Raw genomic sequence first — 57510 nt, forward strand, 5'->3', positions numbered from 1 at the left:
CCTCTCCCGACCCTCGCTGACGCGAGGGCCACCCTCCCCCGCAGAGGGGGGAGGGAGAAGCCCGCGGATCGCTCTCGGCAGAGCCGAACAATCGTCCGGACGACGAACGTCACGACCCGTAACGGACCAAAGGAACCGGCCCATGCTCAGGTTCATGCTGCAACGCATTTTCGTCGCCATCGCGGTTGCCGTGACGGTGTCGGTGGCGAGCTTCATGCTGCTGCACCTCTCCGGCGACCTCGCCGCCGCCATTGCCGGTCCCGAGGCCACCTCCGCCCAGGTCGAGGCGATCCGCGTCCAGTACGGGCTGAACCAGCCGATGCTGGCGCAATTCACCGCCTGGGCGTGGAAGGCGCTGCATTTCGATTTCGGCAATTCCTTCTACTTCCGGGAAAGCGTGGTCGATCTCCTCGCCTCCCGCATGCCGATCACCCTGTTCCTCGGCGTGGTGGCGCTGGCCGTTGCCTTGTTCGTGGCGATCCCGCTCGGCGTGCTGGCGGCGGTGAAGCGCGACACCTGGATCGACCGGCTCGCTTTGTCGGTCTCGGTGCTGGGTCAGGCGATGCCGAGCTTCTGGTTCGGCCTGACGCTGATCATGGTCTTCTCGGTGAACCTGCGCTGGCTGCCGGTCTCGGGCAACACGACCTGGAAGCACTTCGTGCTGCCGGCCATCGCGCTCGGCTACTACGCCATGCCCGCCGTGATGCGCCTCACCCGCAACGGCATGTTGGAGGTGCTGGCCTCGGACTATGTCCGCACCGCCCGGGCCAAGGGCCTGCCCCCGCGAAAGATTCTGATCCGGCATGCGCTCCGCAACGCCGTGATCCCGGTGATCGCGCTCGCCGCCGTGCAGTTCGGCTTCATGCTCGGCGGCTCCATCGTCATCGAGGCGGTGTTCTCGCTCCAGGGGCTCGGGCAGCTCGCCTGGGAATCCATCGCCCGTAACGACTTCCCCGTGGTGCAGGCGATCGTCCTCGTCCTGGCGATGATCTACATCGCCCTGACGCTGGCGGCCGACCTCCTCAACGCTTTCCTCGATCCCCGGCTGCGCCAATGACCCTTCAGCCGTCTTCCTCCCCGGTGGCTCCCACCCTTCCCTCGACCGATCTGCTGGTTCAGGCCGGTCCTGTGCCCGACGCGAACGCGCCGCTGCCGGCGTCGCGCTCGCCCACGGCGCTGGCCCTCCGGCGCGGCCTCCATCACGGCGGCTTCATGATCGGGGCCGTGATCCTCGGCGGGATCGTCCTCGCGGCCCTGGCCGCGCCCCTGATCGCCCCGCACGACCCCTATGCCCAGGACGTCTCGCGCCGCCTGATCCCGCCGATCTGGAACGCGAAGGGGACCTGGGACCACGTGCTCGGCACCGACAAGCTCGGTCGCGACTATCTCAGCCGCCTGATCTACGGCAGCCAGATCTCCCTTCTCATCGGGATCGCGGCGGCCTGCATCTCCGGCCTGATCGGCACCGTGCTCGGCATCTGCGCCGGCTATTTCGGCGGCAAGGTCGACGCGATGGTGAGCTACGTCGTCACCACGCGCCTCGCCATGCCGGTGGTGCTGGTGGCTTTGGCCATGGCCTCCCTGGTGGGCGGCTCGCTGAAGGTGGTGGTCCTGGTGCTGGGCCTGCTGCTGTGGGACCGCTTCGCCGTGGTGACGCGTGCCGCCACCCGCCAGATCCGCGACCAAGATTTCGTCGCGGCGGCCCGCGCCGCCGGCTTCTCGAACGCCCGGATCCTGTTCCAGGAAATCCTGCCCAACATCTTCAACGCGCTCATCGTCGTGGCGACCCTGGAGATGGCGCACGCGATCCTGCTGGAGGCGGCCCTGTCGTTCCTCGGCCTCGGCGTCCAGCCGCCCCTGCCCTCCTGGGGGCTGATGATCGCCGAGGGCAAGCCGTACATGTTCTTCCAGCCCTGGGTCATCACCATCCCGGGCGTCGCCCTCCTCGTCCTCGTTCTCGCCATCAACCTCCTCGGCGACGGATTGCGCGACGTCACGGCACCCGAGGGGCGGCGCTGAGCGCTTCCCTCGGCTCCCATTCTCACCCGACACAGAGTGGATCCATGTCCCGACACGATGCGATCGCGCATGCCGCGCGCCACTACGACGGAGGCGGGTTCCGCGCCGTCCTGCAGGATGCCGTCGCCCGCCCCACCGAGAGCCAGACGACAGGGCAATTGCCGGCACTCCATGCCTACCTGTCCGACTTCCTCATGCCCGCCATCGCGCCGCTGGGCTTCACCGGCCGCATCCTCGACAATCCCGACGGCGAGCACGGCCCCTTCCTCATCGCCGAGCGGCACGAGGGCGACGACCTGCCCACCGTGCTGATCTACGGCCATGGCGACACCGTGCGCGGCTACCCCGAACAATGGCGCGCCGGCCTCGACCCGTGGGCGATCGTCGTCGAGGGCGACCGCTGGTACGGCCGCGGCACCGCCGACAACAAGGGCCAGCACATCATCAATCTCGGCGCACTCGAGGCGGTGATGGTGGCGAGAGGCGGACGCCTCGGTTTCAACACCAAGCTCCTCATCGAAATGGGCGAGGAATCCGGCTCGCCGGGCCTGCGCGACCTGTGCCGGACCGAGGCGCGCGCCCTCGCCGCCGACGTACTCATCGCCTCCGACGGGCCACGGGTGAGCGCGGAGCGCCCCACGCTCTTCCTCGGCTCGCGCGGCGGATACACGTTCGAGCTCGTTGTGAACCTGCGCGAGGGCAGCCACCATTCGGGCAATTGGGGCGGCCTGCTGCGCAATCCCGGCACGGTGCTGGCCAACGCCATCGCGACCCTGGTCGACGGGCGCGGCAAGATCCTCCTCGATGCCCTGCGGCCACCCGCGATCCCCGAGGGCGTGCGGGCGGCGCTCGCCGACATCGTGGTGGGGACCGACCCCACCGCGCCGAGGATCGACGAGGAATGGGGCGAGCCCGGCCTCAATGCGGCCGAGCGCGTCTTCGGCTGGAACACCCTCGAAGTGCTGGCCTTCAAGACCGGTGACCCCGACGGCCCGCTCAATGCGGTGCCGCCCCACGCCAAGGCGACGCTGCAGCTGCGCTTCGTCGTCGGCACCGACTGGGAGGGCCTGATCCCGGCCGTGCGCGCCCATCTCGACGCCAACGGTTTCCCCATGGTCGAGGTGCGGGCGGCCCGTTCGGAAGTGTTCCGCGCCACCCGCCTTCCCGTGGAAGATCCCTGGGTCGGCTGGGCGCTGGCCTCCATCGAGGCCAGCACGGGCAAGCGCCCGGCATTGCTGCCCAATCTCGGTGGCTCGCTGCCCAACGACGCCTTTTCCGAGATCCTCGGCCTGCCGACCCTGTGGGTGCCGCATTCCTACCCGGCCTGCCTCCAGCACGGTCCGGACGAGCACCTGCTCGGGCCGATGAGCCGGGAGGCGCTGATGCTGATGGCGGGCCTGTTCTGGGATCTCGGGGAGACCGGACCCGTCATCCTGGGCCAGCGCGACGCGAAACCGGAGACCTGACCATGAGCGAGCCTGTCGTCAGCATCCGCAACCTCACCCTGGCCCTGCCGAAGGGGGCGGACCGGCCGCATGCGGTGGAGGATCTCTCCCTCGATCTGATGCCGGGCAAGATCCTCTGCGTCGTCGGCGAATCGGGCTCGGGAAAATCCATGAGCGCCTATGCGCTCACCGGTCTGCTGCCCCGTGCCCTCACGCCCGTCGGCGGCAGCATCATGTTCGAGGGGCGGGACCTGCTCACCCTCGGCGAGCGCGACTGGCGTGCTTTGCGCGGGCGCCGCATCGCCATGGTGTTCCAGGAGCCCATGACGGCGCTCAACCCGGTCATGCGGATCGGCGACCAGATCGCCGAGATGTTCGAGGCGCACAACCTTCTCACCAAGGCCGAGCGGCGGGCCAAGGCCATGGCGCTCGCCACCGAGGTCGGCCTGCCCGACCCGGCGCAGATCGTGCGCGCCTATCCGCATCAGCTGTCGGGCGGTCAGCGCCAGCGCGCGATGATCGCCATGGCCCTGGCGCTCGAACCCTCGATCCTCGTCGCCGACGAGCCGACCACGGCGCTGGACGTCACCACCCAGGCGCAGATCCTGAAGCTCGTCCGCGACCTGCAGCGGCGGCGGGGCATGAGCGTCCTGTTCATCACCCACGATTTCGGCGTCGTCGCCGATATCGCCGACCATGTGGCAGTGCTCCAGCGCGGCAAGCTGGTGGAATCGGGCTCCGCCGACGAGGTTTTGCGGAACCCCCACCATCCCTACACGAAGGCGCTGCTGGCGGCGGTGCCGAGCATCGTGCCGCCGGAGCGCGAATCACGGGAAGGCGCGCCCATCGCCCTGTCGGCCATCGGCTTGACGAAAACCTACACCTCGCGCCGGGGTCTGTTCGGGCCGCCGCGCATCGTCCACGCGGTCAAGGAGGTGGCATTCGACGTCCGGCGCGGCGAGACCCTGGGCCTCGTCGGTGAATCGGGCTCGGGCAAATCCACCACGGCGCGCCTCGCCATCCGGCTCATCGACCCCGACCAGGGCACCGTCCGCCTCGGCGCGCTGGACTACACGGCTTTGGGGCCGCGGGCGCTTCGCGCCGAGCGCAAGCGTATCCAGATGATCTTCCAGGACCCCTTCGCTTCCCTCAACCCGCGCCGGACCGTGGAGCAGATCATCACCGCCGGGCCGATCGCCCATGGTGTTCCGGCCCGCGAGGCCAGGGCGCGGGCGCGCGACCTGCTCGATCTCGTCGGCCTGTCGCCCAGCGCCGCCGAGCGCTATCCGAACGCCTTCTCCGGCGGCCAGCGCCAGCGCATCGGCATCGCCCGGGCGCTCGCCATGGAGCCCGACGTGCTGGTCGCCGACGAGGCCGTCTCGGCCCTCGACGTGTCGGTCCAGGCACAGGTGCTCGACCTTCTCGAGGATCTGAAGCAGCGCCTGAACCTCGCGATGCTGTTCATCACCCACGACCTGCGCGTCGCGGCCAAGATCTGTGACCGGATCGCGGTGATGCATCGGGGGGAGATCGTGGAACAGCGGCCGACCGCCGACCTGTTCCGCCGGCCGGACCATCCCTACACGCGCGACCTGCTCTCGGCCGTGCCGGGATTGCAGATGGAGCGGGCCTGAGGCGCGAGACGGGTTACTTGCGCCAGGCGTCGATCAAGGAGGTTACCGGCTCGACCACGTAGGACAGAAGCGAGGTGGCCCAGCCCCTCGCCCTCGCGCCGATCGATGGCTTGCCCTGCCGACGGGCCTCGGCCTCGGCCGCCTGGGCCACCAGCATCGCCGAGACGTAACTGTTCTCCAGGCTCTTGCATTCGGCCAATGCGGCCTTCTGCGCGGCATGGGTCGGCAGGCCGGCGGGTTGCCCGGAAAAGGCCTGCCGCACGCATTTGTGCCAGCGCCGCTCCAATAGATCGAGATCGGCTACGGCGGTCGGCACGTCCTGCGCCGTCGCTTCCTGAACCATGGCTCCCGACGATGCCGCGATGCCCGCCATGATCGCAGCGGTCATCAGGGCATGAGGCCTCGTTCGGCGTCCTGATCGAGGATACGTCGTCGGCCCGGCTGGGCTAGCGGGCAAGCGCCCGCGTCTCGTCGAGGATGGCTTCCACCGCGGCGATCGCATTTTCCAGCTCCGCGATGCGGCGCAACGTGCTGTCGGCCGGCATCGTTTCGTGCTCCGCCGCTTCCATGATGAGGGCGCGCTGGCGGGCTTTGAGACGATCCAGGAGAGATTCGAGCTTAGGCATGAGCCGCACTTAACCGGGCCTCACCCAATGGACAACATTTGTTTCCGGTAAAAACACCGATGTGTTGAACCTAGCCACCAGCGAGGAACACGATTGTACGGGAGTGTGGCGAAGATGAAATGCCGACTACGTATTTTCACTTGCCTGATTCGAGCCTGTACCTGACGCGAGCATGCACCCGACGCTGCGAATCGCGGCGGCTCCGAGGCGCCGCTGAACCTTTCCCCCGGTGGAGGGTTCACACAGCCTGAAGACCAACCCCGGAACCGTGATCATGTCGAAGACGATGTCCGCCGAGTTCAAGAGCCGCCGCGATGCCGAGACGGCGGTCGAGCATCTCGTCCAGGAACACGGGATCGACCGGAGCGCCGTCACCATCGCGCCCGCGGGGGACGAGAACAGCGCGGGGACCGAGGCGGCGCGGGCCGATATCGAGGATGGTCGCCTGAAGGAAGGCACCGAGGGCGAGCCTGCGCTTGAGGGGGCGATCCGCGTCACCGTCGAACTCGATGACGGGCTGACCGAGAAGGTGATGACCTCCTTCGAGACCTATGGCGGACGCGCCGTCGATGCCGGCTGAGCAGGTTGGCTGATTCGACAGGTCGGCCCGGCATTCAGCGCCGGGCGGCTTCGCCCAAAGCGGGTCGGGGTGGGTTGCTGGCGGTGAGCCATAGCCGCAGCGCGTCGAAGGTCCACCGCGCGCCTTCGATGACGCTCTCGGATCGGCCCTCTTCGCCCGACCGGTCCAGGAAGGTCCGGAACGAGGTCCACATCGTCGCCGTGTCCCGCTTTCCGTAGCCTTCGTAATAGGCGCAGCCGCCCGAGGCGATCGCATCTCCGAGGCTACGGCGGATGTGGTGGGCGATGACCTGTCCGCCGAGCGTAGAGCCTTCGGTGACGTACAGGGCGCCGAGGATCGCGGGGCGGTCGTCGAAACCCGTTCCGGCGGCGAAACGGGGCAAGGCCTCAATGGCGTCGCGATTCATGCCGAAATGGACGAGGTCCCGCTCGATCAGGTGCAGTTTGCGGCGCGGCCATGCGACGTCGCGCCCGAAGGCTTGGCCGACGATGGGCTCGAACACACGATGGAAGCCCCACCAGCGGGCGAGCAGGGTCAGGTATCCGTCCCGCGTCGCCATCCGCTGGCGCCAATCGAGGCAGCGCTCCAGTTCCTCGTGCAGATCCTGCGTGCCTTCGCGCAGCCGTTCGGCCAGAGGCGCTTCCGGGCCGCCAATCGCCAGCGCAGTACGGGTCATGGCAGGGATGCCGGATCGGGCGCACCGATGGAGGCCGTCAGGATCACCCTCAATCCCGGCCGATTGTTGGTGTTCTCGATCGTCCCGCCGAGGCGGTCGACCATGGCGTTGAGCATCCGCGTCCCGAATCCGCTCCGTGTACCCGACATGCCCTGTCCCTGATCGGCGACGATCAGGCGGAAGCGGTTGCGATGCTGTTCGAGGCTGATGGCGATGGGACCGACCGCGCCGGAATAGGCGTATTTGTTGGCGTTGATGACGAGCTCGGTCAGGATCAGTCCGATATTCACCGCAGCGTCGGTGGGGATGATGATCGGGGCGAAATCGGTGCTGAACTGCTCGGCCCATTCAGGGCCCATCGACGATTTCATTTCGGAGACGAGATCGTCGAGGTAGCGGGCCAGATCGATCATTTCGACGTTGTCGTCGCTGTAGAGCCGTCGGTGCACCAGGGCCACGGCAGCGAGCCGGCGCTGCGCCTCGCTCAATGCCTCGCTGAGCCCCGCATTGCCTTCCGCCCTCGCCTGCAGGGCGAGGAAAGCCGAGACCAGCTGCAGGCTGTTCTGGACGCGGTGATTCACTTCCTTGATCAGGTAATCCTTCTGGACCAGCAGGCTTTCCCTATCCGCCACGGTGGCGGCGAGCTCGCGGTTGAGCTCGCGGATGCGCCGGGTCTGACGAGCCTCGTAGAGCTCGCGCACGATGCGCTGCGCCGCCTCGATCTCGGGGAGCGACCAGGGCTTGGCATGGCCATGGACCTCCTCGGTCCAGGCTTCGAAGGAGGCGCGGGGGCTCAAGGTATCGCCGACGACGTTGGCGGCCTTGTGGGGGTTGCCGGCCCAGTTGACGAGTTCGACCCGCTCGGCCCGGAACCACATCAGGATGATCGGCTCCTCCCCCGACAGGACGACGGCGAGGAGCCCGCTCGCCAGCGCACGATAGGCGGCGGCGCGGGGGAAGCGCTTGCTGAGGCTGTGGGTGTGAAGCGCCTGTACCCCGCCCACCGTCCGGACCCAGGCCGCGATCTCGCGCAGGTCGGTTTCCTCGGCGCAGCGTCCGGTATGGTGGAGGTCCCTGCCCTGGAGCAGCGCGAAGCCGTCGGCGCCGAGCATGCGGCGCAGCTCCTCGCTCGTCTCGATCAGAATTTCGGCGAGGGGGGCTTCGCCCAGAACCTTTCCTGAGACCACGTCCTCGGCGCTGCGCAGCCGCAGCCGCTCACGGTAATTCTCGGCTTCCTCCCGCGAGCTGACCTGACGGGCGAGACTTCCCGCCAGGGCCTGACAGGCCATGCGCTGTCCGAAGGCGAGGGTGCGCGGCGTCCGGTTGTGGCAGGCCACGAGCCCCCACAGAATGCCGTCCTTGACGATGGAGATCGAGGCGGAGGCCGCCACATCCATGTTGCGCAGATATTGAAGGTGGATCGGCGAGACGCTGCGCAGTTCGATGTCGCTCAGATCGAGCTGCGACAGGTGCCGGGGCCGAAGCGGCTGCGGCGTATAGGTGACGTCCGGGATCACGCGGACGCGGTTGCGGATGTAGAGGGCGCGCGCCTGTTTCGGGATGTCCGAGGCCGGGAAATGGTGGTGCAGGAAGCTGCCGAGCTCGGGAACGCGGCTTTCCGCGATGACGACGCCGGCATCGTCGTCGAGGAAGCGATAGATCATGACCCGGTCGAAACCGGTGAGCTCGCGGAACGACGTCGCCGCCCGGTCGCACAAGGCCTTGAGGTCGGTGGCCCGCTCCAGGGCGCTTCCGGCGCGGTCGAGCCAGCCGAGAAGGCTGGCCGCATCGGTCCACAGGGAGGCCTGCGGTTCGAGCTGGATCAGCCATTGGCCGTCCTGAAAGCGCGCGGTGGCATCCATTGCCGCGCGGAGCCCCATGACGTGACCGATCACGACGGTCTCGTCGCGGGGCGCGTCGAGCAGCAGGGAGGCCGGCGAGGCGCCGAGGAGCTCGGACAACGTCCGCCCGGTCCATTCCGCGGCGAGCATTCCTTCGATGTCGCCCGCGCCGCCGACCACCCTCTGGTCTTCCGCATTCGCGATCAGCAGGAGGCCGTGCGGCTGGATCGCTCCCGGAATATGGATCGGCTCACGGTCGCAGACGGTCAGGTCCGGACCGAGATCCGAGGGGTCGGCATCCTGGCGAGGATCCAGGGCAGGGTCGGCCGTCCGGGTGGCACTCAGTTGCGTCATGCGTTCATTCGGTAACGTGATGTGAGCCTCGACAACGGCGATGCCGCTGGGCGATTCCCGCGAGTCGGTCGGCATCACGGAAGGACGTCCTTCCGCATCACCCGGCCCGCACCTCCTGAAAGAAATCACTTCCCCCGTCCATGGGAGAAGAAGGCGGCTCGCACTTACCCGCAATCCCTCGGGAGGGTTGCATGGAAAAAACCGATCCCCCCAGGAGGCGGGCTGAAGAGTTACTTAGGCACTATCGACGGCTTTGCCATATCGGCCGGGGCATAGTTTTTCGATGAACTGTGTATGTATTCATACACAGGAGGTCGTCTTATCGCATGGTACATTGATCGAGGATGAACAACTGTCCGGAATGACTTGTCTAGTCTTTGCTGCCGCCCTGCCCGATGCCGATCACGCCCCCATCAGGACCGATACGTGGGCGGCCACCGAGTCACCGAGGCCCTTCAGGTCGTAGCCGCCTTCCAGCAGCGACACGATCCTGCCGTCGCAGGTGCGGTCGGCGATTTCCATGACTTGGCTGGTCGCCCAGGCGAAATCCTCGGCCTCCAGCATGAGGTTGGCCAGCGGGTCGCGCCAATGGGCGTCGAACCCGGCGGAGATGACGATCAGGTCGGGCTTGAACGCCTCGAGACGGGTGAGGATGCGGCTTCGCATCGCCTCCTTGAAGGCGTCGCCGTCGGCGAAGGGCTTGAGCGGCGCGTTGACGATGGTGCCGTGCTCGCCCTCCTCGGACACCGCTCCGCTGCCGGGATAGAGCGGCATCTGGTGGGTCGAGCAGAACAGCACGGATGGATCGGACCAGACGATGTCCTGCGTGCCGTTGCCGTGATGCACGTCCCAATCGACGATGGCGACGCGCTCCGCCCCGTGGACCTTCCTGGCGTGAAGAGCGGCGATCGCCGCGTTGTTGAAGACGCAGAAGCCCATCGCCTTGGTGCGTTCGGCATGATGCCCCGGCGGCCGCATGGCCGAGAAGGCGTTGCGGGCGGCACCCGTCATCACGAGGTCGACGCCTTGCACCGCCGCCCCGACACCGCGCAGGACGCAATCCATCGTTCCCGGCGAGAGCACCGTATCGGAATCGAGATGGGCAAGCCCCTCGCTCGGCACCGAACGGAGGATGGCGCGGACCCATTCCTCGGGATGGGCGAGGAACACCGATTCGAGGGCGGCCGCCTCGGGTGCGCGACGGTCGAGGCCGGAGAAGTCCGCCGTCCCGAGGGCCTCCTGAACCGCCTTCATGCGCTCCGGCCGCTCGGGATGTCCGTGCGGTGTGCGATGCTCGAACGCGGCCGCATGATGGAACAGAGCGGTCATCGATATCTCCCCTCGTGAATCTGGCATCGGGTATACCAGTTTGAACGAGGGATGACAGGAGCGGGGATCAGGCTCGCAAGTGTCGGAGGGCCTCGGCGTGGAGGCCGGCATTGGCCGCGGCCACGACCCGTCCGTCGAAAGCCGGGGTCAGGGGGCGACCGTCCCAATCGGTCATCACCCCGCCCGCCCCTTCCACCACCGGCACGAGGGCCATGACGTCGTAGACCTGGAGCCCGGCTTCCACCACGAGGTCGCAATGACCGCTGGCGAGAAGGCCGTAGGCATAGCAATCGCCGCCGAAGCGGCGCAGGCCCACCGCTCCGCTCAGCCGTGCGAAGGCCTCCGCATCCGTGCCCTCGAAAATGTCCGGGGAGGTCGCGAACAGGCGGGCTTCGTGAAGGTGCCTGCCGCTCGTCCGGGCGGGCCGGCCGTCGAACCACGCCGCGTCGCCGGTTCCGCACCAGCGCTCGCCGAGTGCCGGCATATCGATGACGCCGACGATCGGCCGTCCGCCGGAGACCAGGGCGATGAGCGTGCCGAAGAGCGGCATGCCGGTGATGAAGCTCTTGGTGCCGTCGATCGGGTCGATCACCCAGGTGAGCGGCCGCTCGAAATCACCGCCCTCCTCCTCTCCGAGGATGCCGTGGTCGGGATAGACGCTGCGGATCTCGGCGCGCAGCAGGGATTCGATGGCGCGGTCGGCGGCGGTGACCGGGCTCGCATCGGCCTTGGCTTCCACCGGTAGTTCGGTGCGGAAATAGTGCCGCGCGAGCGGAGCGGCGAAATCCGCGAGGCGATGGGCGAAGGCGAGGAAATCCGCTTTCGTCGCCTCGTCCCCGGACCGGATCGGCGGTGCACCCACACCCATCACAGGCGCCTCAGCCAGAGTGGCCAGTCGGGATGGTGGAACAGGGTTCGGGCCCGCATGTGCTTCCAGGTTCCGTATTTGTAATAGTCGAAATCGAGGGTCGAGACGGCCTCCTGGATCATCGCCCAGGTCGCCCATTTAAGATCGCCAAGCGCCTTCAGGACCGCGATGCGCGCATGGATTTCGGGGGTCCAGCGGCCGAAATAGGCCTCGATCATCTCGCGTTCGATCGTGTCCGGGAACGCCATCTCGTCGAACCAGAGGGCGAGCTCGTAGGCGCGCTCGTTGTTGGAGGCATATTCGAAGTCGACGAGCAGCACCCTGTCGGCCTCGTCGATCATGAAATTGCCGGCGAGCGTATCGTTCATGCATGGCACGAGATCGAGGCCGGAGGCCGTCATCGCGGCTTTCGCCTCGGCCATGCAGCGCATCAGATGGGCCTGGTCGGCGGGAAGCCGGCCGCCTACCTCCGCGACCTGTTCGACATGCTCCTCGATCATCTCGAAGATCGTCTTCGTCAGCCCGAGCGGCGCGGAATCGTTGAAGGCCTTGAGGGCGCGCACGGCGTTGTGGCGGACAGTGGGGCGCAGGAAGTCGAGATTCGAGGAGGCGCGGTAACCCTCGACGAAGGCGAAGATCTCGACTCCGGCATCGGGCAGGTAGTCGACGACCTGGACGCCGTAGCCGCAGGCCTCCGCGCGCCGGCTGGCATCGTTGGCGCAGTCGCGGGCGATGAACATCTCGGTGCCACGGCCGGGCATCTTCACGAAATAATCCTGCGCGTCCCCGATGGCGACGCGCCAGTTGGTGTTGCTGATCCCGCCCGCCACCGGCCGGTAGCGCATCGGCCGGCCCCGCCAGGCAGCGATGCCGGCCAGCACGCCCTCCAGGGCGCGCTCGCCCTCGCTGATGCCGTCGCCCAAGCCTTTCCAGCTCATCGCCGTTCGCTGCCTCCCATTTCGAACGCCCGTGTCACAGCCGGCGCAGCCAGCTTTCGAAATCGCGTGAACCGATGGTCGTGCGCGCATGCAGGAGCCGCCAGGTTCCGTATTTGTAGAACTCGATCCCGCTCCGCGCCGAGGTGACCGCGCGGGTGACGCCCCAGAGGCCGCCCATCACGTCATCGACCGCGCCGTAGAGGCGGCAGCGGTTGTAGAGGCGCTCGTCGAACCGGCCGGCATAATGCTCCACCGCCTCGCGCCGCTCCGGCTCGAAGGCGCAAGCCTCGTTGAGGAGGGCGCCGAGATCGAACCAGGGGTCGTTGTCGCCGGCGAGGTCGAAATCGACGAGACGGATCTCGCCCTCCCCGATCATGATGTTCGAGGCGATGCCGTCATTGTGGCAGAAGGCGAGGTCGATGCCCGAGGCATGGATCGCCTCGCGCACGAGCGCCATCGCCGCCACGAGCCGGTCGGTCCCGTCGGGAAGCGGAGCGTCGGCGGCACGGGCCTCGGCGGCGAGGCTCTCGATCCGCGCGAAGGGGCAGAATCGATGGCCGAGACGACCGTCGCCATGGAGCTGCGCTTTGGCATCCAGTACCTTGCCGAGGATCGTGCCGTCCTGAAGGTCGCCGACCCGGCCATAGCGCCAGGGCTCGGGCAGGTAGGCGAGGCCGAGCGCCCCGTCCGCCTCGTGGACCACCTCCGGGGCGATGCCGAGGCGCGCGGCCTTGCGGGCCGCCTGCGCCGCCACGGGCGTCAGATCGTCTGCCATATCGGCATGGCGCAGCTTGAGGAAGACCGGCTCGCCCTCACGGAACGCGACATGGACGCAGTCCGAGGCCACGGCCCGGTGGGTCGGGGATGCCACCGGTGCTGCGGCCAGCCCATAGCGAGGCTGGCGCGCGATCCAGTCCGGCCGCGTGGCGATGATGGCTTCGACGCGATGGTCGAAAGGGGTGCCGGCCTCACCGTATTGTATCATCGCTCCGCTCCGAACGCCTCGTTCGGCCGTTTGACGAGCAAGGCCCGTTCCGGCGAGCCGCCGCTACGGCACAAGCGCCATGCGGCGCGTAAGGCCACCGCGAGCCCGGCTTCGAGATCCGCCGGCCGAGACAGTTCGGCCTCGTTATGCGCGATGCCGTCGACGCTGGGGACGAAGACGATGCCGGTCGGGCATTGGCCGAGCAGGCTGATCGCGTCGTGGCCGGCCACCGTATCCATGCGCAGCGACCGCAAGGCCGTCTCCTCGGCGCAGGAGGAGACGAGATCGCACACCGCTTCGGGCAGATTGCGGATCGGCCGCAGCGTCCGGCCGGGAATTGCCGCCACGACGCCGGCGCGGCACGCCGCCTCGGTGATCGCCGCCTCCGCCATCAGGGTCGCATCGGTGAGCAGGCGATCATCGGCCGAGCGGAGTTCGACGCTGAGCTCCACCCGGGCAGGCACCACGTTGGGGGAGTTCGGCTCCACCAGGATGCGTCCCACCGAGGTATGGAAGCGGCCGGGCCAGCGCTCGGCGATCTCCCTCACTTCGGCGATCAGATAGGCGGCGGCGAGCAGCGCATCGCGCCGGCGCGGCATCGGGGTCGGGCCGGTATGGGCCTGCTCGCCGGTGAAGACCACGTCGATCTTCGCCGCCCCCCAGTTGCGGGTGACGACGCCGATGGTCGCCTTCGCGTTCTCCAGGACGAGGCCCTGCTCCACGTGGAGTTCGAGGTAGCAGGCCGGGAGCGGCGGCGGCCGGTCCGTGCCGAGGAACCCGATCCCGCCCAGGGCCTCCCGCAGGGTGATCCCGGCATCGTCACGGCTGGACAAAGCCTCCTCGATCCGTCGCGTGCCCGCATAGGCGCCGCTGCCGAGGAGGCTCGGACGGAAGCGCGCGCCCTCCTCGCCGGTCCAGTTCACCGCGCAGAAATCCGCCGTGAAGGTCTCGCCGGCGCGCCGCGCCCGCATCAGGGCGGCGCCGATGCCGGCGGCCGCTGCCACCCCGTAGGTCCCGTCGAAGCGGCCGGCCTTCGGCTGGCTGTCGAGATGAGAGCCCATCATCACCAGCGGGGCACCGGGACCGTCGGTGAGAGGGAAGACGGCGAATTGGTTGCCCACCGCGTCGAGGAGGATCTCGGCGCCGGCCTCGCGGGCGGAATCGGCGAAAACGCGACGGGCCTGTCCGTCCTCGGCCGAAGCACAGAGCCGGGTGATGCCGCCGCCGGGTGTCGCGCCGCAGGCGGAGATCTCTTCGAAGAGCGCGTGGAACGCGCCGGCCGCCGCAGCTGCGTCAGGAACTGATGAGATCGATGTCATGCTGGGTGAAATGATCCAGGAACGGCTGCGGCGGCGGCCGGTCGGTGACGAGGGTGAGCCGTTCCGAGAGCCCGAAGGTGCAGAGGTTCGCCTGACGGCCGAATTTGCGGGAATCGGCGAGAAGCACGCTCTGGCGTGCCTGGCCGCGAAGCACCTTCCGCAGGGCGGATTCGTGCTCCTCGTAATCCATCCAGCCATGGGTGAGGTCGCAGGCCGCGATGCCCATGAAGGCGATGTCGAAATAGAACCGCTGCGCGTAGGCCACCGTCTCGTAGCCCACGAGGGCGTTGTCCCGCGCCCGCAGCATTCCCGGCGTCAGGTTCACCCGGGCGGGACCGTTGCCGAGATGGAGCGCCACGTCGATGGAATTCGTCGTCACCGTGAGGTTGCGGCCGCTGAGGCGGCGGGCGAAAGCGAGCGTCGTGGTGCCCGTGTCGATGAAGACCGACATCCCGTCGCGGATCAGCCCCTCGGCATTGGCCGCCACCTTCGCCTTCTCGCGCGGGTTGGTCTTGCCCCGCTCGTGCAGAGGCCGGTCCTGGTCCAGGCGCGGGGGCACCGCGCCGCCATGGATCCGGCGCAGGACGCCGCGCTCCTCCAGGACCTTCAGGTCGCGCCGGATGGTCTCCTCGGAAACCCTGAGATAGGCAGCGACGTCGGAGACGCCGACCCGACCCGTTCCGTTCAGACGGGACAGGATCTCCTGATAGCGGTGGTCGGTCAGCATCGGCCTCGGCGTCTCCCCATTTCGCCGAAGCGTAGCGATTTTGATAGGGCGAGGCCGCAGGAAAACGCGTGTCCCGCACGGTATTTCCCACAGGGATTGCAGACGCACCGGCCGTGCCGGCCAGGGCCGCCATCGATGCCGGCTCTGGACAACCGCCTCGAATGGCGAGCCGTGGAGAGGCAGGGTCGGGCAGATCCCACATGCCGGCATGTCCTGTCCGATTGATCATGACGCCTGGATCACGCTGCCTGAACCGGGATGACGAGGGATGACGCTGTCGCTTTCAGCGAAACGGGCGCTGGAACGAGGTTGGCGAAAAGTCCCCGGCATGGTGTTTCTGTCAATCTGAAAATGACCGATTTGTGGGATTTATGGGGGATTGCCTGAATTTTCTGCCTTTTGCCGTCTACAGGATCACGACTGCCCGTTTCCGTGCCCTCCTCGTCCATCGAGATGCTGGGGAGTTCACGCTAAAGGGCCTGTCAGGACGGCCTCTCTTGGTTGAATATCAGTCTTGTGACCGCACTGATTCAATCTCACGGTGTATTTCGAAGAATTTGGAGGGGGAATGGAACTTTTATCGGTTTCGCTCTCCGCTGTGGCATTGGCCTTGCTGAACTCTCCCAATCTCACAATTCCCCGCTCTTGGGCTCCTTCGACGAGCACGTGATCGAGCGGTGCGGGGAACAGCAGAATGGGGACGCTCGACGATGCCGACAGACGCGACAGAGACACTCGGACGCGCGCCCTTCGCGCCTCCGGCTCGCCGACCCGGGCTTCCGGTGCTCCTCGGCGGCGCGTTCCTCGCGGCGGGCATGCTTTCCGCCGAGGCGCAGACGGCGTCCCCGGTGGGCGAGTTCAACGTCCAGACGCAGCCGCGCACCACCCGCGAAGTGGCGGAGAAACCCGCCGATCCGGTGCGCGTTGGGCCGCTCGCGCCCTGGGCCACCGATATGGCGGCGCGCGGGCTCACCTTCGACGTCAACATCTACGATTTCTATCAGGCCAATCCGAGCGCCGGCCTGCGAACCGGTGAGCAATCGAACTCGGCCTATTTCGTGCTCAGCATGACGGCCGACATGCAGAAGCTCGCCGGCATCGCCGGAGGCTCGATCAACTTCACCCAGACGTTCTTCGGCCTCGTGCGCAACCTGAACATGGCCGGTGACATCGGCGACACCACGGTGGGCTACCAGCCGCCCTACACGCCCAACAGCACCCGCCTCTCGCTGCTGACCTACCAGCAGAAGCTCCTCGACGACCGCCTCGTGGTCGAGGTCGGCCGCACGCATCCGGACCGTTATTACGGCCTGCCGCCGTGCAACTCGATCAATTCCTGTTTTCAGGACATGTTCTACTTCAATGCCGGCTTCACCTCGCCGCTCTTCGCCGTCTGGGGCGCCAACATCGCCTACAAGATCTCGCCGACCACCTACATCCAGGCCGGCGCCTTCAGCGTGAATCCCGGCACCAATGTCCTGTCGGGCTACGATTTCGGCTACGAGCGCCTGGCCGGCGCCGTCGTGATGACCGAGATCGGCCGCAAGACCGACTATACGATGGAGGCCTATCCCGGCCGCGTCTCGCTCACCGGCTTCTACAACACCGCCGACCACGACGATAACTTCAAGACCATTGCCGGCACCTCGAAGGGCCTCAACCCGGGCACGCCGTCGCTGCAGAAATCCGGCACGTCGGGCGTCGTCCTCACGGGCACGCAGACCCTGTGGCGGGCCGATGGCGGAAGCGATGCGAGCAACCCGCATCCCACCGCGATCTCGGCCTATACCGGCACCGGCTACGCCTTCGACCCGACGATCCCGATCCGCTTCAACTCCTTCGCCGGCCTACTCCTGCAGGCCCCCGACCAGAGCCGGCCCAACGACACCTACGGCATCAAGGCCAATTGGCAGCGGCTGAACGAGAACTACGCCGCCTTCCTGTCGGATGCGAACTTCATCTCCGGCGGCACCGGCGAACCCTATTCGCGCGACAAGTTCGTGTTCGAGGTCAACGCCCATTTCGACCTGGGTAAGGGCGTCATCCTCGAGCCGGTGGTGCAGTACGTCGTCAATCCGAACTCGTACTGGAACCCCTACACCGCCCGCCGCGCCAAGGACGGCTTCTACGGCGGCTTCACCCTCGTCGTTCCCCTCGGCACCCTGCTCGGCCTCGCGCCGGGCTAGGCTCTCGGGGGCCTGCGGCTTCGACATTGTCAGAGAGCCGGCTCCGTTCGCGCGGAGCCGGCTTTTTCGTTTCCGGCGCATCGTCGATGCCGGACCCGAATCCCCTGCGCAAAACAGCGTATGGCGCATCGCGCCCGCCCCCGGCATCGAGGGTGCACATTCTCCAAGGAACCCGCCATGCCCGCCGTCGACGCCCTCTACCGCTATCCGATCAAGGGTCTGTCGGCCGAGGCCCTGACAAGTCTGAGCGTCACCCCGCAAGACGGCCTCGCCCATGACCGGGAATACGCCCTGGCGCTGGGGACTACCCGGTTCGACCCGGAGAAGCCGGAGCCCCTGGACAAGGGCTTCTTCCTGATGCTGCGCAACAACACGGCGCTGGCTTCCCTCTCGACGCGGCTCGACCCCGAAAGCCACCGCCTGACGATCCGGCGCGGCGGTGAGGAGGTGTTCGCCGCCGACCTCTCCACCGAGACCGGACGCGCCGGGACGGAGGATTTCTTCGCCGATTACCTCGGCGAGGAGACGCGCGGGCGACCCCGCCTCGTGCGGAGTGAGAACCACAAGTTCACCGATGCCAGCGTGCTCTCACCGGTGATGATGCGGGCGATCTCGGTGGTGAACCTCGCCTCGGTTCGGGCGCTCTCCGAGGCGACGGGGCGGGAACTCGATCCCCTGCGCTTCCGCGCCAACATCCATCTCGACGGGCTGGAGCCGTGGCAGGAGCTCGACTGGGTGGGGCGCGAACTGAGCATCGGCCCGGTGCGCCTGCGCGGCCTCGCCCGCACGCCGCGCTGCGGCGCCGTCAACGTCAACCCGAAGACCGCCGAGCGCGACGCGAACCTGCCGAAAGCCATCATGAAGCATTTCGGGCATGTGGACCTCGGCATCTATCTCGAGGTCGTCGAGGGCGGGACGATCGCCACGGCGGATGGTGTCACCCTCGGCTGAGGGAGGTCCAATCTCTCTTGTGGGCTTCTGGATCCGCTCATCCCCGTCTGCAGGCAGAGCGCGTCCCTCTCCCCCTTGTGGGGAGAGATTAGGAGTGGGGGTGGCTCCGCCAGCCTCCGTAAGCTGAGGGTCGCTCGACCACCCCCACCTCCAACTCCTCCCCACAAGGGGGAGGAGGGCTCGATCGCGCGCTCCGTCCTCAGCTTGGCCTCACCAGGCTCGGCGCCTTGCGGTAGCCGGTGGCCGCCTCGTAGGCATAGGCGAAGCCGAGGAGGTCGGCCTCGCTCCACATCCGGCCCACGAAGATCAGGTTGAACGGCGAGCCGCTGGCATAGGCCCCGGCCGGCAGCGTCACGCCGGGCAGGCCGGCGATGTTGATCTCGCAGACCGTGGTCTCGTTGATGGCGAGGCCGCCATGCAGGGGCGGCAGTTCATCGCGCATCTGCGGGAAGACGAGCCCGTCGAGCCCATTCTCGTCCATGACCCGGTTGAAGATGTCGAGATAAGCCTCTCTGAGAGCGAGGAAGTCCGACAGGTCGGGCGGGCGCGTCGGATCGGCCAGGATCGCCTCGAAGACCGGATATTGGTGCAGGTAGCGCAGCACGCCCTTGGGGCCGAACGCATCCTCGTCCGCCGTCGCCTCGGCGAAGGCCGCGACACTCGGCAGCGCCGCGCTCGACCCGAGGCGCTGCAGGTAGAGATGCAGGTCGTAGGGCACGGATTCCATGCCGCGGGCATCGAAATAGTTCAGGCCCTCGGTGGGCTCGGCGAGGGCGGCGAAGCCCGTGCCGGCGAACGGATCGGCGACCAGGGTCGCGCCGCAGGCGGTGATCTCGCTCTGCGCCCGCGCGTAGAGGTCCGTCGCCTCGGCCGAGAGCGGCAGGTCGCGCCAGCCGGGACCGAACAGGCCGAGGCGCTTGCCCTGGAGCCCGTTCCTGTCGAGTTTCGAGGTGTAGCCGCCCTTGGGCCGCTTGCCGATGCCCGCCACGGTCTTGGGGTCGGCGGCGGTGTAGCCGGCCAGCACGTCGAGGGTCAGGGCGGCGTCGCGCACGCAGCGGGCGATGGGGCCGACCACGTCGCGGGTGCTGCCGGCCAGCGGCACCACGCCGGCATTGGGGACGAGGGCGAAGGTCGGCTTGATGCCGACCAGCCCCTGCGCCGAGGCCGGGTTCTGGATCGAGCCGCCGGTCTCCTCGGCGAGGCCGAGCACCGCGAGGCTGGCGCCCACCGCCGTGGCCGTGCCGGCGCTGCTGCCGCCCGGCAGGCAATCGGGCGCCGCCGAATTCAGGGTCGGTCCGGCCCAGCTGTCGTTGGCGTGGCTGCCGGTGGCGCTGAGGACGGGGACGTTGGTCTTGCCGAGCATGACGCAGCCGGCCGCCCGCATCCGCGCCACGACGGGCGAGTCGGTCTCGGGGATCAGGTCGACGCCGCCGGCTTGCGCGCTGAGGAAGCGCCAGCCCGCCGTGGTCGGCAGCCCGGCCATGTCCATCGGGTCCTTGATCACCACCGGCACGCCCGCCAGCGGTCCCAGCGCCTCGCCGGCGGCGCGGCGCGCGTCGATGGCGCGGGCGTCGTCCAGCGCCTGCGGGTTCATGACGATGATGGCGTTGTAATGCGGGTTGTAGGCGGCGATCCGGTCGAGGAAGGCCAGCGTCAGCGCCTCCGAGGTGACGCCGCTGGCGAAAGCGTCGGCCACGTCGGCCAGGGTCATCTCGACGATGTCGAGGTCGGGGCTTAGCGTCGGTTCGGCAGCCATCGCTGGATGTCTCCTTGGTTGGAACGGAAAGGGCGTACGGGATGGGTCGGGCGGCCTCATTCCATGCCGACGAATTCCTCGATCATCGCCCGGTCACGGGCGATCTCGGGCGGGATCTCACGGGTGACGACGCCCTTCTGCAGGATCAGCACCCGCTCCGAGAGGCCGGCGATGAAGGTGAGGTTCTGCTCGACGAGGAGGATCGTCAGGCCGCGCGCCCGGCCGATCGCCTGCAGCGTCTCGATGATCTCCTCGATGATCGAGGGCTGGATCCCCTCCGTCGGTTCGTCGAGGAGAAGGATGCGGGGGTTGCCGCAGAGGCAGCGGGCCAGCGCCAGCAATTGCTGCTCGCCCCCCGACAGCGCCCCGCCCGGCCGGTCGAGATAGGCCTTCAGCCGGGGGAAGACGGTGAGGATGTCCGCGATGGTCTCATCCTCGTCCCTGTCGGAGAGGAGGCAGCCCATGCGCAGGTTCTCGCGCACGCTCAAGGTCGCGAAGATTTCTCGGCCCTGAGGCACGAACCCCATGCCGAGCCGCGCCCGCGCCGTCGGCGAGCGCCGGGCGATGTCCTCGCCCCCGAGGCGGATGCGGCCGGCGGTGACGGGCAGGTAGCCCATCAGGGTGCGCAGCAGGGTCGTCTTGCCCATGCCGTTATGGCCGAGGATGCCGACGAACTCACCCTCCCCCACGGTGAGCGAGACGCCGCCGAGGATCGGGATGCGGCCATAGCCGGAATGCAGGCCCTCGACGGACAGGAGCGCCGACTTCACCGCCGGGACGGCGTTCGGGCCGGTGGAGAGCGGGAGCGGTTCGATTGCGTTCATCGTGCGGCTCATGCGGCCTGCTTGCCGAGATAGACGTCGCGGACGCGCTGGTCGGCGAGCACCCGTTCCACGCTGTCCTCCATCAGGATGCGACCCTGGTTGAAGACCGTGACGGTCCTGGCGATCATCCGGATGAAGGGCATGTCGTGCTCCACCACGATGAGGGCATGGGTGCGGTTGATCTCGCGGATGAGCTCGGCGGTGCGGTGGACCTCGTCATGGGTCATGCCGGCGGCGGGCTCGTCGAGGAGGATCAGCTCCGGTTCCTGGGCCAGCACGGTGGCGATCTCGACCCATTGGCGCTGGCCATGGGCGAGCTGGCCGACATTGCGTTCGGCGATGGCCGTGAGCTGGAGCCGGGTCAGCGTCTCGTCGACGATGGAGCGCGTCCGGGCGATGGACTTGCGCCGCCCGGCCGCCACGAACACGTTCTCGCGCACCGACAGGCCGTTGAAGACGTTGGGCACCTGGGTCTTGATGCCGACTCCGAGCCTCGCGATCCGGTGCGGCTCGGCCCCGGTGATGTCCGTGTCGCGGAAGCGGATGCTGCCTTCGCTGGGCGTCAACTGGCCGGTGAGCATCTTGAAGAAGGTGCTCTTGCCCGCGCCGTTGGGGCCGATGAGGCAGCGCAGCTCCACCTCGCCGAGGGTGAAGTCGACATTGCCCACCGCCGTCACGCCGCCGAAGCGCATGGTGACGCCCTTGGCCTCGACGAGGGGGCGAAGCGGCGGGCGGATTGAGGAAGCCGGCGCCGTCGCTGTCGTGGTGATGCTCATGGCCGGACCTCCCCTGCCAGCGCCTCGCGGGCGGGATCGGCGGGTTTGCCCGCCTTCGCCTCGACGATTTTGGTCCTGAAGACCTTGGTGACGAGTTCGGGAAAGCGCATCAGCAGGTTCCTCACCACCGGCAGGAGCCCCTGCGGGATCAGCAGGACGAACGCCACGAGGACGATGCCGAGGCCGAGATTGGAATCGACCACGTTCTGCGAACCGGCCTCGATGATGAGCCACTGGATCAGCACCGCGCCGAGCATCGGGCCGACGAGGGTGCCGAGGCCGCCCACCAGCACGAAGATGATCACCTGCGCCGACATCGACAGGCCGAACACGGTGGGGCTGATGAAGCCGCCCCAATTGGCGTAGAGGCAGCCCGCGAGCCCGGCGACCGCGCCGGAGATCATGAAGGCGAGGAGCTTGTAGAGGCGCGGATCGTAGCCGATGAGCTGCGCCCGGGTCTCGTTCTCGCGGATCGCTACCACGACGCGGCCGAAGCGGCTGGCCAGCACCCAGCGCAACAATGCGTAGACCAGGATCAGCGCGCCCATGGCGGCGTACCAGATGCCGTCGTTGTCGAGCGGGTTGCCCGCGTCGCCGAGCTTGTTGAGAGCGGGGATCGCCGGGATGCCGTTGAACCCGCCGAGTTCCGCCTCGCCGATCCGGTACTGGCTGCCGGAGGTGGTGTTCACAAGCTGGAACAGGATCACCGAGACGGTGAGGGTGATGACGCCGATATAGGCGTCGGAGATCCGGCCGTAGAACATGAAGTAGCCGAGCAGACCCGCGAACAGGGTCGGCACCAGGATGGCGATGAGGATCGGCAGCGTGCTGTCGCCCATGTTGATCATGGAAACCGCGTAGGCGTAGCCGCCGAGCCCGAGGAAGGCGGCCTGCCCGAAGGACATCACCCCGCCATAGCCCCAGATGAAGCCCTGGCTCAGGGCGAACATGGCGAGTGCTGCAAAGCCCGTGGCCTGGACGAGGCCGAACGTGTCGAGGATGTGCGGCGCCCCGAATAGGAGGCCGAGCATGACGCAGAGGGTCGCGAGGAAGCCCCCTGAGGAGCGACGGTCGACGGGATTCATAGGCTGCGCCTCAGGTAGCGGCCGGTGATGCCCTGCGGCAGCACGCGGATCAGCAGGATCGCGGCGACGAGGAGGGCGACGTCGCCGATGACGGGCGTGGTCCTGAACGAGACCAGTTCGTTGATGAACCCGAACACCGACGAGGCGAGACCCGTGCCCGTGACGATGGCGGGGCCGCCGCCCAGCACGGTGATGAAGGCGCGGGAAATGTAGGCCGCCCCCATGGATGGGGAGACGCCGGAGATCGGCGCGAGGATGCCGCCGGCCAGCCCCGCGAGGGCCGCGCCGAGGCCGAACGTCGCCATGTAGATGCGGTCGGGCGAAACGCCCATGGCGGCGGCCATGCGCGGGTTCTGCATGGTGGCGCGCAGGATCAGCCCGAACTTCGTCATCCGCAGCAACAGGAACATGCCCGTCAGCACGGCGAGCGCCGTGGCGATGATGACGAGGCTGTAGAGGCTGGCGCCATAGCGGCCGATCTCGAAGCTCCCGACCGGGGTCGAGACGCCCCGCACGACGTTGCCGTAGAGCGTGGTGATCAGGCCGATCAACCCGAGGCTGATGCCCCAGGTCGCCAGCATCGTGTCCATCATCCGCCCGTAGAGGAAGCGGATGACGGTGCGTTCGAGGATCAGCCCCACCGCCCCCACCACCAGGGGCGGCAGGACCAGCATGGCGATCCAGATGTTCACCCCGGCGCCGTTCGCCATCACGGCGGTATAGGCGCCGAGCATCATGAACTCGCCGTGGGCGAGGTTGATGATGCGCATCATGCCGTAGATCACCCCGAGACCGAGGGTGATCAGGACCAGGGTGGCGATGCCGGTGGCGACGTTGAAGGTCAGGAGCCCCGCGAGATCCATGAAGAAGCGCCTCAGCCCTTCAGGTCGGGCGTGAACTGCTTGTTCATGCGCGGATTTTTGACGAGGTCGCAGGCGCCGCCGGTATCGGCCGGGAACGAATCCGGGAAGGCCGCCAGCTGCTCCCATTTCCGGTCCTTGGGCCGGGCGAGGTAGGTGTTGCGGATGGTGTGGTGGGTGCCGGGATCCATCGTCACCTTGCCCGTGGGCGAGTCGATGGTGATGCCGCTCTCCAGCGCCGCCACGACGGCGTCGCGCTCGATCGAGCCGGCCTTCTTCACCCCTTCCGCCCAGAACATGATGCCTTCGTAGGTGGCGGTGTCGAGTTCGCTGAGATCGGTGACGTCGGCGCCGAACTTCCCCTGCATGCCGGCGACGAAGGCCTTGCTCGCGGGCGTGTCGAGGTCGTTGTACCAGCCGTAGCAGGTGAGGATGCCGTTGGTGGTGGAGGTGTCCATGGTGGTCAGCTCGTCGCCGAGGCCGAACACGCTGGCGCCCATGGGGATCTTGCCCTTCATGCCGGCGGCGTCCCACTGCCGGTAGAAGCCCGAATGGTTGGCGCCGACGAGGGCGGAGAGGACGATCTCCGGCTGGGCCTGCTGGATGCGGCTGATGGCCGAGGAGAAGTTCGTGACGTCGAGGGGGAAGAAGTCGGTGCCGGCCACGGAGCCGCCGCCGTCCTTCATGAACTTCGTCATCCAGCTCGCGGTGATGTGTCCGTAATTGTAGTCCGCGGCGATGATGTAGGCTTTCTTGCCCCAGTTCTTGAGGGCGTAATCGACGATGTGGTTGACGGTCTGGGCCGGGGTCGAGCCGGTGCAGAAGACGTTACGGTCGCAGACACCGCCCTCGTACTGGGTGTTGTAGAAATAGAGGGTCTTGGAACGGCCGAAGATCGGCCGGATCGCCTCGCGCGAGGCCGAGGTGATGCCGCCCTGGATGACGTCGACCTTGTCCTTCAGGGCGAGGGTCTGGGCGTATTGCGTATAGAGCTGCATGTTGGACTGGGTGTCGTAGGCGATCAGCTTGATCGGACGGCCCAGCAGGCCGCCGGCCTTGTTGAGCAGTTCCACCGTGTATTCGGTGGTCTCGATCATCCGCTTGCCTTCGAGCCCGAGCGCCCCGGTCCCGTCGAGGAGGCTGCCGAGCTTGATCGGCTCCGCCGCCAAGCCGTTCCGGGCAAAGAACGGCATCGCCACCGCGCCGCCCGCCCCTGCCAAACCGAGCTTGAGCGCATCGCGACGGTTTATCTGGCGACGGTTCATCGTGCCCTTGGTCATCAACATCACTCCGCTTCGTGCCGTCTGCACGGACGATCGCCGCCGGCCGCGCGGGAGTGACGTAACAAGATCGATGCCAACAAATCTCACATTACGGGCAAGGTCGGGCGAGTGCGACGGATGCCTCCTCCATAGGCAGGCCGGGGGCCGTTTCGCCTCGCCTCAAGGCACGAAAGCCACAGATCACGCACGTCCCGCATCGGCGCGGAGAGCGTCCCGCGTGGTCGGTCAGGCGGCTCGCACGGTGGCGAGGAAGCGGGCGACCTCGAGACTGAGATGCTCGGATTGCTGCGACAGGTCGGAGGCCGAGGCCAGGACCTGGCTCGCGGCGGCGCCGGTCTCCTCGGCCGCGTTCGCCACGCTGGAGATGTTGGTGGTGACCTCACCCGTCCCGACGGCCGCCTGAGCGACGTTGCGGACGATCTCCTGTGTCGCGGCACCCTGTTCCTCGACGGCCGCGGCGATGGAGGTGGCGACGGTACTGATCTCGCCGATCCGCGCGGCGATGGTTCCGATCGCCGCGACCGCCTCTCCCGTGGAGGTCTGGATGCGGCCGATCTGGTCGCCGATCTCCTGGGTGGCCCGCGTCGTCTGGCTGGCGAGCTGCTTCACCTCGGCGGCGACCACGGCGAAGCCCCGGCCTGATTCACCGGCCCGCGCCGCCTCGATGGTGGCGTTCAGCGCCAGCAGGTTGGTCTGTCCGGCGATCTCCGAGATGATCGAGACGACGTCGCCGATCTTGCCCGCCGCCAGGCTGAGCTCCTGGACGAGGGAGGCGGTCCGGGCCGCCTCGTTCACCGCGAGGGTGGCGAGCCGGGCCGACCCGTCGACCTGACGGCCGATTTCCTGCACCGAGGAGCCGAGCTGCTCCGTCGCGGCCGCCACCGTGTTGACGTTGTAGGCCGCTTGCTCGGCTGCCGCCGCGACCGCCAGGGATTGCGAGGCGGTCTGCGTGGCCGTCGTCGTCATCGATTGCGCCGTGCCCTGGAGCTGGTTCGCCGACGCCGCCACGGTGCCGATGATGCCGCCCACGGCCTGTTCGAAATCCCCCGCCATCTGATGCATGGCGGCGTGGCGCTGGGCTTCGGCGCCCGCCCGTGCCAGCACGGTCTCCTCTTCCATCGCCCTCATCTCGATGAGGCGTATCTTGAACACCTGCACCGCATCCGCGATCGTGCCGATCTCGGTCCCCTCACCCTGGCGCGGGATCGCTACAGACAGGTCGCCCGAGGCCAGCGCCTGCATGGGCTGGACCACCGAGGCGATGCCTCCGGTGACGCCACGGACGATCCAGAACGCGAGCAGGGCCGAGAGCACGAGGCCGCCGATGCCGGCGCCGAGGACGATGGTCTCTGTGCGGGCGAAGGCTTCCCGTCCTTCGATCCGGGATGCTTCCGCGGCCTCGTTGTTGACGGTCACGAGCTGGTCGGCCAGCGAGGTGCTCAGGCGCTGAAGCTCGGTCGACTTGCCCTGCATCCGCTCGAGCGCATCCTCGTTCATCCCGCTGCGCGAGAGGTCGAGGATCGGCTTGTTCTCCTTGAGGTAGTCGAGCCAGGTTGCGTTGAGGCGGTCGTAGATCGCTCGCTCGCGCGCGGAGGTCGCGAGGGGAGCGTATTCGGCCAGCACGCGCGTGACCCTGCCCTGCCGCTCGACGATCTCGGAATCGTAGCGCTTCTTCGAATCGGGGTCGATCGCGGCCAGATGGCGGTAGATGCTGATCGCGTAGCGCGCGACCCAGCCGGAGATCTCACCGGCCTTGGCGACGCTCGGCAGGGCATCCGACTGGACCGTCACCAGTTGTCCGTTGATCGTCCGTGTCGCGGTCAGCGCGACCGCCCCCATCCCGAGCAGAAACAGCGTCGTGACCGCGAAGGCGCCGATGAGGCGCGCGCGCAGGGAAAGACGGCTCAGCATGACGGCGTTCCGCGACAGAGAGGGGATGTGTGGAAAATATCCACCCCCAAGATCCACCGAAGGTCTGAATATTTTCTAAAGCTAAATACCGACGCGATGAGACTTTTGTTTCCACATAGATAAGGTTTTTATTCCTACATCTGCAATTTAACCGGTCTTTCTCGTGTAGTCGGCTAGAAGATGCATGCACTTGTTCGGTCGGTTTGTCGGTGAAGTGGCGGAACAACGATGCCGACGAGCGAGACGACTCGACGCCCGGTCACGATTGCATGGGCGGGGAGGTCTCGTCGGTCACGGTTGCTTCCGCTTTCGCCGCGCGTTCCCGCTCGGCCCTCAGCTCTTTCTCGGCCATCAGCCAGAATTCGATTTCGAATCCCATGGGCTGGTGATTACGCTCCCAGAGTTCGTAGGCGCGCCGGCGAATCTGATCGAATGTCGGGCTGGCGCTGCGTTCCGTCGATGTCTGCTTCATGGGAACTTCGCCTCGTCCAGATTCTGCTTCGTCCAAATCCCGCTCCATCCGAACCCCGTCCCGGCATCGGCCGCCGGCCTCGCGTCGCGACGGTCTCGCATCATGCCGCAGAGCCCATGGCATGTTCCCCGCCCGTGAACATTCACACAGGGCAGGGGCCGGGCGGTTCTGCGCCGCGTCATGCGATGCTAACGATCCTCCGCGAACCAGGGCGCTTCAGCGCCGTTGTCGCATATGCCTTTGTCGCACATGCAAAAGGCGGGACAGGCCCCGGCCATGACGCCGAACCCGCTCCGGCATCTGGCCACGGTTTCGTGCTGCAGTGCAAGATGCGGGGACGGGTCGACCCATGACCGGGGCGAGGTGGACCAGGGCGAGGTGGGCCAGGGTAAGGAGTGAGGGGAAGGCGTGACGGGCGGGGAGATCCGATATTGGAGCGTGACTGTCCTCGCGATCCTCGCACTGGCTGGCGCCTGGCTGCTGCTGCCGATGGACGAATGGCTGCGTGGCTTCGCCGAATGGACCGCGGGCCTCGGCCTGCTCGGCCCCCTCGCCTTCGGTGGGCTCTTCTTTCTCGCGACCCTGCTGGTGATTCCCTGCACGCCGCTGACCATCGCCGGGGCCGTCGCCTTCGGATGGTGGGCCATGCCCATCGCCCTGGTCTCGGCCACGGCGGGCTCCGTCCTCGCCTTCATCGCCAGCCGCTACCTGTTCCGCGAGCGGCTGCGCCGCCTCATCGCGCGCCGCCCGACCATGGTCGCCACCATGGAGGCGGTGGGGGATGGCGGGTGGCGCCTTCTCACCCTGATGCGGCTGAGCCCCTTCGTCCCCTTCAATGCCCAGAACTACGCGCTCGGTCTCACCGAGGTCGGCATGGGCGCCTATCTCGTCTCGACCATCCTCGGGATGCTGCCGGGCACCATCGTCTGCGTTTATCTCGGAATCATCGGGCGCGCGGCCGGCAGCGATACGACCGAGCATTGGCTCTTTCTCGGTCTCGGCTTTGCCGCCACGGTGGCCGCCGTCGCCCTCACCCGGCGCCGCGTGCGGCACAAGATGCAGGCCAGGCAGGCGGCGACGGCTGTATGAGGGCACCGGCATGAGGGCAACGGCATGAGAGCAGTGGCGTCGAACCAGTGAAGCGAGACAGTTGATATGAGCGGCCCGTCCCAGCCGGCAGCATTGGATCACGGCCATGCCGTGCCCGCCATGCCGGCCCCCCTGACATCCTGGCTGGTTCCCGGCGCGACCTGCTGGCGCCAGGAGCGGGCGGCCCGCGTGGCGATCCTGCACGACGGCGCCGCCTATTTCGCCGCGTCGCGCGAGGCGATCCTCAAGGCCCGATCCTCCGTGATGCTGATCGGCTGGAGCTTCGATCCGCGCGTGCGGCTGACGCCCCAGGGGGAGGCGGACCGCGAGACCATGGCCGACCTGCTGCGGCGCCTGAAGGCGACGCGGCCCGAGGTCGAGATCCATCTCCTGATCTGGGACATGCCGTGGCCGATCTCCGCCGGCACCGATCTCAAGCCCGACGACATCCGCGCCCTGCTCGGGCCGGGGATCGAGTACGTCGTCGATTCCCGCCTCCCCTTCGGGGCCTGCCAGCACCAGAAGGTGCTGGTGGTGGACGACCGCATCGCCTTCAGCGGCGGCAGCGATTTCGAGGTGAACCGCTGGGACACGCCCGCCCATCGGGACCGTGACCCGCTCCGGCGTCTGCCGACCGGCGAGGATTATCCGCCGCGCCACGACGTCATGATGCTCGTCGACGGTGCGGCCGCGTCGGCGCTGTCCGATCTGGCGCGTCAACGCTGGCAGGAAGCGACGAGCGGGCGCCTGGCCTCAGCCGTGTCCGGACCGGTCGGCACGGACGCACGCGGTCCTTCCCGCCCCGATTCTTCCCTGTCCGATTCTTCCCTCCCCGATCCTTGGCCCGATTCGGTGACGCCGCTCTTCGAGGACGTGACGGTAGGGCTCGCCCGCACGATACCGGCACGGGAAACGGGCGAAGCGATTCGCGAGAACGAGGCGCTCTATCTGCTGGCGATCCGCCGCGCGTCCCGCCACATCTATCTCGAGAACCAGTATTTCACCTCTCCGCTCATCGCCGAGGCCCTGGCCGCGCGCCTCGCCGAGCCGGAAGGTCCCGACATCGTCGTGGTGCTCGCCAAACGCAGCCCGAACGGCTTCGACCGGATCACCATGGACGGGGCGCGGCGCGGCCTCATCGCCCGGCTTCGCGCGGCGGACCGGTATGGCCGCCTGCGCATCCTCGCGCCGCATACGCTCCAGGGCCGTCCGATCCTCGTCCATTCCAAGGTCGCGATCTTCGACGACCGGATGCTCCGGGTCGGGTCGACCAACCTGAACAACCGGTCCATGGGCTACGACACCGAATGCGACCTCGCCCTCGAAACGCTCGATGGCGACGCAGGCGATGCGCGGCGCATCGCCATCGCGCGGGTGAGGAACGGCCTGATCGCCCATCATGCCGGCTGCCCGCGCGACGCTTTCGAGGAGGCGGTGCGGGAGAAGGGACTGCTCGCGGCGATCGACGATCCCGCCCTCGTCCCGGCCCGCCGGCTGTGCTCCCTCGTGGCCTCAAGGCGCGGGCCCGTCGTGCGCCTCGTCGAGGCCTTCCATCTCGGAGATCCCGTCGGTCTCGTCGATGCCTGGCGGCCCTGGCGCCGTCACCGCGCCCTCGCCCGGCGCCGCGAGGGGGCCAACGCGGTCGCGGGTCAGCAGCCGGTACGCGCCGGGGCGGCGCAGCCCGCCGAGGCTTCCTGAACAGGTTCGCAACGGCCAGCCAACGCTTCACCTCGCTCAGGCTTTTGACGTGTCGCGGTTTCGAGACGCAGAACCGGTGACCGCTTTTGCTCAACCCGCTGAGAGGTCGAGATCCGACGGACGGAACGCTTCGCGCATAGCCGGTGTGCTCGGCGGCACCTGATGAAGCTTGCGAGGCGGATCGATGCGTCCCTCGTCGCGCGGTCGGTGATATGGCCTCGTCCCGTTCGGACGCAGCATCGGCTCCGTGCCGATCGTCCACCGTCGCCGATACGAGAGCATGTTTCACCTGATCTTCGGTCTGCCCTGCCTGTACGTCGTCACCAGGGTCCTGTGGCCGCTTCCATGGCCGTTCGCTGTGAAGGCCGGCATTGCCGTCCTCCTGCTCGTCGCCTCGCAATACCATCTGTGGAGCCGCCTCTCGTCCGGCTCGGTCTTCGCGCCCGAGTTTCCGCGGGTGCTGATCCTGCTGTTCAACTGGGCCTTCGGGGCGATCTTCCTCCTGGCGGCGATGCAGCTGGCGCTCGACGTCGTGGCGTTGGCTTCCAGGCTCGTGCCCGGTAGCGGCTGGGCGATCCCGGCCGGCTGGCGCTATGCCGAGGCGGCGCTGGCCATGCTCCTGTCGGCGGTGGCGGTGCAGCAGGCGGTGCGGGTGCCGCCGCTCAAGGACGTCACCGTCGAGATCGAGAACCTTCCGGCCGGCTTCGACGGCTTCACCCTGCTCCAGCTGACGGACCTGCATCTCAGCCGCCTGTTCCCGGCGGCATGGGCGCGGGAGGTGGTGACGCGATCCAACGCGCTCGGCGTCGATCTCGTGGTGGTGACCGGCGACCTGATCGACGGGGCCCTCGCATCGCGCCGCGCCGACGTCGAACCGCTGCGTGGTCTCCAGGCCCCGGACGGGGTCTGGGTGATCCCCGGCAACCACGAATACTTCTTCGACTATGCGGGGTGGATGCACCGCTATGCCGAACTGGGCATGGGCGTGCTCGAGAACCGGCACACGGTCTTGAAGCGCGGTGGCGATGCCTTGGTCCTCGCGGGCGTGACCGACCTGTCGGCCTCGCATTCGGGACGGCCGGTGCACGACCTCGACGCCGCTTTGGCCGGTGCGCCGCCCAATGCCCCCATCGTCCTGCTCGACCATCAGCCGAGGGGCGCGGCGCGGTCGGCCGCGAAGGGTGTGGCCCTGCAACTCTCCGGGCACACGCATGGCGGGATGATCTGGGGACTCGACCGGCTGGTCGCTCGCGCCAATGCCGGCTTCGTCTCCGGCGCATACGCGGTCGGCGCCATGACGCTCTACGTCAACAACGGCACGGGGCTGTGGCCCGGCTTCGCCTTGAGGCTCGGGACATCCTCCGAGCTGACGCGCATCACGCTCCGGGGCAAGCCCCGATCCTAGAGCTGCGCCCGACCACAATGGGTCCGGCTCAGCTGAGGTGATGAAAATCCGACGTTCGGTACCCGCCGTCGGGGGAGTTTCCGACCCAACCCGGCCGCTTGGTTCGCGATGGGTACTCCTTACGAGCAGTCATCTGTTGGCCGGCCGGCAACGTCGGCTCGTGGCGGCAACCGGACTTTGGTCCTTCGTCCCGAAGCGGACGTTCCGCTGTCGATCCAACCTTGCCGTGGAGGGTGGTTTTCAGCTGTCCTCATGAGCGAACGGTCATCGCTCCTTGTCCCGGCTGAATGGCGTCTCGAGTGCAGCCGTGCAGCAGGTGGATGCTTATCGGCAGTTGACGGACGAAAATCCGCTGCCTGCAGAACACCAGTATCCAGCGGCAAAAATCAATTATAGACGATACAAACGTAATATGTTTGTGTATCCTGACCACTCCAGAGAGCGGTTCAGGCGTTTGATGCGCCGTTGAACTATGCGAGGCCGTGATTCGATTGCGTCACCATTTCTATTGGGGGCCAACATGTCCGACGCGATCCACCCGGCTGCACCGCATCATTTGCCAATATTCATGCCGGCGGCAGACGGGACTGACGTGTTCATGTCGGTCATGGCCGTGGTCCTCGTCCTCGTGGTGATGGCAGCGGGGCTTCTGTTCCTGCGCCTGCATACCTTGCCCGAACGGATGGCCCACAAGAGCCACAAGCTGCAGTTCGAGATCGTCGCCGTGCTGGGGCTGCTCGCCCTCTTCACGCATATCCATCTGTTTTGGGTGATGGGCCTCCTGCTTGCCTTGATCGACATCCCAAACTTCGGAGGAACGCTCGGTCGCATGGCGGGGGCGCTCGAACGGATCGCGGGTCTCTCTCCAGGAACGGGAGCTGCCGAAGTGCCGGAGGACAGCGGGCCGGCCAGCGTCCCCCGGGAAGATGTCTCGCCCGTCTTACGGCCCATCCCGAGGATCGTCCCGGTCAGCACGACGAGGACCTGATCCATGCTCGAGATCTTACTGTGCTCGGTGCTGACAATCCTGCCGGACTATCTTTTCCGACGCTTCGGCCAGGGCAAGCGGTTCGGCAAGGAGATCACGCTCTACTCGGTGTGGTTCGAGCTGAGGTGGGGCATCGTCTCGTGCCTGATGCTTTCCGTGGGTCTCATCACGGTGATCTTCTATTATCACCCATCCACGAAGACCGCGACCCTGTACTACCGGACCGTTCCCATCGTCTCGGAGGCCAGCGGACGTGTCGCCGAGATCTACGTCAACAGCATCAGCGGCGAGGTCAAGAAGGGCGAACCCATCTTCCGCCTGGACAGCGCGACCCAGGAGGCGGCGGCCGAGGCGGCTCGGCGTAAGATCGCCGAGGTCGAGGCGGCGATGGTGGCGGCGCGATCAGAGATTGCGGCGTCCGAAGGCAAGGCTCAGGAGGCGAGGAGCGGCCTACAGCAGGCCATCGACGAACTGGAGACGAAGCAGGAGCTGAACCGGCGGGGCGCTGGGATCGTCGCGTTTCGCGAGATCGAGCGGCTTCAGAATGTCGTGAACGGCCGGCGCGGCGCGGTCGCGGCTGCGACGGCGGCCAAGCAGACGGCCGAAGCACAGGTCAGCAGTCTTCTCCCCGCCCAGAAAGCCAGCGCAGAAGCTGCTCTTGCCCAAGCCACTGTAGAGATCGCGAAGACCACCATCCGGGCCGGCGTTGATGGACGAGTGGAGCAGTTCACCCTGCGGGTCGGCGACATCGTCAATCCGATCATGCGACCGGCAGGCGTGCTGATCCCCGAAGGTGCCGGACGGAAAGCCATTACGGCGGGGTTCGGGCAGATCGAAGCTCAGGTCATGAAGGTGGGGATGCTGGCCGAGATCACCTGCGTCTCCAAACCCTGGACCGTGATCCCCATGGTGGTGACGAGCGTGCAGGACTTCATTGCCGCCGGACAATTTCGTGGCGGCGAGCAGCTCATCGATGCGCAGCAGGTCGTTCGCCCCGGAACGATCACGGTGTTTCTCGAGCCGCTCTACGCGGGTGGGCTCGAAGGCGTGAAACCGGGCAGTAGCTGTATCGCCAATGCATATACCAGCAACCACGACCTGATTAACTCGGGCAAGCTCAGCACCACCAGAAGCTTGGTCCTCCATGCGGTCGATGCCACCGCCGTGGTCCACGCCATGATCCTACGTATTCAGGCATTGATGCTGCCGATCCAAACTCTCGTTTTTAGCGGACATTAATTTGGAACGGGCAGAAGACCCAGTCAGTCACGGATCCGAATGTCTGGTCTCCACCCGACCCAGCCGCAGACTTTCCGACCTTGTGCAACAGGTCGTAAGCGGGCGCGACGGCTGTGTCTGCTTCTGCCAACTCCCCGCCAGAAGCAGACGCTGCTCCCTGATCCATCTCCGACGCTCGGGGCGGGTACGATCGGTCGAATTTCTTCAACCACCCGACCCTTGTTGCGCCGCGCTCGTTTGCGCCGAAACGGCATCCATTTCGGCGGAGCGCGGCCTAGCCCACGAGGACGACGGCCTTGCGCGCATAGGAGTGCCCGTCGATCTCACCGGCGATGAAGTGGGCCACGTCGGCGCGGGAAATCAGGCCGTTCCGCCAGGATGCGGGCTCGGTCAGGATCTTATAGCGTTCCGTGGCCGAGCCGGGTGTCAGCACGCCCGGCCGGACGAAGGTCCAGTCCAGGCCAGAGCGGCGGATCCGCATCTCCTGGGCGTCCTTGTCGTCATAGGCCCGCCCGAAGACGAGGCGGAAGGGGATGCGTTGCAGCAGGCCGATGGCGTCACGGCTGTCGCCGGTGCCGAAGCCCGTCACGGCGAGGATGCGCCGCACGCCGGCTTTCTCCATGGCCGGCACCAGCACGTTGGTGGCGGCCGAGAACAGAGTCACCGGCCCGAGCAGGTTCTTCGCCGGCACGCCCAGGGCCTGCACCACGACGTCGATGCCCTCCAGGGCGGATGTGACGTCGGCGGCGTTCAAGGCGTCGCCGGGGAAGCGTTCCAGCCCCTGGCCCGACAGCGACATGGTCGCGGCGGATCGGGCGAAGGCGCGCACGCGATGGCCGGCCGCCAGGGCCGCCTTCACGGTTTCCAGGCCGATGCCCTGGCTGGCGCCGATGACGAGGACGTGGGCCATGTCGAGTTTCCTGACGCGTGTTGTGACTGGCGAGCGACGTGAAGAGGGAGGGACGGTCGTTCAGGCGGCCGGGACATTCATCTCGAAGCCGAGCCCGGTCTCGTCGATCCGACGCGTGAAACGGCCGCCCAGGCTGCGCTCGATGGTCTGTCTCAGCAGTCGGGAACCGAACCCGCCCCCATCGGCCGTGACCGTCCCCGAGGAGGCCGATGTCTCCTCCCAGTTGAGCGTGAGCGTTCCGTCCGACACGCGACCCGTCACTGTCAGCGTGCCGCCTCCCGAGAGGGCGCCATACTTGGCCGAGTTGGTGGCGAGCTCGTGCAGGATCATGGCGTAATCGTTGACCTTGCCGGGAGGCGCCACGGCGGCGTCCTCGACGTCGATCTCGATGTTGCCGCCGTCGAGGTAGGGGGACAGAATCCGCTCGGCCAGCGTCCGAAGCCTGACATTGCCGTGGTCCCCGGCCTGTGCCCGCGTCGCCAGGGCCGTCGCCTCGTGCAGCACGCCGAAGCGTTGCGACAGGTCCTCGGCGAAGTGAGGAGTCGAGGTGGCGCCCCGGGCGACGATGGCGGTCAGCGCCCGGGCGACGGAGAACATGTTCGAGACACGGTGCGCGAGTTCCGCCGTGAGGAGGTGCTCGGCTTCTTCGGCGCGCTTCTGCCGGGTCACGTCGAGAAAGATGGCCTGGACCCACTCGCCGACCTTGCCGGACTCTCCCCCCACCCCGCGGGCGGAGACCCAGCGTGCGTCAGGGCCGTCGCCGATGCGAAAGTCGAAACTGTAGGGATGGGAATCGGCCTCGCTCGCCGCCCAGTCGAGCATCATGGCGCGGCGGTCCTCCGCGTTCACGCGCGCGAAGAGATCGTCGATGGGGACGACGGATTCGGACGTCCCCCAGAACTCGCGGCAGAGCCCGTCGAGCTGGGCCAACCTGCGCGTCGGCGACCAGGCCCACAGGGCGACGCCGCCGCGATGGATGGTGTCGGTGAAGCTGGCCAGCGTCCACTCGTAGCCTGACGACGTCACATCCTCGGCCATGCAATTCCCGATTGAACCTCGAACAGGGTCGATGCCTGTCGCATCGCCGGGGGGACAAGCCGTTTGGCAGCGGTTTGCTCCCTCACGTCATCGACATCCTCCGATCCGCGGCGATAGCGTCGCGTTTCCCATCCTCGGCTTGGCAAGATGGGCGTGCGGCGCTCGCTCGATGGCGGTTTGTGTCACTCCTCGCGGTCGAGATCGTTTTGAAGACTTCGGGCAACCGAAGCCGGACCGCCCCGCCCTCTCCTCGCATTCGAGGCTCCGGGTCAGACCGTGGCCGGACCGATCTCCAACTCCACCAGGAGGGGCAGGTGGTCCGAGGCGCGGCGGGCGAGCGGCGTATGCACGACTTCCATGCGTCGCACCCGCACCTCCGGCCCGACGAAGACATGGTCGATCCGCAGCAGCGGCCAGCGGCTCGGAAAGGTGGCGGAGCCGGATTTCTGCCCGGCGATCCGCCTTGCATCGACGAGATGCGCGGCAAGCCTCCGGTAGGCCGCGGATTGCGGGATGGCGTTGAAATCTCCCATCAGGACGAAGGGGGAGACGCAGTCGGGCGATCCGGTCCAGTCGGGGCCGAGCAGCGCCTTCGCCTGGGCCATCCGCTCCTTCGCCGACAGGCCCAGATGGGTGTTGAAGACCTGCAGAATCCGGCCATTCGCCGTCACCTCCACCCACAGGGCGCCGCGCGGCTCCAGGCCGGGCCGGTTCGCGAGGCCGGGCAGGATGCCCGACCGGACCAGCCGGGACGGAAGGCGGGTCAGGATGGCGTCGCCGTAGCGCTCATCGGCCAGGTGCAGGGCCGGATGGAAATGGTGATCCATGCCGAGACGCCGGGCGATGGTCTCGGCCTGGTCGAGGCCGCCGGTCCGGGCGCGCCCGACATCGACCTCCTGGAGCGCGACGAGATCGGCCCCGCTGGCAGCGATCACCTCGGCCACCCGGTCCGGCGACACGCGCCCGTCCATGCCGCGGCAATGACGGATGTTGTAGGACAAGGCGCGGACGCTGATCAAACGGGAAGGCTCGTCAAACGGGAAGCACTCGTCAAACGGGAAAGCTCGGGCCGAGGGCGGGAGGGCCGGCTTCGCATGTGGGACGAGACGGGCACGGGCCCTAACTAGAGCGCTTTCCGTCGAAGGGGATGCCGGTTCGGCGCCTAATCGTCGTCGTCGTCCACGGGGGAGCCGGAGGGGATCGGGCTGCCGTTCTCGACGCCGTTCTCGAACATGCCGGGGGGGCCGTCGAAGCCGACGACGCCGTCCGGATTGTCCGGCGACACGTTGGGGTCCACCGGCGGCGGCATGGTCCGGTCGAGGCGGCGCTCGATGCGCTCCTCGCGGCGAAGATCGTCGGTGATCGGCACGTCGCGCGGGCTCTGCGCCCAGGCCTGGGCGGCCGGGGACGCCGCGAAGAGGCCCAGCAGGATAACGGATCCGAACTTCATCTCATGTCTCCAGGCGCCGCGTCGGAGCCGTCTGAAGAGTTTATTGGACCAGGAGCGATAAACGACAGTCAACGATTATGATGAAGAACGATTCATACTGAATCCGCCCGACCCATAGGTCTGCATTGGCAATCGTCGGCCCGTCGAGTGGGTCTCCGGCCGGTCCGCTCAAGCCTGCAGAGCCTGAACTCGGACAGGTCACGCTTGGCCCGGCCCGAACCTCGTCTCGTACAGAACGCGAGATGCTGCGGCTGAGCCTCCCGGCCCCGGCCCGCCCATTGCTAGGCTCCATTGAAGGGGCCGATTTGCCCAACCGTTATCCTCGTTCGGGAAAGGGTCCCCGGACATCAGGACGAAACATCGCCGTGAAACGTTGTCCTAGTCGGTAACGGGAGATCTGAATGGACACGAGCCTCATTGCGATGAACGACGAAGCCAACCGGATCGGATCGGAGCGGCTTCTGACGCAGTTGCGCGAGGAGGGCCTGGTGTATCGTCTCTGGGTCACGGGCACGGCGAAGGGAAGCCAGCTCCACATGCAAGTGGACGGGCTCGACGACGATCTCGAAGACCGCCTCGTCCGCGTCCTCAGGGGACGGGGCATGCAGCTCGATATCCAGCCGCTGACCGCTTGAGCAGACCCATCCGGTGAACGGCTCGACCTCCTGCGTCGCGGTTCCTCGGGCTAAGTTGCCGGCGGTCGAGCCGTCCGGCGCATCGACGTCGCGGAGATAGCCCACAGCGCCAACCCGGCCAGTGCCAGGGCCACGCCGACCCACCCCGTGGAGGGCAGGCCGAACCCGGCGGTGAGGGCGAGGCCGGCGAGCCAGGGACCCAGGGCGTTGGCGAAGTTGAAGGCCGAGTGGTTGAGCGCGGCAGCCAAGGTCTGCGCATCCTCGGCCACATCCATCAGGCGCGTCTGCAGGATGGTGGCGAGGCCGCCGCCGCAGCCGATGAGGAACACCACCGGCGCCAGGGTCCAGACGCTGCCCACCGAGAACGGGTAGAGGGCCAGAGCCACGGCCGTCCAGACCAGGGTCAGCCCAGCCGCCGGCATCAGGGCGCGGTCGGCGGCCCAGGCGCAGACGAGGTTGCCAATTGTGAGGCCTACGCCGAACACGGCGAGGACCAGCGGGATCGCCGCGGGCCCCGCGCGGGTGACCTCGATCAAGGTCGAGGCGAGGTAGGTATAGACCGAGAACAGGCCGCCGAACCCGATGGCGCCGATGGCGAGGGTGAGCCAGACCTGCCCGCTCCGCAGGGCGCCAAGCTCTCGCAGGGCGCTGGCACCCGAAGCCGGTCGTCCGAGCGGCGCCAAGATCCTCAGCGAAACCGCCGTCAGCAACGCCAGGACGGCGACGAGCCCGAAGCTCCAGCGCCAGCCGACGAGCTGGCCGACGACGTTGGCCAGGGGTACGCCCGCCACCGTCGCGATGGTGAGACCGAGGATCACCCGCGAGACCGCCTGGCTCCGCCGCTCCCGGGGGACGAGGGAGGCGGCGACGAGGGCGGCCACGCCGAAATAGGCGCCGTGCGGTAGGCCCGCCAGGAACCGGAACAGCAGCATCCCGTGATAGTTCGGGGCCAGGGCCGACAGGACGTTGCCCAGCGCGAACAGCACCATCAGCCCGACGAGGAGCGTCCTGCGGGCCATCGTCGCCGCGAGCACCGCGATGACCGGCGCGCCGACGACGACGCCGAGCGCGTAGGCGCTGATGACGTGGCCGGCCGTCGGCGCGTCGATGCCGAGATCGGGCGCGAAGGACGGAAGCAGGCTCATCGTGGCGAATTCGGTGGTGCCGATGGCAAAGCCGCCCATCGCCAGGGCGGTGAGGACGAGGCCGGGATGCCGGCTGGGCGCCGCATCCGGCAGGCTGAGAGCGCCGGAGCGGGTGTCGAGGGTGGTGCCGGTCATCTTGCCGCTTTCAGGTCTCGTTCGCGGTCGCCGCGCAAGGTGCAGGCCGCGTGAAGCAGGGCGAGATGGCTCAGGCCCTGCGGTGTGTTGCCGAGATGGTCGCCGGTCTCCGGATCGACCATCTCGCTCATCACGCCGACGCCCCTGGCGGCGGCGCGCAGCGTGCCGGTGAAGATCGCCTCGGCCTCGTCCTGCCGGCCGAGTTCGGCCAGGGCCTCCACGAGCCAGAACGAGCAGGCGATGAAGGCGCCCTCCTCCCTCTCGGCTCCCGAATAACGATAGAGAAGCGGGCCGCGCCCGAGTTCCCCGCAGATCGCGTCGAGGGTGGAGGACAGGCGCTCGCGCCCGTCGAACCCGAAACGGACCGCCAGGATCAGGGAGGCGTCGAGTCGGTCGGTACCGGGATAGAACGTATAGGCTTGGCGCGCCTCAGACCAGCAATGCTCCTCGATCCAGGCCTGGATCCGGTCGCGTTCCCGCGACCAGCGCGGCACGCAGGTGGCCGCGATATGGCCGGCCTCCGCCAGTTCGACGGCGCGGGCGAGCGCCTGCCAGGCACTGATCTTCGACATCGTGTAATGCTGCGGGACCTCCAATTCCCAGATCCCGGCATCCTTCTGGCGCCAGCGGTCGGCGCATTCGTCGGCGAGATCCGCCAGGACCGTCGCGCTCTTCTGGTCGAGGATGTTGCCGTCGGCGACGAACAGGGTCGCAGTCTCGAAGATGTCGCCGTAGATCCCGTGCTGGTGCTGGCGCGCCGCCGCGTTGCCGACCCGGACCGGACGCGAGCCGCGATAGCCGGCGAGGTCGAGGGAGGTCTCCTCCGGCACCTTGCCGCCGCGCAGGGTGTAGAAGACCTGCGCCCCGTGCTCGTGCAGGCGCGCGATCAGCCAGGAGAAGGCGGCCTTCGCCTCCGGCATCGCGCCGATGCGCAGGAAGGCGTTGACGGTGTAGCCGGCATCGCGGATCCAGGCGTAGCGGTAATCGTAATTCTTCGGCCCGCCGATCCGTTCGGGCAGGGACGAGGTGGCGGCGGCCGCGATGGCGCCGCTCGGCGAGTAGAGCAGCAGCTTCAGGGCGAGGCCGCTGCGCCGCACTTCGGAGCGGTGCGGGCCGTCATAGCCCAGCCCCTCCGCCCAAAGCCGCCAGGCATCATCGCTGATATCGATGCGTCCGTCGATCTCCGCGATGGTGGGGATGCCCAAGGGCTCGTCCTCACCGGCGAGAAGCGCCACGACCGCGCGCTCTCCCTCCCCCACCGTCACCGTGGCGGCGATGGTGCGGTCCTCCTCCTCGATGACGCGGACGTTGTCGCTGAAGCGGATCACCCCGAGCACAGGGCCGACATGGAAGACGCAGCCATTGGGCGTCGGCTGGAGCCAGGGCGAGAGGGTGTCGCCGCGCGTGCCGAAGACGGCGCGGATCCGGAACGTCACCGTACCGGAAACGCCTTCGAGCCGGCGCGCGAGTTCGCACCAGGGCAGGCGGCCGGCGCGGCTGCTGTTGAGGGATTCGGTCACGCGTGCGGTGCCGGTCGCGGTGGTGAAGACCGTCTCCAGCACGTTGCTGTCGGTGCGGTAGCGCCGCTCCATCGTGAACGGGCCATCGGGCCGAACCTGGAAATAGCCGCCGTTCTCCGGCTCGAGAAGCCGGTCGAACAGGGGCGGCGAATCCATCTCGGGGACGCACCACCACGCCACCGCGCCGTCCGGGCCGACGAGGACGACGGAGCGGCCATCGCCGAGCGGGGCGTAATCCTGGATCGGATATTCCGTGCCCTCGGGATCGATGCGAACGGGTCCGTCCCGCGAGGACGACGCCTCGCGGGAGTTGCACCGTGCATCGACGGTGAGGTCGGTGCCCGCCTGGGCTCGGTCATTCATTACGGGACTTGTGGAGCGAGGGACGGGGGCGGTCTGGAAACGGCCGGGCTAGTTGAGCGGAACCTTGTCCTTGCCCTTTCCGGGATTCGACGTGTTGACGAGCTCCGGCGATTTCTGTGCCGAGAGCGTCTGCTCCTGGCTCTTCGGGTCGATGCGCTTGGTGCGGGTGAAGGGTTCGAGGGTCTGAGACGTGCCGGTCTGCAGGGCGCGGACGATGCCTTCGATCACACGGAGATCGGCGAGGCCTTCCTCGCCATCGGGCTCGGGCTCACGGTCCTCGAGAATGCAATCCGAAAAGTACTTCAGCTCGCCGCCGAAATGATCGGTGTTCTTGAAGCTGGCGTGGCTCTTGTCCTCGCCGATCGTGACGGTGTGCTCCAGGGGCTTGCCGTACATGTAGGCCGGGTTGACCTCGACGCTGCCCTTGGTGCCGACGACCGAATAGCTGTCGAGGGTATTGCCGTAATAGGACAGCACGAACTGCGCGATGCGGTTCTGCGGGAAACGGAGCGTCACCGCGACGGTATCGTCGAAATCGCCGAGGCCGGCGTCGGGGTGACGGATGCCCACGGCCGAGACCACCTCCGTCGGCTCGTCGCCGAAGATGTAGCGGGCGGCGTTGATCGGATACGGACCCATATCGAAGATCGGGCCCGCTTCGATGCCGCTCGTCGCCCGGTGGTTCTCGGGCGAGACCATCTGGGTGAAGGTCGAGGAGAAGGTCAGGAGGTCACCGAGTTGGCCGGAGCGGATCAGGTCGATGGTCGCCAGGGTGCAGGGCTCGAAATGCAGCCGGTAGGCCACCATGAGCTTGGCGCCGGAGGCCTTCTGCGCCGCGATGATCTCTCTCGACTTCTCCGCCGAGATCTCCAGCGGCTTCTCGACGAGGACATGGATGCCGGCCTTCAGCGCCGGCACCGCGAACTCCGCATGACGCCAGTTCGGCGTGGCGAGATAGATCGCGTCGATCGTGCCCGAGGCCAGCAGCGTGTCGAACTGCTCGTAGCCATAGGATTCGGTCACGCCGTATTGCGCGCCGACGCCGCGCGCCTTCTCCGGGTCGCCGGTGACGAAGGCGACGACCTCCGAATTGCCGGTGTACTTCACGCCGGGCAGCATGGCTTCCTGCGTGATGTCTCCGAGGGCGACGAAGGCGTAGCGGACCTTTTTCGAGGATGTCAGGCCGAGGGCGGAGGCGATGCTCATGCGGATGTCCGTACGGTTATGCGTGGCGTGCGGCCTTGGCCGGCGTGGAAGGACAGGCCGAGCCGAGGCGCCCGCGATGTCGGGCAAAGCCGGCAGGCTACGCGACGGCAAAAGGCCCGGCAGAGTGCCAGGTCGGCCGCGCGCCGGCTGTGATGAGAAAGGAACGTTGCGCTGCAGCGAATGTTTCCGCGTCGGCCGGTCGCGCCCGTCCGTCCCCGGCCTCAGCGCGAGACGGCGAGCCGCAGGATGCGCGACAGGTCGGCCACCGAATAGGGTTTGCGCAGGAGCTCGAACCCATGGCTGCCCTCCTCGGCGAGGACGTGGCTGTAGCCCGAGGTGAGCACGATCGGCAGATCGGGCCATTTGCGGCGGATCGCGTGGCCGAGATCGATGCCGTTCATGCCCGGCATGACCACGTCGGAGAACACCACCTCGAAACCGGCGGAGTCGCGCGCCAGGGCGTCGAGGGCCTGCTGCGCATCCGTCACCCAATGCGTGACGTAGCCGAGTTCCTGCAGGGCCTGGGTCGCGAAGGCACCGACCTCCGCGTTGTCCTCCACCACGAGCACGCGGGTGCCGTGCCGCTCGGCCAGGGGCGGCGGCTCGCGCACCGGCTCGGCCGCCACGGCCTCGCCCGCCGCGCGCGGCAGATAGAGGGTGAAGGTCGTGCCCTGGCCGAGGCGGCTTTCCACCACGACCTCGCCGCCCGATTGCTTGGCGAAACCGAAGACCTGAGACAGGCCGAGGCCGGTGCCTTGCCCCACGCCCTTGGTGGTGAAGAACGGCTCGAAGATCCGGTCCAGCATCTCGGGCGCGATGCCCGAGCCGGTATCGGCGACGGAGACGGCGACGAAATCGCCCCGGATGCGGGGATGCGCCCGCACGGCCGGAATGGTCGTGGCGCGGCGGACCCGGATGGTCAGCCGGCCCTCGCCGTCCATGGCGTCACGGGCGTTGACGACCATGTTGACGAGCGCCGTGTCGAACTGGCTCGGATCGGCGTCGATGAGGCAGGCCAGCGGCTGTCCCGCATCGTCCCGGCCGGTCTCGATCTGGGTCACGACCTGGATGCGCGCGCCCGTGAGGGTGCCGACCATGTCGGCCACGGAGGCCACGCCCTTGGCGACGTCGAAGACCTCGGGAGTCAGGGATTGCCGACGGGCGAAGGCCAGGAGCTGGCCGGTGAGCTTGGCCGCGCGCGTCACCGTATCCGAGATGGCGTCGACATAGCGCCGCCGGCGCTCCTCCGGCAGGTCGGGCCGGCGCAGGAGGTCGGTGGAGGACCGGATCACGGTCAACAGGTTGTTGAAGTCGTGGGCGACACCGCCGGTGAGCTGGCCCACGGCTTCGAGCTTCTGCGATTGGCGGAGCTGCTCCTCCAGGGCCTTGCGCTCGGTCACGTCGCGGCCGGCGGCGTAGAAATGGTCACCCTGCGGGATCGCGTTCCAGGAGACCCAACGCTCGCTGCCATCCGCCGCCAGCTGCCGGATGTCGAGGTTGTCGAGGATGGCGCCGCTCCGCAACCGGTCCATGGCCTGCTCGGCCGCCTTGCGGTCGTCGGGATGCACGAAAGCGTCGAACCGCGCGCCGACCAGGGAATCGGCGGGCCAGCCCAGCATCTCGCTCCAGGCCGGATTGACCGACCGGTAGATTCCATCGAAGCCGCAGATCACCAGGAGGTCGCGGCTCGCGCGCCAGACGAGGTCGCGCTCCGTGGTCCGCTCGCGCGCCGTCGTCCTCAGCACGGTCTCGGCCTCGCGCCGGTCGGTGATGTCGTTGAACAGGATGGCGACGCGCCGCTGGACCGGCTCCCCGATGCGCAGGGCGTGCACGTCGAACCAGCGGCCCAGCGTCACCGCCCCGCTCTCGAACCGCACGGGATTGCCGCTCAGCGCGACCTCGCCATAGGTTTCGAGCCAGCGGGGTTCGATGCCGGGAATGACTTCGCTGACCCAGCGGCCCTCGACGTCGCCGAGGCCGGCCTGCCGTTCGAAGGCGGGATTGACCTCGATGAAGCGGTAATCGATGGCGCGGCCCGTGGCGTCGAACCGCATTTCAACGATGCAGAACCCGGCATCGATGGCGTCGAACAGCGTCCGGTAGCGGGACTCGCTCTCGGCGAGCTTGCCCTCCTCGGTGCGAAAGCGGGTGACGTCGAGCTGGCTGCCGAAGAAGTAGCGCAGGCGCCCGTTCCGGTCGAAGACGGGGCTGACATAGAGCTCGTTGCGGAACGGCGTTCCGTCGCGGTGATAGTTGATGATCTCGACCACCACGTCGCGCCGCGCCGCGATGGCGTCGCGCAGGCGCGCCACGTCGGCCGGGTCGGTTCCCGGCCCCTGCAGGAACCGGCAATTGTGCCCGACGAGTTCCTCGGCCGAATAGCCGCACAGGTCCTGGAAGGCGCGGTTGGCGAAGACGATGGGATTGTCGGGCTGGTTCGGGTCGGTGATGATCTGCGGCATGCGGGTCTTCTCCGCCGCCGTGAACAGCAGTTCCGGCCCCGCCGCCGAGGTTTTCTGGCCGCTGTCCGGGGAATGGATGCCGGACGCGATCTCCGCTTTCAGCCGCGCGATCTCGGCCTCGAGTTCGGCCTCGCGCCGCCGCAGCCGATCGATGTCGTCCTCCATACTGCCCGTTCCCATCCGGCCGCCGCATTCACTCGGGCTTCGAGGACCCCAACGGGCGAACGCGCGGTCGGCTCCCTAACTCAGGTTGGGGAGACTGTCGCGCATCCCTCGATCGCCCTGCCCCCTGGCGCGAGCGCGGGGACGGCGGCGGTATTCAGCCGCGTGCGTCCTCGTCCCATTCCACCCGCGGATAGGAGACCGGCGGCTCGCGCAGCGCCCAGAGTCCCAGGCATCCGACGGCACAGACCGAGGCGCTGATGTAGAGGATGAGGTCGAGCACGAACGATGTCCTCGCGACGGGTTGGCGACGCGGCATTCTCCCGTGGCATGGCTAAGAAAGCCTGAACGCCCGCGGGATGGCGGCGGTCTAGAACCGCTCGTCCCGCAGGCGCGAAACGCTACGGCGCGGTGGCGCGCCGGCTCGCGGCGAGGGCCGCTGCCTTGCCGCCTGCCGCATAGAGGTCGAGGCGGGAATACAGGCCGAAGACCGAGCCGTTGTCGAGGAAGCCGCCGGCCGGGCCGAGGGTGGCGGTGAGGATGGCGTTGGCCTCGTCCAGGGTCACGGCCGGAAAGGCGGCCGTGAGGAGGTGTCCGGCCTCCGGCGCGACCCGCGCGACATCCACCGGCTGGCCTGACCGGTCCCGATGCACCACCGGCAGGCCGTAGGTCTGGGTGGAGGCATAGAAGGCCCCGTTGGCGGCGGCATCCTTGAACCGGCTCCGGTCGGCGGCGGCGCAGGCGGCCACCGTGTCGCCGCAGCCCTCGCGAAGGAAGGCCTGGAGTTCCGCGCGCGCCGCTTTCAGGGCCTCGGGATAGTCGGAGATCGTCACCGCGCCGTCGGTGGCGCGGCTCATCTCGTTGTCGATGGCCGGGTTCGCGCGGGTCTGACCCACATAGGCGGGGTCGTTGGCCAGCAGATGGGCGACGGCATGGAGTGCCACCGCCCTGCCCCCGAGCACGTCCATGGCGTAATGGGCGCCGACCACGATGCGGTTGTTGCCGTACTCGGCCCCGCGCGCGATCATCTGCTGGTAGCGCTCGGGCACCAGCAGGGCGAGGAGCAGCGATTCCGTGTAGCCGTAGGTGGTGTGGCCGCTCGGATAGGACGGGCTGTCCGTCAGGTTCTGTTTCGGCCCGCGCAGCCAGTCCATGCTGTGGGAGGCGGCGCCGAAATAATCCTCGCCGCGATAGGCGAGAAGGCTCGGCTCGGTCTGGAACGGGCGCGAATTGCCGAAGGCGTCGGCACCCGGCGTTCCGGCGGGACGGCCATAGGTCTTGCCGAAGACATCCGTCGTGCCGCCGACCTTGGTGAGAATGGCGCGGGCGGGTTCGGAGACGGGGGCCTCGCCATTCGTCGTCGCATTGGCAAAGAAGTACTTCCCCGCATTCGAATCCGACTTGGTGATGTTGTTGGTGTAGCCGATCAGGCGGGCGAGACTGCCCGAAACACTGGTGAAGGTCTTGAAGTCCTCGTAGCGCGCCTTGGCCTGGTAGGCATCTCCCAGTGCGGTGCCGAGGCCGTCGGCGAGCTGCGTGGCGTTGCCGTCGGTGATGAAGCAATCGCGCAGGGCGAGGCGCTGCTGCTCGGCGAAGGGCAGCAGCAGGGGCTGCGGGTGCCGCCCCATCTGGATGTCGCCGGTGACCGTGAGGTTCGCCGCCAGCGCAGCCTTGCCCTCCGCCGTCGCCGGCAGGGCGCTCACCGGCGCCAGCCCGCGCAGGGCCTCGAGATTCGTCGCCGATTGTGCCAGCGCGTGAGCGGGCGCCAGGGCGAGGCATGCGATGAGCCCGAGCGTGCGGGCCGTGTTCGTGCGTGGTCTGGTCATGGCACCGGAATCAGGCTGTCGTGGCGGTGGCGCAGGCTAGCAGAGTGCTCCGCCCATCGCCGCCGGTTTTCGCGCCGGACCACGCGCACCATTCCGTGACGCCTGCGTGACCCATTCTCCGGCGGGGGGGGCGAGGACCGCCCCTGACGGAATGTTCCTCGGAGACTTATCCGCGCTTGGCGCTAATGGTGCATCTCGGCTCCCACTGAGCCAAAGCCCATCGGGACCGATGACCGCCCATAAGCCGCTATCCGTGTGTTGCCGCATGATCCCCCGCCTTCGCCAGCCGTCGCCGGTCGCGCGCCGGTCGTGTCCGTTCGGCGAGGCCCGCGGGCCCGGTCCGGCACGAGGGGAATCGGCGTGAGCGAGCTCGACGGCTGGGCCGAACGCCGCCGCATCGCCGAGCAGGCGCGGGGCGAGCGCGCATGGTCCCTGTGGGGGCCGTATCTCGCCGAGCGCCAATGGGGGACGGTGCGGGAGGATTACAGCCGCGACGGCAATGCCTGGCGTTCGCTGCCGCATGAGGAGGCACGCTCGCGCGCCTATCGCTGGGGCGAGGACGGGCTGGCGGGGATCTGCGACGAGCGTGCGCAGATGTGCCTGTCCCTCGCCCTGTGGAACGGCCGGGACCACATCCTGAAGGAACGGCTCTTCGGCCTGACCAACGAGGAGGGCAATCACGGAGAGGACGTCAAGGAGGTCTATCACTACCTCGACGCGACCCCGAGCCACGCCTACCTGAAGTTCCTCTACCGTTATCCGCAGGCCGCCTTCCCGTATGAGGACCTCGTCCGCGAGGGGCTGCGCCGTGGCCGCGACCAGCCCGAATACGAGATCGAGGCGACCGGAATCTTCGACGGGGACCGGTTCTTCGACGTGACCGTCGAATATGCCAAGGAAGATATCGACGACATCCACGTCGTCATTACCGTGACCAACCGCGGTCCGGACGCCGCCGACCTGCGCGTCGTGCCCCAGCTCTGGTTCCGCAACATCTGGTCGTGGCGCGAGGGACCGGCGGAATCGCGCCCGCGCATGGCGGTCCAGCCCGATGGCGGCATCGCCTGCGAGCATCCGCGCCTCGGCCGATACCGCCTCTCCTTCGACGGCGAGCCCGAGGTGCTGTTCTGCGAGAACGACACCAACCTGCGCCTGCATGGCTGGCAGCCCGATGCCGCCGGCCCGTTCAAGGATGGGCTCCACGCGGCCATCGTCGGGGGCGACGAATCCGCCGTGCGGAGGGATGGGGGCACCAAGCTCGGCCTGCATTACGCCTTCCGCCTCGCGCCCGGCGAAACCCGGCGGGTCACCCTGAGGCTGTCGGCGGGATCGCGGCCCCGTCCGGTCGACCACGAGGGCGCCATCCTGCTGCGCCGCGTCGCCGAGGCGGATGCGTTCTACGATGCGTTGCAGGACGGGATCGCCGATGCGGATTCCCGCGCGATCTTCCGGCAGGCCGCCGCCGGGCTGATCTGGTCGAAACAGTTCTATTGCTTCGATGTGCGGCTCTGGCTGAAGGGCGATCCGCTCCAGCCCGCCCCTCCCCACGAGCGCGATGGCGGGCGCAACATCCACTGGCGTCATTTCGCCGGGTCCGACGTGCTCTCGATGCCGGACAAGTGGGAATATCCCTGGTTCGCGGCCTGGGACCTCGCCTTCCACTGCCTGCCGCTGGCGCTGCTCGACCCGGATTTCGCCAAGAAGCAGCTCCTGCTCCTCACCCGCGAATGGTACATGCACCCCAATGGCCAGCTTCCGGCCTATGAATGGGAGTTCGGCGACGCCAACCCGCCGGTCCATGCCTGGGCCACCTACCGGGTGTTCGAGATCGACCGTGACCGGCGCGGCGGGCGCGGCGACCTCGCCTTCCTCGAAGGCGTCTTCCACAAGCTCCTGATCAATTTCACCTGGTGGGTGAACCGCAAGGATGCCGACGGCCGCAACGTCTTCCAGGGCGGCTTCCTCGGCCTCGACAATGTCGGCGTGTTCGACCGGTCGCGGCCGCCGCCCGGCTTCGGCCGCATCCACCAGGCCGACGGCACCGCCTGGATGGCGATGTATTCGCTCAACATGATGCGCATCGCCCTCGAACTCGCGCTCCACAACGACGTCTACGAGAGCACCGCCTCGAAGTTCTTCGAGCATTTCCTCCTCATCGCCGAGGCGATGACCGATATGGGCGGCGAGGGCTTCGGCCTGTGGGACGAGGAGGACGAGTTCTACTACGACGAGGTCGACATTCCCGGCGGCGGGATGCTGCCGTTGCGGGTCCGCTCCGTGGTGGGGCTGGTGCCGCTCTTCGCCGTCGAGGTGATCGAACCCTCGGTGCTGCAGCGGCTGCCGGATTTCGCCCGGCGCCTGAACTGGCTCCTCGAGAACCGCCCCCACCTCGCCTGCCTCGTCTCGCGCTGGGACGAGGGCGGCGTCGGCGACCGCAAGCTGCTGTCGCTCCTGCGCGGCCACCGGATGAAGGCGCTGCTGCGGCGCATGCTCGACGAGGCTGAGTTCCTCTCGACCCACGGCGTCCGCTCCCTGTCGAAGGCGCATCTGGAGCGGCCCTATTCCCTCAACGGGTTCGGCGACGCGTTCACGGTTCGGTACGACCCGGCCGACTCCACATCGAACATGTTCGGCGGCAATTCGAACTGGCGCGGCCCGGTCTGGATGCCGATCAACTACCTCGTCGTCGAGGCGTTGCGACGGTTCCATTCCTATTACGGCGACGATTTCGTGGTGGAATATCCGACGGGATCGGGCACGTTCCTGACCCTCAACGCCATCGCGGACGCCCTCACCGACCGCCTGATCTCCCTCTTCGCCAAGGGCGAGGACGGAAAGCGCCCGGCCTTCGGCGATCGCCCGCCGATCGCCTCCGCGCCCGGCGCCGAGGAGGCCCTGCTGTTCCACGAGTTCTTCGACGGCGATACCGGCCGCGGCCTCGGTGCCTCGCACCAGACCGGCTGGACGGCGCTGATCCTCAACCTGCTGCACCAGAAGGCGCGCCAGACGGAGGTGGAGAAGGGGAGAGCGGCGGACTGACGGGCCATGCGAGGGGCAACCGAACGGCCATGCCGCAGCCACGGACCTCGATCCGTCTTGTTGTGGCGCTGCAACACTACGACGAATTGATGCCAATCCGGAAACGAGCTGTAGTTTAGAAATGTCGTTCGGGAGAACATTTGTCCCGAAAAGACAAAGGTTTGCTCACTTGAAAGACGAGTTATTTAGAAAACATACAAAGTACCACCCGGCTTGCATAATGAGCGACTCGCTTCTTTGCTCGGAGGCACGGTCATCAAGCGATGCTGCCATGATCCAAAGTGGGTGGTACTGGTATCATGCCAACGGTTTCAGTCGATGCGCTGCATCGTAGCGAGGGTCTGAAGCTTCAACGCTTTCTGCTTCGGCTGCTCGACAATCCCGCCGACGCCGCCGATGCGATGCAGGAAACCTATCTCCGCCTCATCAAGGCGCTCAACAGGACCGAGATCGAGCACCCGCCGATCTTCCTGTTTTTCGTGGCCCGCAACGTCGCCAACAGCTTGGGGAAGCGTCGCCGGTTCGAGGCCGATCTGTTCCGGCAGGTGACGGACGTCCACCTCGCCAGCGGTGTCGACGAGACGATCCGCACGGAGGAGCAGGTCGTCGCGCGCCAGCAGCTCCGCTTGGTCGCGGCCGCCATCGACGAGCTGCCGCCACGGTGCCGGGAGGTCTTTCTGCTCAGTGCCTTCGATGGACTCGCGAACGGAGAGATCGGAGCGCGGCTCGGCATCAGCCGCAACATGGTCGAGAAGCACCTCATGAAGGCGCTGCTTCATACACGCCGTCGCTGCGCCGACTTCTTCTAGTGTTGCGATGCTACGACCCCGTATATCGGGAGCTTGCGATCCGGCATGTCCGCTATGAAGGACCGGATCGGCCTATCCCCCCTCGGCACATCGATAGAGCGGCATGAACGAGCGCATCTCACCGGATGCATCGCCCGGAGGGGAGGACGATCCCGTCTATGAGGCCGCCGCCTTCTGGGTCGTACGGCTTACCTCGGCCGATGCGAGCAGTGCAGATCGAAAGGCCTTCGAGGTCTGGCGCAGGGCCGATCCGGCCCATGCCGAAGCCTATGCGGAGATGGAGACGTGGCGTCGGACCATGGGCCAGGTGCCCGATCCGCGCGAGCGTAAGTCCAGGCGGGCCGTGGGGCTGAGCGCCGTCGTGGCGATCGCCTTCGCCGGAATCGCGGGGGCTCAGCTCGGTCTGATCGATCGCCTGCGGGCCGATGCGTGGACGGGCGTGGGCGAGATCGAAACCCGCACCCTGGTCGATGGGAGCCGGATCGACCTCAACACCGACACGGCGGTCGCGTTGCGCTTCACGGCCGAGGAGCGCGCCGTCGATCTTCTCCGAGGCGAAGCGGTGTTCGATGTCGTGCCCGATCCGCGGCGTCCCTTCATCGTGCGCGGGAACGGTGTCAGTGCCCGCGCTGTCGGAACCCGCTTCTACGTGCGGGTCGATGGAGCCGCCGATCCCGTCGGCGTTGCCGAGGGGCGTGTCGATGTCTCGACGGCCGTCGGTCACGCACTCCTCCATCCGGGTGAGGTCGCGTTCCGGGACGCGGGCGACCGCCCCGTCGCGCGGCAGGGAAATGTCGCAGAGGCGATGTCGTGGCGAGACGGTAAGCTCTCGTTCTCCGGCCAAAGCCTCCGGCAGGTCATCGCCGAACTCGAGCGCTATCGGCGCGGCCGGATCTTGCTGATGGATTCCTCCGTCGGCGAGCGGCGCTTCAGCGGCACGCTCGATCCACGCGATACCGACGAGGCGCTCGACGTGCTGGTCGCCACGATGGGAATCCGCGTCACCCGCCTGACGCCGTTCGTGATCCTGGTGCGTTAGCCGCCCTTGTCCGACGCGCGAAAAAAGTTTCGGGGAGGACGTCAGGAGATGCGCCGGTCGACGGTCTATCTCCGCAGGGACGAAGAAGCGCGAAGCGCACCGCCCCGGTTTTGGACGGATGGGGCCGATGATGGTGATGCAGGATCGAGATGTCGGGGCGCGCTGGCTCGCGCGGGGAGCGTGGATCGGCGTCTCGCTCATCGCGATGAACCAGGTCGCGGCGGCTCAGCAGCCCTCCACCGCGCGCCGGCTCTTTCAAACCCTGCCCCGGTTCGACCTCGTCCCGGGCTCGACACGGATGGCGGAGCATTCCGCCGAACAGACCACGATCCGCGTCAGGGTTTCCATCGAGGCCGGCCCGCTCGAGCCGGCACTCGCGGCCCTATCCAAACAGGTGCAGCTCAAGCTGGCCTACAAGACGTCGCTGACCGAAAATCTCGTCACGGCGGGTGCCGCCGGCGATTTCCTGCCTCTCGAGGCCTTGGCCAAGCTGCTGGAAAACACCGGTTTGACGTATCGCTCGGCCGGTACGTCGACCATCACGCTCGTCAATCCGCGCTTCGTCCAACTCGAAGCGCCGACGGCGCCGCCGGGAGGTGTCCTCCTCGATGAGCTTTCGGTGGAGGCGCAGCGCGCGAGCGCCGCGGATTCGATGTCGGCCGCCTCACGCTTGTCCGCCCCCTATGCCGGGGGCCAAGTCGCACGGGGGGGACGGATCGGTTTGCTCGGCAATGTCGACACGGCGAAAACGCCGTTCAACGTCACGAGCTACACGGACCGCTTCATCCGGGACCAGCAGGCGAGCACCGTCTCCGAGGCACTCATCCTCGATCCCTCCGTCCGGGCCACGCAGACGACGGGCGCGCCCTTCGACTCTTTCTCCATCCGCGGCTTTCCCATCAACGAGGGGACCAGCGGCGAGATCGCCTTCGACGGGATCTACGGCGTCGCGCCGAGCCTGCGTGTCCTCACCGACTATGCCGAGCGCATCGAAGTCCTGAAGGGCCCCTCGGCGGCACTCTCGGGGGTCGCCCCGAACGGGGGAATCGGGGGCGTGATCAACGTGGTTCCCAAACGTGCGGGCGAGGATCTGACGCGTGTCACCCTCGATTACGGTTCGATCGCACGCGGCGGCGGCCAACTGGACATGGCGCGGCGGTACGGCGCGAACCGGGAATGGGGCGCGCGGTTCGTCGGCAGCCTGCGGGGCGGCGACACGCCCATCGACCGCCAATCCGAGACGACGGGGGTCGCGTCGCTCGCCCTCGATTTCCAGGGGGACCGCTTCCGAGCGTGGCTCTACCTGCTGGCGCAGAACGATCGCTTCACCGCACCCCTGCGTCCTTTCCTTCTCAGGGCCGGCGTGCCCGTACCGAGGGCCGCCGACGGTCGTATGAACGTGAGCCAACCCTGGGAGTACTCGAAGGTGGACGATCGCGGCGGTCTGCTGCGTATGGAGTACGACCTGAGCGACCAGATCACCCTCTTCGGCGACATCGGCGGTTCGCAAACGGGTGTCGAGCGTTACTTCGCGTCCGCACCGACCGTCACTAATGTCCTCGGCGACACCACGACGGCCCCGCAATACTACAATCTCGGCGTCGACCGGCTCACCTATGACGCGGGCATCCGGACCAAGTTCGAGACCGGATTCATCCGCCACGCCTTCGCGGTACAGACCTCGGTCTACACCGAGGATACGGGACGGGATCTTTCCGCCGTGCGCGGCAGCTATCTGTCGAACATCTACAATCCCGTCCTCGCCCCCTACATCGCTCCGGTCATCTCGTCGTCTCGGCCGCGCCTGTCCGACACTACGCTGACGGGGGTTTCGGTGGCGGACACGATGTCCGTTCTCGATGAGCGCATTCTCCTCACGGTGGGCGTGCGTCAGCAGCGTATCGAGGCCCGCAACTACGTCTCGAACGTGGGCACCCTGGCCTCGTCCTACGACCAGAGCGCGACCAGTCCCCTCTTCGGTCTCGTCGTACGACCCTGGGAGAACATCTCCCTCTACGGCAACTATATCGAGGGTCTGAGCCGTGGCGACATCGCTCCGGCCACCGCGACCAACTTCGGGGAGGTGTTGGCGCCCTACGTCGCGCAACAGGTCGAGGCCGGCGTGAAGGTGGATTTCGGCCGGATCGGCACCTCCTTCAGCGCCTTCCAGATCACGCGGCCCATCGGCGAACTGAGCCCGGACAGCCGCTATGCCCAAACCGGCGAACAGACCGTGAGCGGCCTGGAGTTCAACGTCTATGGCGAGATCGCACCGGAGCTGCGTGTCCTCGGCGGCCTCACCTTGCTCGACGGCGTGCGCACGCGATCCGCGCTGGCCGCCAATGTGGGCAATCGGCCGATCGGCGTACCCGATGTGCAACTCAATCTCGGAGCGGAGTGGGATCTGCCCTGGGTCCCAGGCCTGACCCTGAACGGCGCTGTCATCTATACGGGGCGGCAATTCGTCGATACGGCGAACGCTCAGGCCCTGCCGGATTGGGCCCGTCTCGATCTCGGACTTCGCTACGCGACCCTGTTGGACGGGCGCCGGACGACGTTCCGCGCCAATGTGCTGAACGTGACGGGGACGAATTACTGGACCGGCGTGGCGTCGTTCGGCACGTTCTTCCAGGGGGCGCCGCGCACCTACCTGCTGTCGATGTCGATCGACCTCTGATCGGTGACTTTGCGTTCCGCGCGCGTTGCCGATCGGGACGGGAACGCATGCCCGTTCCGATGCTCTGACGGCTTGCCGTCGGGCTCGACCACTGGCAGGCGTACTCCATGCTGGAAACCGCGCCTGCCCGCCGACCCTTCTCCGCCCTGCGCAACGCCCTCCGGAGCGAGGCCAGCGGCGGATTGATCCTGATGGCGAGCGCCGTGCTCGCCCTGATCGTCGCCAATTCCCCCCTCGCGTCGAGCTACTTCGCCCTGCTCGGCGCCTATGTCGGCGGCCTCTCCGTCCTGCATTGGGTCAATGACGGCCTGATGGCCCTGTTCTTCCTGCTCGTCGGGCTGGAGATCAAGCGCGAGGTGCTGGACGGGCGGCTTCGCACCTGGCCGGACCGGGTCTTGCCCGGAATCGCGGCTCTGGGCGGGATGGTCGCGCCGGCGCTGATCTACGTCCTGGTCAACCGCTCCTCGCCCGAGACCCTGCGGGGTTGGGCGATCCCCACCGCCACCGACATCGCCTTCGCGCTCGGAATCCTCGCCCTGCTCGGATCGCGTGTCCCGGTCTCGCTGAAGGTGTTCCTCACGGCGCTGGCCATCATCGACGATCTCGGCGCGGTGCTGATCATCGCCGCCTTCTACACCGCCAACCTGTCGCTCCCGAGCCTCGCCGGTGCGGGCGTCGTCGTCGCGATCCTGTTCGGGCTGAACCGCGCGGGCGTGAGCCGCCTCTCGCCCTACCTCGTCCTCGGCGCGGTCCTATGGTTCCTCGTGCTGAAATCGGGCATCCATGCCACCATCGCGGGTGTGCTCCTGGCGCTCACCATTCCCCTGCGCCTGAGCCCCGCCAGGCCCGATGACCCGGCTTCGCCGCTCCACAAGCTGGAACATGCGATCCATCCCTGGTCGGCCTATCTCGTCCTTCCCGTCTTCGGCTTCGCCAATGCGGGCGTCTCGTTCAGCGGCATGTCGCCGGCGATGCTGTCCGATCCGGTGACCCTCGGCGTGGCCCTCGGTCTCCTCGTCGGCAAGCAGATCGGCGTGTTCGGCGCGGTCTTCGCCGCCGTGAAACTCGGCCTCGCCCAGCGCCCGGCCCATGCCGGCTGGTGGCAGATCTACGGCCTGTCGCTGCTCTGCGGCGTCGGCTTCACCATGAGCCTGTTCATCGGCCTCCTCGCCTTCGCGGACAATCCCGGTCTGGAGACCGAAACCAAGATCGGCGTGCTCCTCGGCTCCGTGACGTGCATGATCGCCGGAGCCGTCGTCCTTCTCCTCGCGCCCGCCCCCGACCGCCGGACCGACGCCGCGGCGTGAGGACGCGGGCACGGTCTCATTCTGCATTGGCAACACAATCTTAAACGGAACCGCCTAGACTGGTCAGTCGGAGAGCAGGATGACTCGAAAGGCAGGCTTGGCTTTCAGCAAGGTGGCCGTGACGGTTTCGGTGGCGGCGGTGATCGGCGCGAGCCTGTTCGCCACTCACAGCAACAGTGACGACGCGGCAGCGTGGCGCGGCGCCTTTGCACGCCCGTCCGAACTGCCGGTGCCCGAGGGCGGTCCCGATACGCCGGCCCAGGTCGAGCTCGGCCGGACGCTGTTCTTCGATCCGGTCCTTTCGCAATCCCGCACCATCTCCTGCGCCACCTGCCACGAGCCGTCGCGCCATTGGGGCGACGGGCGGATGCGGGCGATCGGCGAGCCCGGGATCGAACTGAAGCTGCGCACGCCGACCCTGCTCAATGTCGGTTGGTTCGCGCCGCTCGGCTGGGACGGCAAGTTTCCGGACCTCGAATCCGTCGCCTTCACGCCGATCACCGGCCCGAATCTGATGAACCTCTCGGAAGAGGAGCTGATCGCCCGCCTGCGGGCCGATCCGGATTACGTCTCGGCCTTCGCCGCGACCTTCGAGGATCGTCAGGTCACGCGCGGCGGGATCGAGCGGGCGCTGGCCGCATTCCAGCGCACCATCGTGTCGGGAAGCGCGCCGTTCGACCGTTGGCGCGACGGCGATGCCTCGGCGGTGGAAGCCCCCGCAAAGGCGGGCTTCGCGCTGTTCAACGGCAAGGCCGGGTGCCACGAATGCCATTCCGGCTGGGCGTTCACCGACGGATCGTTCCACGATATCGGCGTCGGCCGGGACGACGATATCGGCCGGGGACGTCTGTTCCCGAAATCGAAGGGCCTGCAATACGCCTTCAAGACCCCGACCCTGCGCGACGTCGCGCAGCGCGGGCCCTACATGCATGACGGTTCGGTGGCGACCCTGCGCGAGGTGATCGATCTCTACGATCGCGGCGGCATCGAACGCCCGAGCCGTTCCCCCAAGATCCGGCCGCTCAACCTCTCGGAATCCGAGAAGGCCGATCTTCTGGCTTTCCTGGCCACGCTGACCGCCACGGAACCCAAGCAGAAGGCCGCGTCGAACTAAGACTTCGACGCCAGCTTCGCAGTCGCGAGGGCCGCCGCGGAAATCGCGGCGGGCTCGGCCGACAGGTTATCGTCCCATTCCGCCCAGGTTCTAGCGGAACAGCGTCAACCCGACGCCGGCGAGCGACAGGCCTACGATCATCAGGGATCCGCCCCAGGTCTCGTAGGTCGCGGCCCGCGCCGCCACGCGCGTCGAAGCATAAGCGAAGCTGCCGCCTGCGATCAGGGTCGACAGGCTGAGTGTTGTAATCACGCGAGAGCCTTTCTGCTTGATACGGAGAGAGGGCTTAGGCGCCGACCCTCGATGAAGACCAGCTTTTGCCGAAATATCCCGTCGACAATCTCGACGAGCGCCTACGCTGTTGCTCGGGGGTGACGTGGCCATTGATTCGTGCCTGGTCACGTGGGTTTGCGATACCGGCGCAGCCCACGGCTGGCCTCCCCGCTTCACAACCGCTCGGGGATGCGGATCGTCTGTGCCACGGTAGGGTAGCCGGCCTGGGAGATCGTTAACGATGCTTAAAAATCATTAACGAAATCCTTCCACGATCGATAAAATCTAAGTAGAACGACTTCAAGGCCGCCGAATGTCGGCGCTCCAGATTTCGCTAAGGCTTCACCACATGAGTGCGCGTTGTCGGTTGCCCGGCCCAAGTGCAATGTCTGCTGCCCTTCTGGTCCTCGTCACGAGCGCCACTGGGGCCAGTGCCCATGTCAAATGGTTCTGTGCATTCGACGTCGCTGGCGCGCCCGTCGGGCTCGGCGAGGTACTGTGCGATAGTTTCGAGCAGCTCGTGGTCGTCTCTCTCC

At 67.5% G+C, this 57510-nt stretch carries 49 protein-coding genes (1 of these 49 only partly in view); 20 read left to right on the plus strand and 29 right to left on the minus strand.

The window, feature by feature from the left end; genetic code table 11:
• The first annotated feature begins 142 nt into the window (after positions 1–142).
• The 4 genes from RQI43_RS00005 to RQI43_RS00020 are packed head-to-tail and all read left to right on the plus strand — an operon-like array spanning position 143 to position 5098.
• Positions 143–1057 (plus strand): ABC transporter permease, encoded by a 915-nt coding sequence (locus RQI43_RS00005; protein WP_056427145.1) that lies wholly within the window; start codon positions 143–145, stop codon positions 1055–1057.
• Complete coding sequence (locus tag RQI43_RS00010; protein ID WP_311273789.1) at positions 1054–2019, plus strand: ABC transporter permease; 966 nt, start codon at positions 1054–1056, stop codon at positions 2017–2019. Before RQI43_RS00005 ends, RQI43_RS00010 begins: the two co-directional genes overlap by 4 nt.
• A 44-nt stretch (positions 2020–2063) precedes the next feature.
• Positions 2064–3485, plus strand: coding sequence for a M20 family metallopeptidase (locus tag RQI43_RS00015; RefSeq protein ID WP_311273790.1), 1422 nt, complete (start codon positions 2064–2066; stop codon positions 3483–3485).
• 2 nt (positions 3486–3487) lie between these two features.
• Entirely contained in the window at positions 3488–5098 is a 1611-nt protein-coding gene (locus tag RQI43_RS00020; RefSeq protein WP_311273791.1) for an ABC transporter ATP-binding protein, read from the plus strand.
• 13 nt (positions 5099–5111) lie between these two features.
• Here the strand turns inward: RQI43_RS00020 and RQI43_RS00025 are convergent, their stop codons facing one another.
• Both RQI43_RS00025 and RQI43_RS00030 read right to left on the minus strand, forming a co-directional pair.
• The gene (locus tag RQI43_RS00025) at positions 5112–5486 is read right to left on the minus strand and encodes a hypothetical protein (protein ID WP_311273792.1); all 375 of its coding nucleotides are present in this window, start codon (positions 5484–5486) and stop codon (positions 5112–5114) included.
• 58 nt (positions 5487–5544) lie between these two features.
• Entirely contained in the window at positions 5545–5724 is a 180-nt protein-coding gene (locus tag RQI43_RS00030; RefSeq protein WP_056427336.1) for a hypothetical protein, read from the minus strand.
• A 274-nt stretch (positions 5725–5998) separates the two neighbouring features.
• Between RQI43_RS00030 and RQI43_RS00035 the strand changes: the two genes are divergently transcribed.
• Positions 5999–6304: a hypothetical protein gene (locus tag RQI43_RS00035; RefSeq protein ID WP_056427333.1), complete on the plus strand. Its 306-nt coding sequence runs from the start codon at positions 5999–6001 to the stop codon at positions 6302–6304.
• A gap of 34 nt (positions 6305–6338) precedes the next feature.
• On the opposite strand, the gene RQI43_RS00040 is transcribed toward RQI43_RS00035, so the two are convergent.
• The 8 genes from RQI43_RS00040 to RQI43_RS00075 all read right to left on the minus strand — a co-directional run bounded on the left by RQI43_RS00040 (position 6339) and on the right by RQI43_RS00075 (position 15341).
• A complete protein-coding gene (locus tag RQI43_RS00040; RefSeq protein ID WP_311273793.1) occupies positions 6339–6980 on the minus strand; it encodes a biliverdin-producing heme oxygenase in 642 nt (213 codons plus the stop codon).
• Positions 6977–9175 (minus strand): histidine kinase dimerization/phosphoacceptor domain -containing protein, encoded by a 2199-nt coding sequence (locus tag RQI43_RS00045; RefSeq protein ID WP_311273794.1) that lies wholly within the window; start codon positions 9173–9175, stop codon positions 6977–6979. Before RQI43_RS00045 ends, RQI43_RS00040 begins: the two co-directional genes overlap by 4 nt.
• A gap of 402 nt (positions 9176–9577) precedes the next feature.
• Positions 9578–10504 carry a histone deacetylase family protein gene (locus tag RQI43_RS00050; protein WP_311273795.1) on the minus strand — a complete coding sequence of 309 codons (927 nt, stop codon included), beginning with the start codon at positions 10502–10504 and terminating at the stop codon, positions 9578–9580.
• Between the two features lie 67 nt (positions 10505–10571).
• Positions 10572–11372, minus strand: coding sequence for a histidinol-phosphatase (gene hisN, locus RQI43_RS00055; RefSeq protein ID WP_311273796.1), 801 nt, complete (start codon positions 11370–11372; stop codon positions 10572–10574).
• Positions 11372–12310: a phosphotransferase gene (locus RQI43_RS00060; protein WP_311273797.1), complete on the minus strand. Its 939-nt coding sequence runs from the start codon at positions 12308–12310 to the stop codon at positions 11372–11374. The genes hisN and RQI43_RS00060 overlap by 1 nt, the downstream gene beginning before the upstream one ends.
• Before the next feature lie 34 nt (positions 12311–12344).
• Positions 12345–13295, minus strand: coding sequence for a phosphotransferase (locus tag RQI43_RS00065; RefSeq protein WP_311273798.1), 951 nt, complete (start codon positions 13293–13295; stop codon positions 12345–12347).
• Positions 13292–14614 carry a Zn-dependent hydrolase gene (locus RQI43_RS00070; protein ID WP_311273799.1) on the minus strand — a complete coding sequence of 441 codons (1323 nt, stop codon included), beginning with the start codon at positions 14612–14614 and terminating at the stop codon, positions 13292–13294. The genes RQI43_RS00065 and RQI43_RS00070 overlap by 4 nt, the downstream gene beginning before the upstream one ends.
• A complete protein-coding gene (locus RQI43_RS00075; RefSeq protein WP_056427119.1) occupies positions 14589–15341 on the minus strand; it encodes a DeoR/GlpR family DNA-binding transcription regulator in 753 nt (250 codons plus the stop codon). Before RQI43_RS00075 ends, RQI43_RS00070 begins: the two co-directional genes overlap by 26 nt.
• Before the next feature lie 815 nt (positions 15342–16156).
• Here RQI43_RS00075 and RQI43_RS00080 point away from each other — a divergent pair.
• Both RQI43_RS00080 and RQI43_RS00085 read left to right on the plus strand, forming a co-directional pair.
• Complete coding sequence (locus RQI43_RS00080) at positions 16157–17527, plus strand: carbohydrate porin (protein WP_405030535.1); 1371 nt, start codon at positions 16157–16159, stop codon at positions 17525–17527.
• Between the two features lie 177 nt (positions 17528–17704).
• Positions 17705–18478 (plus strand): MOSC domain-containing protein, encoded by a 774-nt coding sequence (locus tag RQI43_RS00085; RefSeq protein ID WP_311273800.1) that lies wholly within the window; start codon positions 17705–17707, stop codon positions 18476–18478.
• Positions 18479–18677: 199 nt separating this feature from the next.
• Here RQI43_RS00085 and RQI43_RS00090 read toward each other — a convergent pair whose 3' ends face one another.
• The 8 genes from RQI43_RS00090 to RQI43_RS00125 all read right to left on the minus strand — a co-directional run bounded on the left by RQI43_RS00090 (position 18678) and on the right by RQI43_RS00125 (position 27445).
• Entirely contained in the window at positions 18678–20234 is a 1557-nt protein-coding gene (locus RQI43_RS00090) for an amidase (protein ID WP_311273801.1), read from the minus strand.
• Positions 20235–20290: 56 nt separating this feature from the next.
• A complete protein-coding gene (locus RQI43_RS00095) occupies positions 20291–21058 on the minus strand; it encodes an ABC transporter ATP-binding protein (protein ID WP_311273802.1) in 768 nt (255 codons plus the stop codon).
• Between the two features lie 8 nt (positions 21059–21066).
• A complete protein-coding gene (locus RQI43_RS00100) occupies positions 21067–21834 on the minus strand; it encodes an ATP-binding cassette domain-containing protein (protein ID WP_311273803.1) in 768 nt (255 codons plus the stop codon).
• Complete coding sequence (locus RQI43_RS00105) at positions 21831–22919, minus strand: ABC transporter permease subunit (RefSeq protein WP_311273804.1); 1089 nt, start codon at positions 22917–22919, stop codon at positions 21831–21833. Before RQI43_RS00105 ends, RQI43_RS00100 begins: the two co-directional genes overlap by 4 nt.
• Positions 22916–23782 (minus strand): ABC transporter permease subunit, encoded by an 867-nt coding sequence (locus tag RQI43_RS00110; RefSeq protein ID WP_311273805.1) that lies wholly within the window; start codon positions 23780–23782, stop codon positions 22916–22918. The genes RQI43_RS00105 and RQI43_RS00110 overlap by 4 nt, the downstream gene beginning before the upstream one ends.
• Before the next feature lie 11 nt (positions 23783–23793).
• On the minus strand, positions 23794–25059 hold the full coding sequence (locus RQI43_RS00115; protein WP_311273806.1) for an ABC transporter substrate-binding protein: 1266 nt from the start codon (positions 25057–25059) through the stop codon (positions 23794–23796).
• 228 nt (positions 25060–25287) lie between these two features.
• Positions 25288–26973, minus strand: coding sequence for a methyl-accepting chemotaxis protein (locus tag RQI43_RS00120; RefSeq protein WP_311273807.1), 1686 nt, complete (start codon positions 26971–26973; stop codon positions 25288–25290).
• Positions 26974–27232: 259 nt separating this feature from the next.
• A complete protein-coding gene (locus RQI43_RS00125; protein WP_311273808.1) occupies positions 27233–27445 on the minus strand; it encodes a DUF2934 domain-containing protein in 213 nt (70 codons plus the stop codon).
• A 489-nt stretch (positions 27446–27934) separates the two neighbouring features.
• On the opposite strand from RQI43_RS00125, the gene RQI43_RS00130 reads away from it, so the two are divergent.
• The 5 genes from RQI43_RS00130 (at position 27935) to RQI43_RS00150 (ending at position 33864) form a co-directional block, all read left to right on the plus strand.
• Positions 27935–28534, plus strand: coding sequence for a TVP38/TMEM64 family protein (locus RQI43_RS00130; protein WP_311274087.1), 600 nt, complete (start codon positions 27935–27937; stop codon positions 28532–28534).
• Positions 28535–28600: 66 nt separating this feature from the next.
• Positions 28601–30232, plus strand: a complete 1632-nt coding sequence (locus RQI43_RS00135) for a phospholipase D-like domain-containing protein (RefSeq protein WP_311273809.1) — start codon at positions 28601–28603, stop codon at positions 30230–30232.
• Between the two features lie 280 nt (positions 30233–30512).
• A complete protein-coding gene (locus RQI43_RS00140; protein WP_311273810.1) occupies positions 30513–31637 on the plus strand; it encodes a metallophosphoesterase in 1125 nt (374 codons plus the stop codon).
• 520 nt (positions 31638–32157) lie between these two features.
• Positions 32158–32625 carry a hypothetical protein gene (locus RQI43_RS00145; RefSeq protein ID WP_311273811.1) on the plus strand — a complete coding sequence of 156 codons (468 nt, stop codon included), beginning with the start codon at positions 32158–32160 and terminating at the stop codon, positions 32623–32625.
• 3 nt (positions 32626–32628) lie between these two features.
• Entirely contained in the window at positions 32629–33864 is a 1236-nt protein-coding gene (locus RQI43_RS00150; protein WP_311273812.1) for an HlyD family secretion protein, read from the plus strand.
• A 274-nt stretch (positions 33865–34138) separates the two neighbouring features.
• Here RQI43_RS00150 and RQI43_RS00155 read toward each other — a convergent pair whose 3' ends face one another.
• The 4 genes from RQI43_RS00155 to RQI43_RS00170 all read right to left on the minus strand — a co-directional run bounded on the left by RQI43_RS00155 (position 34139) and on the right by RQI43_RS00170 (position 37262).
• Positions 34139–34774, minus strand: coding sequence for an SDR family NAD(P)-dependent oxidoreductase (locus RQI43_RS00155; protein ID WP_311273813.1), 636 nt, complete (start codon positions 34772–34774; stop codon positions 34139–34141).
• A gap of 60 nt (positions 34775–34834) precedes the next feature.
• Positions 34835–35812 carry an HWE histidine kinase domain-containing protein gene (locus RQI43_RS00160; RefSeq protein ID WP_311273814.1) on the minus strand — a complete coding sequence of 326 codons (978 nt, stop codon included), beginning with the start codon at positions 35810–35812 and terminating at the stop codon, positions 34835–34837.
• A gap of 269 nt (positions 35813–36081) precedes the next feature.
• Positions 36082–36831 carry an endonuclease/exonuclease/phosphatase family protein gene (locus RQI43_RS00165; RefSeq protein ID WP_311273815.1) on the minus strand — a complete coding sequence of 250 codons (750 nt, stop codon included), beginning with the start codon at positions 36829–36831 and terminating at the stop codon, positions 36082–36084.
• Positions 36832–36974: 143 nt separating this feature from the next.
• Complete coding sequence (locus tag RQI43_RS00170; RefSeq protein ID WP_056425399.1) at positions 36975–37262, minus strand: hypothetical protein; 288 nt, start codon at positions 37260–37262, stop codon at positions 36975–36977.
• 401 nt (positions 37263–37663) lie between these two features.
• Between RQI43_RS00170 and RQI43_RS00175 the strand changes: the two genes are divergently transcribed.
• Positions 37664–37897: a hypothetical protein gene (locus RQI43_RS00175; RefSeq protein WP_056425396.1), complete on the plus strand. Its 234-nt coding sequence runs from the start codon at positions 37664–37666 to the stop codon at positions 37895–37897.
• Between the two features lie 50 nt (positions 37898–37947).
• On the opposite strand, the gene RQI43_RS00180 is transcribed toward RQI43_RS00175, so the two are convergent.
• The 6 genes from RQI43_RS00180 to RQI43_RS00205 form a co-directional block, all read right to left on the minus strand.
• Entirely contained in the window at positions 37948–39177 is a 1230-nt protein-coding gene (locus tag RQI43_RS00180; protein WP_311273816.1) for an MFS transporter, read from the minus strand.
• Complete coding sequence (locus RQI43_RS00185; RefSeq protein WP_311273817.1) at positions 39174–41060, minus strand: glycoside hydrolase family 15 protein; 1887 nt, start codon at positions 41058–41060, stop codon at positions 39174–39176. Before RQI43_RS00185 ends, RQI43_RS00180 begins: the two co-directional genes overlap by 4 nt.
• A 48-nt stretch (positions 41061–41108) precedes the next feature.
• The gene (locus RQI43_RS00190) at positions 41109–42266 is read right to left on the minus strand and encodes a Gfo/Idh/MocA family oxidoreductase (RefSeq protein WP_311273818.1); all 1158 of its coding nucleotides are present in this window, start codon (positions 42264–42266) and stop codon (positions 41109–41111) included.
• A 221-nt stretch (positions 42267–42487) separates the two neighbouring features.
• Positions 42488–44893 (minus strand): PAS domain S-box protein, encoded by a 2406-nt coding sequence (locus RQI43_RS00195; RefSeq protein ID WP_311273819.1) that lies wholly within the window; start codon positions 44891–44893, stop codon positions 42488–42490.
• A gap of 154 nt (positions 44894–45047) precedes the next feature.
• Positions 45048–45173, minus strand: coding sequence for a hypothetical protein (locus RQI43_RS00200; protein WP_280136546.1), 126 nt, complete (start codon positions 45171–45173; stop codon positions 45048–45050).
• A 118-nt stretch (positions 45174–45291) separates the two neighbouring features.
• Positions 45292–46716 (minus strand): phosphatase PAP2 family protein, encoded by a 1425-nt coding sequence (locus RQI43_RS00205; protein ID WP_311273820.1) that lies wholly within the window; start codon positions 46714–46716, stop codon positions 45292–45294.
• Positions 46717–47076: 360 nt separating this feature from the next.
• On the opposite strand from RQI43_RS00205, the gene RQI43_RS00210 reads away from it, so the two are divergent.
• The 6 genes from RQI43_RS00210 (at position 47077) to RQI43_RS00235 (ending at position 56701) form a co-directional block, all read left to right on the plus strand.
• Positions 47077–49755, plus strand: coding sequence for an MGH1-like glycoside hydrolase domain-containing protein (locus RQI43_RS00210; RefSeq protein WP_311273821.1), 2679 nt, complete (start codon positions 47077–47079; stop codon positions 49753–49755).
• A 401-nt stretch (positions 49756–50156) separates the two neighbouring features.
• Positions 50157–50564 (plus strand): RNA polymerase sigma factor, encoded by a 408-nt coding sequence (locus RQI43_RS00215; RefSeq protein WP_405030536.1) that lies wholly within the window; start codon positions 50157–50159, stop codon positions 50562–50564.
• Between the two features lie 103 nt (positions 50565–50667).
• Positions 50668–51603 (plus strand): FecR family protein, encoded by a 936-nt coding sequence (locus RQI43_RS00220; RefSeq protein ID WP_311273823.1) that lies wholly within the window; start codon positions 50668–50670, stop codon positions 51601–51603.
• A gap of 652 nt (positions 51604–52255) precedes the next feature.
• Complete coding sequence (locus RQI43_RS00225; RefSeq protein WP_311274088.1) at positions 52256–54280, plus strand: TonB-dependent receptor; 2025 nt, start codon at positions 52256–52258, stop codon at positions 54278–54280.
• Positions 54281–54387: 107 nt separating this feature from the next.
• A complete protein-coding gene (gene nhaA, locus RQI43_RS00230) occupies positions 54388–55587 on the plus strand; it encodes a Na+/H+ antiporter NhaA (protein ID WP_311273824.1) in 1200 nt (399 codons plus the stop codon).
• 79 nt (positions 55588–55666) lie between these two features.
• A complete protein-coding gene (locus RQI43_RS00235; protein WP_311273825.1) occupies positions 55667–56701 on the plus strand; it encodes a cytochrome c peroxidase in 1035 nt (344 codons plus the stop codon).
• Positions 56702–56791: 90 nt separating this feature from the next.
• Here RQI43_RS00235 and RQI43_RS00240 read toward each other — a convergent pair whose 3' ends face one another.
• Complete coding sequence (locus tag RQI43_RS00240; protein WP_200919063.1) at positions 56792–56953, minus strand: hypothetical protein; 162 nt, start codon at positions 56951–56953, stop codon at positions 56792–56794.
• A gap of 406 nt (positions 56954–57359) precedes the next feature.
• Between RQI43_RS00240 and RQI43_RS00245 the strand changes: the two genes are divergently transcribed.
• A protein-coding gene (locus RQI43_RS00245; RefSeq protein ID WP_207411886.1) for a hypothetical protein crosses the window boundary here: on the plus strand, positions 57360–57510 show its start. The gene runs 848 nt beyond the window's last position; the window shows 151 of its 999 coding nt (coding positions 1–151); it begins with the start codon at positions 57360–57362; the stop codon falls past the right edge of the window.

The organism is Methylobacterium sp. WCS2018Hpa-22 (genome assembly GCF_031843785.1).
GTDB lineage: Bacteria > Pseudomonadota > Alphaproteobacteria > Rhizobiales > Beijerinckiaceae > Methylobacterium.

Coding starts and splice junctions, on each gene's coding strand:
- RQI43_RS00105 (WP_311273804.1), bottom strand. CDS start 22,919: ATGAATCCCGTCGACCGTCGCTCCTCAGGGGGCTTCCTCGCGACCCTC.
- RQI43_RS00130 (WP_311274087.1), top strand. CDS start 27,935: ATGGACGAATGGCTGCGTGGCTTCGCCGAATGGACCGCGGGCCTCGGC.
- RQI43_RS00125 (WP_311273808.1), bottom strand. CDS start 27,445: ATGAAGCAGACATCGACGGAACGCAGCGCCAGCCCGACATTCGATCAG.
- RQI43_RS00070 (WP_311273799.1), bottom strand. CDS start 14,614: ATGACATCGATCTCATCAGTTCCTGACGCAGCTGCGGCGGCCGGCGCG.
- RQI43_RS00090 (WP_311273801.1), bottom strand. CDS start 20,234: ATGGCTGCCGAACCGACGCTAAGCCCCGACCTCGACATCGTCGAGATG.
- RQI43_RS00010 (WP_311273789.1), top strand. CDS start 1,054: ATGACCCTTCAGCCGTCTTCCTCCCCGGTGGCTCCCACCCTTCCCTCG.
- nhaA (WP_311273824.1), top strand. CDS start 54,388: ATGCTGGAAACCGCGCCTGCCCGCCGACCCTTCTCCGCCCTGCGCAAC.
- RQI43_RS00205 (WP_311273820.1), bottom strand. CDS start 46,716: ATGACCAGACCACGCACGAACACGGCCCGCACGCTCGGGCTCATCGCA.
- RQI43_RS00170 (WP_056425399.1), bottom strand. CDS start 37,262: ATGAAGTTCGGATCCGTTATCCTGCTGGGCCTCTTCGCGGCGTCCCCG.
- RQI43_RS00150 (WP_311273812.1), top strand. CDS start 32,629: ATGCTCGAGATCTTACTGTGCTCGGTGCTGACAATCCTGCCGGACTAT.
- RQI43_RS00135 (WP_311273809.1), top strand. CDS start 28,601: ATGAGCGGCCCGTCCCAGCCGGCAGCATTGGATCACGGCCATGCCGTG.
- RQI43_RS00235 (WP_311273825.1), top strand. CDS start 55,667: ATGACTCGAAAGGCAGGCTTGGCTTTCAGCAAGGTGGCCGTGACGGTT.
- RQI43_RS00085 (WP_311273800.1), top strand. CDS start 17,705: ATGCCCGCCGTCGACGCCCTCTACCGCTATCCGATCAAGGGTCTGTCG.
- RQI43_RS00060 (WP_311273797.1), bottom strand. CDS start 12,310: ATGAGCTGGAAAGGCTTGGGCGACGGCATCAGCGAGGGCGAGCGCGCC.
- RQI43_RS00115 (WP_311273806.1), bottom strand. CDS start 25,059: ATGACCAAGGGCACGATGAACCGTCGCCAGATAAACCGTCGCGATGCG.
- RQI43_RS00095 (WP_311273802.1), bottom strand. CDS start 21,058: ATGAACGCAATCGAACCGCTCCCGCTCTCCACCGGCCCGAACGCCGTC.
- RQI43_RS00030 (WP_056427336.1), bottom strand. CDS start 5,724: ATGCCTAAGCTCGAATCTCTCCTGGATCGTCTCAAAGCCCGCCAGCGC.
- RQI43_RS00155 (WP_311273813.1), bottom strand. CDS start 34,774: ATGGCCCACGTCCTCGTCATCGGCGCCAGCCAGGGCATCGGCCTGGAA.
- RQI43_RS00185 (WP_311273817.1), bottom strand. CDS start 41,060: ATGAATGACCGAGCCCAGGCGGGCACCGACCTCACCGTCGATGCACGG.
- RQI43_RS00220 (WP_311273823.1), top strand. CDS start 50,668: ATGAACGAGCGCATCTCACCGGATGCATCGCCCGGAGGGGAGGACGAT.
- RQI43_RS00065 (WP_311273798.1), bottom strand. CDS start 13,295: ATGATACAATACGGTGAGGCCGGCACCCCTTTCGACCATCGCGTCGAA.
- RQI43_RS00120 (WP_311273807.1), bottom strand. CDS start 26,973: ATGCTGAGCCGTCTTTCCCTGCGCGCGCGCCTCATCGGCGCCTTCGCG.
- RQI43_RS00215 (WP_405030536.1), top strand. CDS start 50,157: ATGCAGGAAACCTATCTCCGCCTCATCAAGGCGCTCAACAGGACCGAG.
- RQI43_RS00075 (WP_056427119.1), bottom strand. CDS start 15,341: ATGCTGACCGACCACCGCTATCAGGAGATCCTGTCCCGTCTGAACGGA.
- RQI43_RS00160 (WP_311273814.1), bottom strand. CDS start 35,812: ATGGCCGAGGATGTGACGTCGTCAGGCTACGAGTGGACGCTGGCCAGC.
- RQI43_RS00195 (WP_311273819.1), bottom strand. CDS start 44,893: ATGGAGGACGACATCGATCGGCTGCGGCGGCGCGAGGCCGAACTCGAG.
- RQI43_RS00225 (WP_311274088.1), top strand. CDS start 52,256: ATGTCGGCCGCCTCACGCTTGTCCGCCCCCTATGCCGGGGGCCAAGTC.
- RQI43_RS00025 (WP_311273792.1), bottom strand. CDS start 5,486: ATGACCGCTGCGATCATGGCGGGCATCGCGGCATCGTCGGGAGCCATG.
- RQI43_RS00015 (WP_311273790.1), top strand. CDS start 2,064: ATGTCCCGACACGATGCGATCGCGCATGCCGCGCGCCACTACGACGGA.
- RQI43_RS00080 (WP_405030535.1), top strand. CDS start 16,157: ATGCTTTCCGCCGAGGCGCAGACGGCGTCCCCGGTGGGCGAGTTCAAC.
- RQI43_RS00100 (WP_311273803.1), bottom strand. CDS start 21,834: ATGAGCATCACCACGACAGCGACGGCGCCGGCTTCCTCAATCCGCCCG.
- RQI43_RS00005 (WP_056427145.1), top strand. CDS start 143: ATGCTCAGGTTCATGCTGCAACGCATTTTCGTCGCCATCGCGGTTGCC.
- RQI43_RS00175 (WP_056425396.1), top strand. CDS start 37,664: ATGGACACGAGCCTCATTGCGATGAACGACGAAGCCAACCGGATCGGA.
- RQI43_RS00050 (WP_311273795.1), bottom strand. CDS start 10,504: ATGACCGCTCTGTTCCATCATGCGGCCGCGTTCGAGCATCGCACACCG.
- RQI43_RS00190 (WP_311273818.1), bottom strand. CDS start 42,266: ATGAGCATCGCCTCCGCCCTCGGCCTGACATCCTCGAAAAAGGTCCGC.
- RQI43_RS00045 (WP_311273794.1), bottom strand. CDS start 9,175: ATGACGCAACTGAGTGCCACCCGGACGGCCGACCCTGCCCTGGATCCT.
- RQI43_RS00140 (WP_311273810.1), top strand. CDS start 30,513: ATGTTTCACCTGATCTTCGGTCTGCCCTGCCTGTACGTCGTCACCAGG.
- RQI43_RS00145 (WP_311273811.1), top strand. CDS start 32,158: ATGTCCGACGCGATCCACCCGGCTGCACCGCATCATTTGCCAATATTC.
- RQI43_RS00035 (WP_056427333.1), top strand. CDS start 5,999: ATGTCGAAGACGATGTCCGCCGAGTTCAAGAGCCGCCGCGATGCCGAG.
- RQI43_RS00040 (WP_311273793.1), bottom strand. CDS start 6,980: ATGACCCGTACTGCGCTGGCGATTGGCGGCCCGGAAGCGCCTCTGGCC.
- hisN (WP_311273796.1), bottom strand. CDS start 11,372: ATGGGTGTGGGTGCACCGCCGATCCGGTCCGGGGACGAGGCGACGAAA.
- RQI43_RS00180 (WP_311273816.1), bottom strand. CDS start 39,177: ATGACCGGCACCACCCTCGACACCCGCTCCGGCGCTCTCAGCCTGCCG.
- RQI43_RS00020 (WP_311273791.1), top strand. CDS start 3,488: ATGAGCGAGCCTGTCGTCAGCATCCGCAACCTCACCCTGGCCCTGCCG.
- RQI43_RS00110 (WP_311273805.1), bottom strand. CDS start 23,782: ATGGATCTCGCGGGGCTCCTGACCTTCAACGTCGCCACCGGCATCGCC.